This window comes from Streptomyces longispororuber (assembly GCF_014656095.1).
Taxonomy (GTDB): domain Bacteria; phylum Actinomycetota; class Actinomycetes; order Streptomycetales; family Streptomycetaceae; genus Streptomyces; species Streptomyces longispororuber.
The window spans coordinates 57,304-102,791 of the sequence record NZ_BNBT01000012.1 but is presented as its reverse complement, the minus strand read 5'-3'; the positions used below and the strand labels follow the sequence as shown (position 1 = coordinate 102,791).

The following is a 45,488-nucleotide window of genomic DNA, read 5'->3' as shown; positions in this document are numbered from 1 at the left end:
CCGCCCCCCCGCGCCGCCCCTCCCTCCCGGCCCCCTCCACGCATCCGTCGGTCCCGCCGCGGGCACCACCCGGCCGGGCCCGCACCCCCCCCGCCCGGCCACGGGCACCCCCTGCCCGCGCCCGGGTACAGCCCCTGTACAGCAGCTACGCGCGTAGATATGCTCCCCTCGTGACCATGCGGACGACTCCACCCACAGAGACAGACGAGGCCGCCGCGGCCCCGCCCCCCACCCCGGCCGGCCGGGCCGTGCCCGGCGCGTTCGCCGACGTCACCGCGTCGGCGTCCACGCTGCGCCGCTTCCTGCACGGGCTGCCGGGCGTGGACGCGGTGGGCCTGGAGGCGCGCGCGGCGGCGCTGGGGACGCGCTCGATCAAGGCCTCGGCCAAGGCGTACGCCATCGACCTGGCCATCTCCATGATCGACCTGACGACCCTGGAGGGCGCCGACACCGCGGGCAAGGTCCGCGCGCTCGGTGCTAAGGCCGTCCACCCGGACCCGACGGACCGCACCACCCCGCGCACCGCCGCCGTCTGCGTCTACCCGGACATGGTGGCCACCGCGAAGCAGGCCGTCGCCGGCACGGACGTGAAGGTCGCCTCCGTCGCCACCGCCTTCCCCGCGGGCCGCGCCCCGCTGGAGGTGAAGCTCGCGGACGTCCGCGAGGCCGTGGCCGCGGGCGCCGACGAGATCGACATGGTCATCGACCGCGGCGCGTTCCTCTCCGGCGACTACCTGAAGGTGTTCGAGGAGATCGTCGCCGTCAAGGAGGCCTGCCGCCGGGCCCGCCTGAAGGTCATCTTCGAGACCGGCGAGCTGTCGACGTACGACAACATCCGCCGCGCGAGCTGGCTCGGCATGATGGCGGGGGCCGACTTCATCAAGACGTCGACCGGCAAGGTCGGGGTCAACGCCACCCCGGCCAACACCCTGCTCATGCTGGAGGCCGTACGCGACTTCCGCGCGCAGACCGGGGTCCAGGTCGGCGTGAAGCCCGCCGGCGGCATCCGCACGTCGAAGGACGCCGTGAAGTTCCTGGTCCTGGTGAACGAGACCGCGGGCGCGGACTGGCTGGACAACCACTGGTTCCGCTTCGGCGCGTCCAGCCTCCTCAACGACCTGCTGATGCAGCGTCAGAAGCTGGCCACCGGACGCTACTCCGGTCCCGACTACGTGACGGTGGACTGATCACCATGGCATCCCTTTTCGAGTACGCGCCGGCTCCCGAGTCCCGCGCGGTCGTCGACATCGCGCCCTCCTACGGCCTGTTCATCGACGGCGAGTTCGCCGAGGCCGCGGACGGCAAGGTCTTCAAGTCCGTGTCCCCGTCGACCGAGGAGGTCCTCTCCGAGGTCGCCCGGGCGGGCGAGGCCGACGTCGAGCGCGCGGTGCGGGCCGCCCGCAAGGCGTTCGAGAAGTGGTCCGCGCTGCCCGGCGCGGAGCGCGCGAAGTACCTCTTCCGCATCGCCCGCATCATCCAGGAGCGCTCGCGCGAGCTCGCCGTCCTGGAGACGCTCGACAACGGCAAGCCGATCAAGGAGACCCGCGACGCGGACCTCCCGCTGGTCGCCGCGCACTTCTTCTACTACGCGGGCTGGGCCGACAAGCTCGACCACGCCGGGTTCGGCGCGAACCCCCGGCCGCTGGGCGTCGCGGGCCAGGTCATCCCCTGGAACTTCCCGCTGCTCATGCTGGCCTGGAAGATCGCCCCGGCCCTCGCGACCGGCAACACGGTGGTCCTCAAGCCCGCCGAGACGACCCCGCTCTCCGCGCTGTTCTTCGCGGACATCTGCCGCCAGGCGGGCCTGCCCAAGGGCGTCGTCAACATCCTCCCGGGGTACGGCGACGCGGGCGCGGCCCTGGTCGCGCACCCGGACGTGAACAAGGTCGCCTTCACCGGCTCCACGGCCGTCGGCAAGGAGATCGCGCGCACGGTCGCGGGCACGGACAAGAAGCTCACCCTCGAACTGGGCGGCAAGGGCGCGAACATCGTCTTCGACGACGCCCCGATCGACCAGGCCGTCGAGGGCATCGTCACGGGCATCTTCTTCAACCAGGGCCAGGTCTGCTGCGCCGGCTCGCGCCTGCTCGTGCAGGAGTCGATCCAGGAGGAGCTGCTCGACGCCCTCAAGCGCAGGCTCTCCACGCTGCGCCTGGGCGACCCGCTGGACAAGAACACCGACATCGGCGCGATCAACTCCGCCGAGCAGCTCGCCCGTATCACCGCCCTCGCCGACCAGGGCGAGGCGGAGGGCGCCGAGCGCTGGTCCCCGGCGTGCGAGCTGCCCGCCTCCGGCTACTGGTTCGCCCCGACGCTGTTCACCAACGTCACCCAGGCGCACACCATCGCCCGGGACGAGATCTTCGGCCCGGCCCTGTCGGTGCTGACCTTCCGCACCCCCGACGAGGCCGTCGCCAAGGCGAACAACACGCAGTACGGCCTGTCGGCGGGCATCTGGACGGAGAAGGGCTCGCGCATCCTCGCGGTCGCGAACAAGCTCCGCGCGGGCGTCGTCTGGGCCAACACGTTCAACAAGTTCGACCCGACCTCGCCCTTCGGCGGCTACAAGGAGTCGGGCTTCGGCCGCGAGGGCGGCCGCCACGGCCTGGAGGCGTACCTCGATGTCTGAGCGCTTGACTGTCTTCAAGACCTACAAGCTGTACGTGGGCGGTAAGTTCCCGCGTTCCGAGAGCGGCCGGGTGTACGAGGTGACCGACGCAAAGGGCAACTGGCTGGCCAACGCCCCGCAGTCGTCCCGCAAGGACGCGCGGGACGCGGTGGTGGCCGCGCGCAAGGCGTTCGGCGGCTGGTCGAACGCGACGGCGTACCTGCGCGGGCAGATCCTGTACCGCGTGGCGGAGATGCTGGAGGGCCGCCGCGAGCAGTTCACGCGCGAGGTCGCCGACGCCGAGGGCCTGTCGAAGTCCAAGGCGGCGGCGGTCGTCGACGCCGCGGTCGACCGCTGGGTCTGGTACGCGGGCTGGACCGACAAGATCGGCCAGGTCGTGGGCGGGGCGAACCCGGCCGCCGGGCCGTTCCTCAACCTCTCCACCCCCGAGCCGACGGGCGTCGTCGCGGTGCTCGCGCCCCAGGAGTCGTCGTTCCTGGGCCTGGTGTCCGTCATCGCCCCGGTGATCGCCACCGGCAGCACAGCGGTCGTCGTCGCCTCCGAGAAGGCCCCGCTCCCGGCCCTGTCCCTGGGCGAGGTCCTGGCCACGTCGGACGTGCCCGGCGGTGTCGTCAACATCCTCTCCGGCCGTACGGCGGAGCTCGCGGCCCCGCTGGCCGCGCACCAGGACGTGAACGCCATCGACCTCACGGGTGCCGACGCCGGCCTGGCGAAGGAGCTGGAGGTCGCGGCGGCGGACAACCTGAAGCGCGTGCTGCGTCCACAGGCTGTGGACGGGGACTTCACCGCGGCCCCCGGCACGGAGCGCCTCACCGCCTTCCTGGAGACCAAGACGGTCTGGCATCCCACGGGCTCGCTGGGCGCGTCGGGCTCCTCGTACTGAGCCTTCTCCCCTCTCCCCCGGACGCCGGGCGGGCCGCTCCCGGCCCGCCCGGCGTCCGCGCGTATCCGCCCGGCCGGATAATGGCGGCGTGATCGACAAGCGTCTGCGCGTGGTCCTGGCCGAGGACTCCGTCGTCCTGCGTGACGGCATGGTCGAGCTGCTCGGCGCCCGCGGGTGCGAGGTGGTGGCCGCCACGGGTACGGCGCCCGAGCTGCTCGCCGCGGTGGCCGCGCACCGGCCCGACGTGGCCGTGGTGGACATCCGGATGCCGCCCACGCACACCGACGAGGGCATCCGCGCCGCCGTCGACATCCGCGCGCGGACACCCGAGGTCGGCATCCTGGTCTTCTCCCAGCACGTGGAGACCGTCTGGGCCTCCCGGCTGCTCGCGGACGGCACGGCGGGCGTCGGGTACCTGCTGAAGGAGCGCGTCGCCCGTACCTCCGAGTTCGTGGACGCGCTGCGCCGGGTCGCCGACGGCGGTACGGCGCTCGATCCCGCGGTGGTCACCCAGCTCCTGCGCGGCGGACAGCGGCACAAGGTCGACGCCCTGACGCCGCGCGAGTACGAGGTCCTCGAACTGATGGCACAGGGCCACTCCAACCGCTCCATCGCGACGCTGTTCGCGGTGTCGGAGCGGGCGGTGGAGAAGCACGTGGCCGCCGTCTTCGCCAAGTTCGGCCTGCGGGCGACGGACACCGACAACCGGCGGGTGAAGGCCGTCCTCACGTACCTGGCGGAGAGCGGGAGCTGACGGCTCCGCGCGGCACCGCCCCGGGCGGGGGTGTCACAGGTGCGCGGGCAGTTCGGCGGTGATCACGGTGGGGCCGCCGGGCGGGCTGTCGACCCGCAGGACGCCGTCCACCGCCGCGAGCCGCCCGGCCAGGCCGGTCAGCCCGGTGCCGGTGCCGGGCGCGGCGCCGCCGCGGCCGTCGTCGCGCACGGTCAGGGTGACCCGGCCGGCGGCCGCGGTCGCGGCGAGCCCGGCCGCGCGGGCACCGCTGTGCCGGGCCACGTTGGTGAGCAGCTCGGCGGCGCAGTGGTAGACGGCGTGCTCGACCGCCGGATCCGGGCGTTCCCGCAGGTCCAGGTCGACGGTGACCGGCACCGGCACGGTGGCGGCAAGCCCCGGCAGCGCCTCGCCGAGCCCGCCGTCCAGCGCCACGGGGTGGATGCCCCGGGTGAGCAGCCGCAGCTCGGCGATGGTGGCGTCGGTCTGGCCCCGGGCGCGGGCCACCAGGCCGCGCAGCCGCCCGAGGTCCGGCCCGGCGGCGGAATCGAGCGCGTCGTCGGCCAGCGAGAGGGTGATGGCCACGGCGACCAGCCGGGCCTGGGTGCCGTCGTGCAGGTCGCGCTCCAGGCGGCGCAGCCGGTCGGTGTTCTCCGTGAGCAGGGCGGCGCGGGCGGCCTCCAGCTCCGTGACGCGCCGCTGGGCGCGGGCGGGGCCGAGCAGCAGCCGGGCGAGCCACCGGTTCGCCCGGCTCAGCGCCCGGACGGCACCGGGCACCGCGGCCAGGAGGACCAGGCCGAGCGGGACCGAGACGGCGACGGGCCAGAGGGCAGGACGCTGGTCCGGTTGCAGCAGGCGCTCCCAGAGCGGGAAGCCGAGCAGCCAGCCGCAGCCCAGCGGAACCGCGACGGCGGCGGCGAAGCCGAGCACGCCGAGCGGCAGCCGCAGCACCAGGTAGAGCAGGGCCCGCCAGGCGACCGGGTCGGTCAGCGCGACACGGCACCGGGCGATGGGGCCCTTCGCGCGGGGCGGCGCCGCCGGGGCCTCGACGCGCTCGCCGAGCAACCGCCCGACCAGCCGCCGGTGCAGCGCCCCGAGCCCCCGCGCGCCGGTCAGCGCCAGGGCCACGAACGGCAGGCCGAGCACGGTGAGCGAGAGCAGCGCCCCCGCGTAGAGGACGACGAGCGCGTAGCCGCCGCCGACCACGGCGAGCGGCAGTCCGACCAGGGCGAAGCCCCAGTCACCGCCCCGCACGCGCAGAGCACGCCGCATGCCCTTGACGCGCCTCGTGTTCCGTACGCCGCCACTGCCCCGGTCCCCCGGGACGCCGGGGCCCCGCCGCTCAGCCACGTACGGCTCCGGGCACCGCCGCGTACTCCCCCGGAACCGGCACCCTCACGCCGCACCCGCCGAGCGAGGCGCTCGACACCACCCGGGGCACGGAACACGGGGCGCCCGACCACCCGGTGCCCGGCCGCCCGGCCCCTCGCCCGAGGCGCACGGCACCCGGCCGCAACGCAACCCGCCACGAGGCACCCCTGCACGGACCCGGGCCGCAGGGCAAAACGCCCGACCGCCAGGACCCCCGCCGCAGGCGCAAGACCCCCGGCCGCAAGACATCCGACAGCAACGCAACCCACCGCGCAGCACCCCCGCGCGGGCCCCGCCCGTCCCGGTCACTCACGGCCGCCTCCCGCCGCCTCCACCGCCGCGCCGCGCGTCGCACGCGCGCCCGTGGCCAGGATGCCGGGGACGGTCAGCGCCGCCGCGCCCGCGACGGTCCAGGCGCAGGCGGCCGCCGGGACGGTCGGCAGCGGTGAGCCGGTCACCGCCGCGCTGAACGCCGCCGACGCGGCGCCCGCGACCGCCGCGCCGAGCAGGACGCCCACCGCCGTGGTCAGCACCGCCTCCACGGTCAGCACCCGCATGAGCTGGGCCCGGGTCGCGCCGACCAGCCGCAGCAGCGCGAACTCGCGGCGCCGCTCGGCGGTCACGGCGACCAGGGTGTTCACGGTGGAGACGGCGGCGAAGCAGACCAGCATCGCCAGTTCGACCTGGCGCAGCCAGACGTCGGTGTCGGAGGTGACGGCGGTCGCGGCCGCGCCCGAGGCGTCCTCGGCGGTACTCGTCATGATCATCATGGTGCCGGAGAGCCCGACGAGCAGCGCGACCGGCACCACGGCGGAGGCCAGCCGCCGCGCGTACCCGCGCAGGTTGGCGTCGGCCAGCCACCCCGCCCCGGGGGCCACCGCCCGCAGCGGAGCGCCCAGGACGGCGGCCAGGACGCGCGCCGCGAGCGGCCCGACCAGGGCGACGCCCGCGAGCAGCACCAGCGAGGCCAGCAGCGCCGCCTGCCCCGCGTCGTCCACCTCGCCCGCCGGACGGGTCGCGGCCAGGCGCAGCAGCAGGCCGCCGCCGACCAGCGCGGCGACACCGGCCAGCAGGCGGGGCACGCCCGTGCGCCCGTGCTCGGTCGAGCTCGCGGTGAGGGCGGCCGCGGGTGCGATGCGGGAGATCCGCCGGGCCGCGACGGCCGTGGCCACCAGGCCGACGGCGAGCGTGACGGCCAGCGCTATGAGCATGGGCAGCGGCGTCCCCGGCACCCGGACGTCCGGCGCCGCCAGCCCGCGCCGCTGCAACGCGGCGAGGAAGCGGCGGGCCGCCACCGCCCCGGCGGCCCACGCGGGCACGGCGACCAGCAGCGTGGTCACCACGACCTGGCCGCGCACCAGCCGCCGTGCCTGCCGGGGCGTGGCCGCGACGGTGCGCAGCAGGGCCAGTTCGCGGTGCTGCTGGCGCAGCGTGAAGCCGAGCGCGTTGACCACGACGAAGAACGCGACCAGGACGGCGATCTCGCCGAAGGCCCCGGCGATCAGCATCAGCCCGGGTCCCTCGACCGCGTCGCGGGCGGCGTCGGGCGCCGTGGCGTCGGCGGCCACCAGCGAGCCGAAGAGGGTCACGGTGGCGACGGCGAGGAAGAGTGATGCCGCCAGGCCGGCGAAGGCGGCCGGACGACGGCGCATCTGCCCGAGCCCGATGGGGGCCATCGCGCTCACCCGCCCAGCCGGCTCAGGCGGGCGCCGACCTCGGCCGCGGTGGGCCGGTCCAGCGCGTCCACCAGCAGGCCGTCGGCGAGCAGCAGCACCCGGTCCGCGTACCCGGCGGCGACCGGGTCGTGGGTCACCATCACGCAGGTCCGCCCCTCCTCGTCCACCCCGGCGCGCAGCAGGGCGAGGATCTCGTGGCCGGTGGCGCGGTCCAGCGCGCCCGTGGGCTCGTCGGCGAACAGCACCCGCGGGCGCGACACCAGCGCCCGGGCGATCGCCACCCGCTGCTGCTGCCCGCCGGACAACTGCCCGGGCCGGTGCCGCTCCCGCCCGGCGAGGCCCACCCGGGCGAGCGCCTCCAGGACCCGGCCCCGGTCGGGCCGCTCGCCCGCCAGCCGGCCGGGGAGCTCGACGTTCTGCGCGGCCGTCATCGCCGGCATCAGGTTGAACGCCTGGAAGACGAACCCGACCCGGCTGCGCCGCAGTTCCGCGAGGCGCCGCTCGGGCAGCCGGGACACCTCGGTGTCGCCCCACCAGACGGAGCCCCGGGTGGGCCGGTCCATCCCCGCGAGGCAGTGCAGCAGGGTGGTCTTGCCCGAGCCCGAGGGCCCCATCACCGCCGTGAACGTCCCCGGGGCGAGGCGCACGGACACCCCGCGCAGCGCCCGTACGGCGGCGGTCCCGCGCCCGTACTCCCGGTGCAGGTCCTCCGCCCGGGCGGCGTCCGCCGCCTCGTCCTCCGCCCCGCTCGTCGCTCTGTTCGTCGCCGTCTCAGCCATGCCTCCAGCCTCGGCGCCGCGGGCCCGGGAATCGATCATGCCCGCCCCCGGATCGGCGGTTCGGGAAACCGCACCCCCGCGGAGCGCACCCCTCCGGTACGCAGCCGTCGCCGCCTTCCCGGGCGGGCGCAGGGAGGCACCCGCCCCGCCCGGCGCTCCCCCGCCGCCGAGAGGGGATAATGCCTCGCGGACGTGCGCGACCCGCGGGGACGCGTCACGGCACACATGTCCGGCTGTCCGGCACCACCGCAGGTGAGAAGGTTCAGAGCTTTGGGTCCCCATCCTCCGACACCCACGCGCGTCGTCCTGCTCACCGGGCCCTCCGGCTCGGGCAAGTCGTCGTTCGCGGCCCGCAGCGGGCTGCCCGTCCTGTGTCTCGACGACTTCTACAAGGAGGGCACCGACCCGACGCTGCCGCTCGTCGAGGGCAGCACGGACATCGACTGGGACTCGCCGCTCTCCTGGGACGCGGACGTGGCCGTCGCCGCGATCAGCGAGCTGTGCCGCACGGGTCGTACGCGCGTACCGGTGTACGACATCGCCACGAGCGCGCGGGTCGGCGAGGAGACGCTCGACATCGAGCGCACGCCGCTGTTCATCGCCGAGGGCATCTTCGCGGCGGACATCGTGGAGCGCTGCCGGGACCTCGGCGTGCTCGCGGACGCGCTCTGCCTGCGCGGGCGCCCGTCCACCACGTTCCGCCGCCGGCTCCTTCGCGACCTGCGCGAGGGCCGCAAGTCCGTGCCGTTCCTGCTGCGCCGCGGCTGGCGCCTGATGCGCGCCGAACGCGCCATCGTGGCCCGCCAGACCGCCCTGGGCGCCCACCCGTGCGGCGCGGAGGAGGCGCTCGGCCGCCTCACCGACGCGGCGGCGGGCCGCCGCGCGCGGGCCCACGCGAGCGCCGCGTAGCACCGCCCGGCACGCGGTCACCGTACTGCCGCGCGGCACGGGCCCGTACGACAGCGCGGCAGTACGACAGCGCGGCGGCACGGCAGCACGAAGAGCGGGACCGGAAAGACCCCCCGGCCTTCCGGTCCCGCAGTGTTTCCCCCGTGGATCCCCCGTGATCCCCCCTCTTTCTTTCCTTTTCCTGCTTCCGCCGCTTCCCCCCTAGGAGCGGCGGCCCCCGTTTCCCCCTGTCCTCAGGCGACCAACTCGCCGAAGGACTCCTCCTGGTCACGGCCGAAGCTGAGGACCTCGTCCTCGCGCAGCCGGCGGAGGGACCGCCAGATGCTGGACTTCACCGTGCCGACGCTGATGTCGAGGATGTCCGCGATCTCCGGGTCCGTGCGGCCCTCGTAGTAGCGCAGGACCAGCATGGTGCGCTGGAGTTCGGGCAGCCGGGCGAGCGCCTGCCACAGGACGGCGCGCAGCTCGGTGCCGCGCATCGCGTCCGTGTCGCCGACGGTCTCCGGCAGTTCCTCGGTCGGGTACTCGTTGAGCTTGCGGCGGCGCCACGCGCTGATGTGCAGGTTCGTCATGGTGCGCCGCAGGTAGCCGCCGACGGCGGCCTTGTCGCTGATCCTGTCCCAGGCGCGGTACGTCGAGAACAAGGCGCTCTGCAGCAGGTCCTCGGCCTCGAAGCGGTCGCCGGTCAGGTGGTAGGCGGTGGCGTACAGGGAGGCGCGGCGCTCCTGGACGTAGGCGGTGAACGCCGCTTCGGCGTCCTCGGCCTGCGACCGGGAGGTCCGTTCCCCCGATTCCTCCCTGTACGCGGCGGCTCCCCCGTGAGCTGCCTTGTCACCGCCGCCCTTGAGCGCGTCAACCACCGTCATGTAACCGGTGTGCTGACGCCCGGTGCCGCGAGCGCACCCCCGCCCGCTCACGGCACCGGACTTCTCGTGCTTCTCAGAACTCCGGTGGATGTCGTGCAGACGCGTGACAACTGCGCTTGAGCTGGTGCTGTGCAGCGTGTTCATCTCGCGCCCCCCGTCGTGGAGTCTGGGATTTCCGTGTGACCAAAACTCTGCCGGAGCGACTTCATGGCGGTGTCCGCCGACTGTCACAGGCCTGTCACAGGGGTCGTGGCGCCACCGTCCAAGATCGACGACGCCGTTCGCTCGTGTGGGTGCCGTGTGAGACGCCGGCCAACAGTCGAACTGGGCCCGCGCCATGGGACAGAATGACGTTCGTGCCTTCCCTGTTGCTGATCGAGGACGACGACGCCATCCGGACGGCCCTGGAGCTCTCACTGACGCGCCAGGGTCACCGGGTGGCCACTGCTGCCACCGGCGAGGACGGCCTGAAGCTCCTGAGCGAGCAGCGGCCGGACCTGATCGTGCTGGATGTGATGCTGCCCGGCATCGACGGCTTCGAGGTGTGCCGCCGCATCCGGCGCACCGACCAGTTGCCGATCATCCTGCTGACCGCGCGCAGCGACGACATCGACGTGGTCGTGGGCCTCGAGTCGGGGGCCGACGACTACGTGGTCAAGCCGGTGCAGGGGCGTGTGCTCGACGCCCGGATCCGGGCGGTCCTGCGCCGCGGCGAGCGGGAGGCGAACGACGCGGCCACGTTCGGCTCGCTGGTGATCGACCGCGCGGCGATGACGGTGACGAAGAACGGCGAGGACCTGCAGCTCACGCCGACCGAGCTGCGGCTCCTGCTGGAGCTGAGCCGGCGGCCCGGCCAGGCCCTGTCGCGGCAGCAGCTCCTGCGCCTGGTGTGGGAGCACGACTACCTGGGCGACTCGCGGCTCGTGGACGCGTGCGTGCAGCGCCTGCGCGCCAAGGTCGAGGACGTGCCGTCCTCGCCGACGCTGATCCGTACCGTGCGCGGCGTGGGCTACCGGCTGGACGCGCCTCAGTGACAGATCCGCACGACCAGTCCCGCGGCCTGTCCGCGGTCCGCAAGGCACTCTGGTCCGGCCTGCGCTTCACGAGCCTGCGGCTGCGGCTCGTCGTCGTCTTCGCCCTGGTGGCGCTGACCGCGGCGGTGTCCGCGTCCGGCATCGCGTACTGGCTCAACCGCGAGGCCGTGCTGACGCGCGCGCAGGACGCCGCGCTGAAGGACTTCCGGCAGCAGATGCAGACCCGCGCGGGCGCGCTGCCGCCGAACCCCACGCAGGACGCGCTGCAGGCCGCCGCCGGCCAGATGGCCAAGAGCAGCCAGCGCTACAGCGTGCTCCTGGTCGGGGAGGACCCCGGCGGCCGGCGTATCCACGGCTACTCCGACCTGGACGGGTTCACCCTCGCCAAGGTGCCGAAGGCGCTGCGTGAGGCCGTGCGCAAGGAGCAGCCGCTCACCGACGGCAACAAGAGCCCGTACCACCTGTACTGGCAGCGGACCGTCGAGCACGGTACGCCCTACCTCGTCGGCGGCACGCGGATCGTCGGGGGCGGTCCGACGGGGTACATGCTGAAGTCCCTGGAGCCGGAGGCGAAGGACCTCAGCTCGCTGGGCTGGTCGCTCGCCATCGCCACGGCGCTCGCGCTGGTCGGCTCCGCGCTGCTCGCGCAGGCCGCCGCGACGACGGTCCTGAAGCCGGTGCACCGCCTGGGGGTGGCCGCGCGCCGTCTCGGCGAGGGCAAGCTGGACACCCGGCTGCGGGTGTCCGGGACCGACGAGCTGGCCGATCTGTCCCGTACGTTCAACCGCACGGCGGAGAACCTGGAGAAGAAGGTCGCGGACATGAGCGCCCGGGACGAGGCGAGCCGGCGCTTCGTGGCGGACATGTCGCACGAGCTGCGTACGCCGCTGACCGCGATCACGGCGGTGACGGAGGTCCTTGAGGAGGAGCTGGACGCCGAGACCGGCAGCGTCGACCCGATGATCGAGCCCGCGGTGCGGCTCGTGGTGAGCGAGACGCGGCGCCTGAACGACCTCGTGGAGAACCTGATGGAGGTCACCCGCTTCGACGCGGGCACCGCCAGGCTCGTCCTCGACGACGTCGACATCGCCGACCAGATCACCGCCTGCATCGACGCGCGCGCCTGGCTGGACGCCGTCGACCTGGACGCCGAGCGCGGCATCATGGCCCGGCTCGACCCGCGCCGCCTGGACGTGATCCTGGCCAACCTCATCGGCAACGCGCTCAAGCACGGCGGCTCCCCGGTGAAGGTGTCGGTGCGCCTGGACGGCGACAGCCTGGTGGTCTCCGTGAAGGACGGCGGCCCGGGCATCCCCGAGGACGTCCTGCCGCACGTCTTCGACCGCTTCTACAAGGCGAGCGCGTCCCGGCCGCGGTCGGAGGGCAGCGGGCTCGGCCTGTCCATCGCGCTGGAGAACGCGCACATCCACGGCGGCGAGATCACGGCGGCGAACGCGCCCGCGGGCGGCGCGGTGTTCACGCTGCGGCTGCCGCGCGACGCCTCGCCGCTGACGGCCGAGCCGGAGTCCGGCGCGGGCGCCGGCGGGGCGGCCGGGGCCGGCCGGGCCGGGGAACGTTCCGAGGAAGGCAAGGAAGAGACATGACCAGGCGAGGCCTGCGGGGCGTCCTTGCCGCCGCCGCGCTCACCACCGTGCTGGCCGGGTGCGGCATCCGCTCCACCGAGGTGCCCACCGACTTCGGCGCCGCGCCCTCGCGGGTGCCGTGCGGGGCGTCGGCGTCGGGCATCTCGGCGCGCGACCGGGCGACCGGCGTGCCCGTGCAGATCTTCCTGGTGTGCTCGGGCCGGCTCGTCCCGGTGGACCGGACCGTCCGCGTGCCCGGGCAAGCGGGCGGCACGGACCGGGTGCGGATCGCGCGGGCGCTCCTGACCGAGCTGTCCGCCGCGCCCGCGGCGGACGAGAAGCAGGCCGGGTACACCACGGAGGTGCGCCGGGGCCTCACCGTCACCGGCCCCCGGTCCGGCGACCCGGGCGAGGCGCTGCGGCTCAGCAGGCGCCCGCAGGAGCTGCCGACGGCCGCGCTCTCCCAGCTCGTGTGCACGTACGCGGAGAGCGCCGCGTCGGACGGCGGGGCGGTGCTGCTCGGCGGGCCGGCCGGGACGGACCCGCGCCGCTACGAGTGCACCCCGGAGGTCCGGGAACGGCCCGGCCGGGTGGCGCCGCCCTCCCGGCCCGTGGAGTCGTGAAGGGGCCGGGGCAGGGGCCGTTGTGACCCGCGCGGAACCGATCCCGCCGCCCGGCGCGTCTTGGGGGGCGTGCGTCAAGGCTCGGGCGGGCGCGGTGCCGCCATTCGCTTGCGCGCGGCGGGAGGGGTCCTCCTCGCCGCGCATCTCCTGGTCGTCGCGTGGATCACGCTGCGGCCGCTGGACGTGCCCTGGGTGAGCGCCGCGAATCTGGAGCCGCTGGCCGGCATCAAGGCCGACCTGGCGCGCGGGCCCGAGCAGGCGGCGCGGCAGATCGGCGGGGCGCTGCTGCTGCTCGCGCCGCTCGGGGCGCTGCTGCCGCTGGTGGGGGGCCGCATCGACGTGTCGCCGCTGGCCTCGCTGGCCCGTACGGTCGCGGCGGGCGCGCTGCTCTCGCTCGGCATCGAGCTGCTCCAGACCGGGGTGCCGGGGCAGGTCGTGGACATCGACTCGCTGTTCCTGAACACCGTGGGCGTGGCGCTCGTCCACGTCGCCGTGGTGCCCGCCGTGCGGGCCCGGCTGCGCCGCCGCCGCGGAGCGCGCCGCCGGGGTGTGCGCCCCCGGGCGCACCGCCCGCGGGAGGAGGTCACTCAGGGGTCGACCCCGACGATTCCCAGGGTCGGGATCGCCCCGTAGCCCGATGCCCGGTGGTGCCCGGGCTCCTACCGTGGAGTCATCGGGGTATACGGAAGCCGTTGCCTCTCGTACGCGATCCGACCTCGGCCCGTGAAGGAGTCACCATGTCCGCCCTTGTCCGCCCCACCGACGGCCGCATGATCGGCGGTGTGTGCGCCGCCCTCGCCCGCCGCTTCGGCATGTCGGCGAGGACCATGCGCGTCATCTTCGTCCTGTCGTGCCTGCTGCCCGGACCCCAGTTCCTGCTGTACGTCGCGCTGTGGATCCTGCTGCCGACCGAGGGCAAGGCCAAGCCCGCCTGGTGACCTCCCGGGCGCGGCTCGTGCCCACGCGCACGACGACGGGGCGCACCCCCAAGGGTGCGCCCCGTCAGTCGTGTGCGGCGCGGTGCGCGCCGGGTGGAGCGTGGGTCAGAGCGGCAGGCCGAGGCCCTGCGTCGGCAGGCCCTCGGCGGACAGGCCCTGCGTGGGCAGGCCGCCGAGGAGCTGGGTGACCGGGTCGGCCGCCCCCTGCGCGCCGGACTCCGGCCCGGCCGAGCGGGTCGCCTTCTCGCCGTCCTCGCCCTCGTCGTCGCCCGGCGCGGTGGCGGTCTTCGTGGCGCCCTCCACCGTGTCGGTCGGCAGCGACGGGACGAGGTGGTCGACGGCGGGGCCGGGCGCGGCCACCCCGCTCGTGAGGGCGTCCTGGCCCGCGGTGAGGGACTCGGGCGCCCCGGCCGGCAGGGTGCCCGCGGCCTGGTCCAGGGGCAGCGTCGTGGTGACGGTCTCCAGGGTGGTCGCGGGGTCCGCGACGGTGGCCGGGGCCGCGTGCGCGGCACCCGCGCCGAGGGCGGCGAAGGCGGCACCGAGCGCGGCGACACCGAGGGTCTTGGCGGCAGACTGCTTCATGGCAATGCGTCCTTGGTCCGGGGGCGTTGAGCGGTGCCCGACGTTAAACACCCCCCGGTGAGGCCCGCAAACAGCCGAAAGCGGCCGGGAGGTGGTAGTCCCGGCCGCTCCGTTGACGTACAAAATCCGTTTAGCTGTCGATGGAACCGCTGGTGGAGGCGGTCTGGCGGAACAGCCATTCGGACTTGAGTTCGGCGTATCCGGGCTTGATGACGTCATTGATCATCGCGAGGCGTTCGTCGAAAGGAATGAACGCCGACTTCATGGCATTGACGGTGAACCACTGCATGTCGTCGAGCGTGTAGCCGAAGGTCTCCACGAGGTGCTCGAACTCGCGGCTCATGCTGGTGCCGGACATCAGGCGGTTGTCCGTGTTCACGGTGGCCCGGAAGTGCAGTCGCCGGAGCAGCCCGATCGGGTGCTCGGCGTACGACGTCGCGGCGCCGGTCTGGAGGTTGGAGCTCGGGCACAGCTCCAGCGGGATGCGCTTGTCGCGGACGTAGGAGGCGAGGCGGCCGAGCTGCACCGTGCCGTCCTCGGCGACCTTGATGTCGTCGATGATGCGCACGCCGTGGCCGAGGCGGTCGGCGCCGCACCACTGGAGGGCCTGCCAGATGGAGGGCAGGCCGAAGGCCTCGCCGGCGTGGATGGTGAAGTGGTTGTTCTCGCGCTTGAGGTACTCGAAGGCGTCGAGGTGGCGGGTGGGAGGGAAGCCCGCCTCGGCGCCCGCGATGTCGAACCCGGCGACGCCCGAGTCGCGGTAGCGGTTGGCGAGTTCGGCGATCTCCAGGGCGCGGGCCGCGTGCCGCATGGCGGTGAGCAGGGCGCCGACGCGGATGCGGTGGCCGTTGGCCCGGGCGCGCCGCTCGCCCTCGCGGAAGCCCTCGTTGACGGCCTCGACGACCTCTTCGAGGGTCAGGCCGGCCTCCAGGTGCTGCTCGGGGGCGTAGCGCACCTCGGCGTAGACGACGCCGTCCTCGGCGAGGTCCTCGGCGCACTCGGCGGCGACGCGCCTGAGGGCGTCCTTGGTCTGCATGACGGCGCAGGTGTGCGCGAACGTCTCCAGGTACCGCTCCAGCGAGCCGGAGTCCGCGGCCTCGCGGAACCAGACGCCGAGCTTGTCGGGGTCGGTCTCGGGCAGGCCCGCGTACCCGCAGTCGCGGGCCAGGTCGACGACGGTCCCGGGGCGCAGGCCGCCGTCGAGGTGGTCGTGGAGCAGGACCTTCGGGGCGCGGCGGATCTGCTCGGAGTCCGGGGTGCCCGGGGCGGTGCCACGGCCCGTGTGACCGCTTCCTTCAGTGATCTTGTTGATCTGGCTCGTCATTTTCGCACTCTAACGCCTACGCGCGTAGAACTCACTGGTCGATACGGAACGGTGACCAGGCGGACGGGTGGCATACGGCGTGTCTTCTGCCACTGTTCTGCCATGGCTCAGCAAGCGACCTCCCGTCCGGCGCGCACGGCCGCGCTCGGCCGGTCGATCGGCACGCGCCCCGCGACGGTGAGCGCGGTGGTGCTGCTCCTGCCGGGCGGCCACGCCACCTCGACCCGCAAGCCGTCCTTCCTCGCCGCGGCGGCGGTGCGCTCCCTGGGGCGGCGGCTCGCCCGCGCCGGGCGCCCGGACGGCCTCGTGGCGCACGTGGTGCGCTACCGGGTGAGCGGCTGGAACGGCACGGAGGCCGAGCTGGCGCGGGACGCGGAGTGGGCGGCCGACGAGGTGGTGCGCCGCTACGGCGACGTGCCGGTGTGCCTGGCCGGGGTCGACATGGGCGGCCGGGCGGCGCTGCGCGCGGCCGGGCACTGTGCCGTCCAGTCCGTGCTCGCGCTCGCCCCGTGGCTGCCCGAGGAGGACGTGGCGGCGCCGCCCGAGCCGGTGAAGCAGCTCGCCGGGCGGCAGGTGCTCATCGTGCACGGCACGAACGACGAGCGGACCGACCCCGAGCTGTCGTTCCGCCTGGCGGAGCGGGCGAAGAAGGCGAACCGGGACGTGTGCCGGTTCGAGGTCCACTCCGACGGCCACCGGCTGAGCCAGCACCACGACGAGGTGCTGGCGCTGGCCGCGGACTTCGTGCGGGGGTCGTTGTACGGGTACCCGTACGCCCGGCCCCTGGAGGACGCGCTGGCGGCTCCGCCGCCCATCGGTTTACGGATGCCTCTTGCTTCCGGTTTCGGGAGGGCTCTGCGGGGCTGATCGCTCGCTGCTGACCGCGGGTGCGTTGTGGCTTGTCGCGCAGTTCCCCGCGCCCCTTCGGGCGCTTGTGTGCGGGGCGCTCACCTGCGGGGCGCGGGGAACTGCGGCGCACCGCTTACGGCAGGCGGACCGACTGGGCGTGGCGGAAGACGTTCTTCGGGTCCCAGGTCGCCTTGGCCTTCTGCAGGCGGGCGTAGTTGTCCTTGTAGTAGAGGCTGTTCCACGCCGTCGACGAGGTGTTCCAGGCGGCGTCGCCGAGGTCCTTGTCGGGGTAGTTGACGTAGCAGCCGTCGTTGATCTCGTTCGGCACCGGGACGCCGCCGGTCTCCGCGTACACCTCCTGGTAGAACTCGCGGATCCAGGCGAGGTGCTTGGCCTCGTCGGCCGGGTTGGTCCAGTAGGTCTGGTACTGGAGCTTGAGCACCGAGTCGCGCTGCGGCACGGCGGTGTCGCCGGGCTTGACGCTGTTGATGCGGCAGCCGTACGAGTCGACCTGGAGCAGGGCGTCGCCGTTGCTGTAGTCGGTGCGCGTCAGGTGCTTGTACATCGCCTTGATCTGGTGGGCGGAGAAGCCCTTGCGCGCGTACGCCGACTTGTACTTGCCGTACAGCGTGGGGTTGCCGCCGCTGAGGTAGTCGGTGGCGATGTACCAGGGCAGCGTGCGCGGCTTGGCGAACTGCGGCATGGCCGCGTGCTCGCCCGCCCGCTGGGTCATCGCCCGGCGGGTGACGCCCACGCCCGCCGAGACGGCGGCCAGGTAGTCGTCGAGGAGCGCCTGGGCGTTGGGGACCGTGGCGTCCATCTGCGTGAGCAGCACGATCTCCGAGTTGGCACTGGCCTTCTGGTTCAGCTTCAGCAGGCCGAACAGCGAGTTGTACTTGGAGTCCGGCGCGCTGTTCTGCTCGTGCCAGGTGCCCCAGTTCTGCAGCAGCCGGGTGAAGGACGCCTCGGTCATGTCCTTCCAGGGGAAGGCCGTGGCGTGCACGAAGACCTCGGACGGGGGCTTCGGAAGGAGCTTGGAGGGGTCGGTGCCGGTGGCGCCGGGCGAGCGCAGCCAGTACCGGGTGATCAGGCCGAAGTTGCCGCCGCCACCGCCGGTGTGGGCCCACCACAGGTCCCTGAGGCGCTCGTCGCCGGAGTCGCGGGTGGCGACGACCGCCCTGGCGGTGCCGTTCCGGTCCACCGTGACGACCTCGACGCCGTAGAGGTGGTCGACGGTCAGGCCGTGCAGCCGGGAGAGCAGACCGTAGCCGCCGCCGGATATGTGGCCGCCGGCGCCGACGGAGGCACAGGAGCCCGCCGGGAGCGTGACGCCGTACAGCTTGTAGAGCGTCTCGTAGATCTGCAGGTTGGAGGCGCCGCCCTCGACGGCGAAGGCGTTGCGGCCCTCGTCGTAGTAGACCCGCGTCATGCCGGACATGTCGATGACGACCTGGACGTCCTTGTTGAAGACGAAGTCCTCGTAGCAGTGGCCGCCGCTGCGCACCGTGAGCCGCTTGCCCGCGGCGACCGCGTCCTGCACGGCCCGCACCGCCTGGCCGGTGGTGGTGACCAGGCGCACGTAGTCGGGGTCGGCGACCCAGCGCTGGTTGATGCCGCGGACCAGGTCGGGGAAGCGGGGGTCGCCGGGCTGGACGGTGATGTAGTCCGGCGTCGTGGCGGTGTCGACCGCCGTCGCGGCCGCCATGGCGGCGGCCGACCGGGGCGCGGCCTGGGCGCTCGCGGGCAGGGCGGTGCTGACGGCCGCGCCACCGGCGACGGCGGCGGCGCCGGAGAGGAGGGATCTGCGGCCCAGAGGTCTGTCCTGCTTTGCCATGTGTGCCTCACTTGTCTCGCGCATGACGATGTCGGCCCAACGGGCATGACGCCAAGGGAAGTTGAAGACGCATCGAACGATGATCGATCAAGAGACTAGACCAGTGGGACGGGCGTGGCGCAACACCTTGACCGTTAAAAGTGTCCGAACTGCCAGCCCGGACCCGTTTGGTTGCAGCATGTGCAACTCGTCCTACTGACCGGTCCTGCCCATACCCCTATGGATGGGGCATTTTGACGTTCCGTCAGGTACGGGTCGCAGGTCGCGGGCTGCGGGTCGCGGGCCACGGGCCGCGGGTCGCGGGCCACGGGCCGCGGGACGCCCTCACCGCGGCAGCAACTGGCCCCGCCTGCCCAGCAGGAACCGCTTGAAGGCCGCCACCGGGGCCGTGTCCGGGTGGCCGTCCAGCCAGGCCACCCCGATCTCGCGGACCGCCCGCTGCCCGGTGACCGTCAGCTCGACGACGCCCGGCCGGGCCACGGCGGGCGGCGGCAGCAGGGCCACACCGAGGCCCGCGGCCACCAGGCCCCGCAAGGTCTCCGCCTCCTCCCCCTCGAAGGCGACCCGCGGCTTGAACCCGGCCTCGGCGCAGAGCGCGTCCGTGATCCGGCGCAGCCCGTACCCCGGCTCCAGGGTCACGAAGGCCTCGTCGGCGGCCTCCGCCAGGCGCACCCGCTTGCGCCCGGCGAGCCGGTGGTCGTCCGGCACGACGAGCCTGAGGCGCTGCTCGTCCAGGCGGCGGGCGACCAGGTCGGGCGCGTCCGGCACCGGCGAGGTCAGGCACAGGTCGAGCTCGCCCGCGCGCAGCCCCTCCAGCATGGCCTCGCCGTAGTTCTGCACCAGGCTGAAGCGCACCCGCGGGTGGTCGGCGCGGAAGGCGCGGATCAGGCCGGGCACGGTCTCGGAGCCCATGGTGTGCAGGAACCCGAACGCCACCTTGCCCGAGGCGGGGTCGGCGTCGGCGCGGACGGACTCCGCGGCCCTGCCGACCTCCGCGAGCGCGCGCTCGACAGAGGCGAGGAAGGTGCGGCCCGCCGGGGTGAGCGACACCGTGCGGCCGTGCCGCGCGAAGAGGTCGACGCCCAGGTCCCTCTCCAGGCGTACGAGCGCCCGGGACAGCGTGGACTGCGGCACCTGGAGCTCCTGGGCGGCGCGCGTGACGTGCTCGGTGCGGGCGACCCCGGCGAAGTACGCGAGCCGCGGGGCGAGCAGGCGCACGATGTGATCTGTGTCCTCTGTGTCACTGTTCTGCGACAGCCGCGCCGCTGACCTCCGCTGATGCTCCATGGGATGGATTATGGCCGTTCCATGCATTGGACGCATGAGGCGGGGCGGTCCTACGTTCGGGACATGCCTCCTGCCAGTAGCGGGGCGACCGCCACCCACGCGGCCGCCCTTCCCCCAGCGTCCCCCGCACCCGCCGCACCCCGTACGACCGACGACAGCCGCATGGCACCCGGAGGCCCCGGCTACCGCCGCATGAGCTTCGCGCTCTTCCTCGCGGGCGTCGCCACCTTCGCCCTGCTGTACTCCACGCAGGCCCTGCTCCCCCTGATCTCCGCCGACCTGGGCGCGAGCGCGTCCACGGCGAGCTGGACCGTGTCGGCCGCGACCGGCGCCCTCGCGCTGTGCGTGCTGCCGCTGAGCGCCCTGTCGGAGCGGTACGGCCGCCGGACCCTGATGACCGCCTCGCTGGCCGTCGCCGTCGTGGTCGGCCTGCTGGTGCCCCTCGCCCCCTCCGTGGGCGCGCTGATCGCGCTGCGCGCCGTGCAGGGCGCCGCGCTCGCCGGGCTGCCCGCCTCCGCCATGGCGTACCTCGCCGAGGAGGTGCGGCCCAAGGCGCTGGTCGCCGCGATCGGCATGTTCGTGGCGGGCAACTCCATCGGCGGCATGAGCGGCCGCATCGTCACCGGCTGGGTGGCGCAGGCCTGGGGCTGGCGCTGGGCGCTCGCCGTGGTCGGTGCCGTCGCGGTGCTGTGCGCGCTGGCCTTCCGCGCGCTGCTGCCCGCGCCGCGCCACTTCACGCCGGGCACGCTCAGCCCGCGGTCGCTGGGCCGCACGGTGCGCACCCACCTGGCGAACCCGCTGCTGTGCCGCCTGTACGCGATCGGCGCGCTGTTCATGACGGTGTTCGGCGCGGTGTACACGGTGATCGGCTACCGCCTCACCGAGGCGCCGTTCTCGCTGCCGCAGGGCGTCATCGGCTCGATCTTCCTCGTCTACCTGGTCGGTACGGCCTCCTCGGCGGCGGCCGGGAAGCTGGTGGGCCGCCTCGGCCGCCGCGGCGCCCTCTACCTGGGCGCGGGCACGACGGCCGCCGGTCTGCTGCTGTCCCTGTCGTCCGCGCTGCTCCTGGTCCTGCTCGGCCTCGTGCTGATCACCGCGGGCTTCTTCGCGGGCCACGCGGTGGCGTCCTCGTCGGTGAGCCGCACGGCCACGACGGGCCGCGCGCAGGCCTCCGCGCTCTACCAGTCCGCGTACTACGTCGGCAGCAGCGCGGGCGGCACGCTCGGCGCGGTCGCCTTCCACTCCGGCGGCTGGGGCGGCACGGTCGCGCTCGGCGTGCTCGCGGTGACCGGCGTCGTCGGCATCACCCTGTACGGGACGCGGGTGGCGCGCGGCCTGACGGCCGCGGGCGCCCACCACTGAGGGCCCGGCGCCCGGGCGGGGGGCGCGACCACCCCGTGACCTGCTGATTTCCCCGCTCCGGGGGCCGTTGTCAGTGGGCTGCGGTAGCTTCCGGAGTACGGACACTTCCGCACCCCGCGGACACGGGTCCGCGGGGAGCCGGCGCCGGCCGGCACGGGCACTGGGGTGGGTTGGGATGAGCAAGGTTGTCGGGGCGACCACGGAGCTGGACGCCAGTCTCGAGAAGTACCGCGTCGAGCTCACGGGGTACTGCTACCGCATGCTGGGCTCGGCCTTCGAGGCCGAGGACGCCGTGCAGGACACGATGGTCCGCGCCTGGCGGAGCTACGAGAAGTTCGAGGGCCGCTCCAGCCTCCGCTCCTGGCTGTACCGCATCGCGACCAACGTCTGCCTGGACATGCTGAACGCGGGCAACCGCCGCGCCCGCCCCATGGACCTGACCGCGTCCACGCCGCTGGCGCAGGCGGCCCTCACCCCCCGCGCGGACAACGTCTGGCTGGAGCCGATACCGGACGCCCGCGTGCTGCCCGCCGCCTCCGGCCCCGAGGAGGCGGCCGTCGCCAAGGAGTCGGTGCGGCTCGCCTTCGTCGCCGCGCTCCAGCAACTGCCCGCCAAGCAGCGGGCGGTGCTGATCCTGCGCGAGGTGCTCGCGTGGAAGGCGAGCGAGGTCGCCGAGCTCCTCGGCACCACGGTCGCCTCCGTGAACAGCGCCCTCCAGCGGGCCCGCGCGACCCTCGCCGAGCGCCCCGCGGACGACCCCGCCACGTCCGACCCGCTGGACGAGGACCAGCGCAAGCTCCTCGACCGCTACGTGAAGGCCTTCGAGGGGTACGACATGGCGGCCCTGACGGCCCTGCTCCACGAGGACGCCGTCATGACGATGCCCCCGTTCGACCTGTGGCTGCGCGGGCCGCGGGACATCACCGGCTTCATGTCGACGATGGGCGCGCCGTGCGCGGGCTCCCGGCTCCTGCCGGTCGCGGTCAACGGCACACCCGGCTTCGCGCAGTACAAGCCCGACCCGGACAACGGCGGCTACATGCCCTGGGCGATCCAGGTCATCGAGATCTCAGAGGGCCGCGTCGCCGGATTCCACTGCTTCCTCGACACCCAGCGGTGGTTCCCGCTCTTCGGGGTGCCGCTCCACCTCGACGCATAGCTCCGCGAGGCCGACCAGGCCGAGCAGGGCCCACAGGGCCGGGGTGGGGCCGCGCAGCCGCAGCCCCACCCCCGCCCTGCGCGCGGCCAGCCGCAGCCGGGCCACGGCGTCGACCGTGGCCAGGTCGGCCGTGGTGACGCCGCGCAGGTCGCACACGACGGGGCCCTGGCCGGGCCGGGCCACCCGGTCCAGCTCGGCGCAGAGCGCCGGAATGTCCTCCTGGCGGACGGGCCCGGTGAGGACCATGAGGTTCGCGGGGTTCTCATCGGAAGCTGCCACGCACAAAGGACCGCCCCACTCCCCCGAACTCATCGGTGAACCCGCGCCCTCCCCTGCCGCCGCCCTGTCTGGGGCTGCGCCCCTCGCCCCCCTCATCGGCGCTCCGCGCCTCGTCCTCAAACGCCGGACGGGCTGAAATCTCCCGCCCGCTCGGTACTGTGCCAGTCGCCCTTCCTTACCCAGGCACCGCAGGAACCGATCCAGCCGTGGCTCGGCGCGGTTCCCAGCCCGTCCGGCGTTTGAGGACGAGGCGCGGAGCGCCGTGGAGGGGGAAAGGGGCGGAGCCCCAGACGGAGGGGCGGGAGCTGGGGGGGCGTTGCTCCCAGGTCCGGTGAGGGGCGTTGCTTCCCGGGCCCGGGCCAGGGGTGTTGCTTCCCGGGCCCGGGTTCGGAGGATCAGCCCACGCGGTCCAGGATGATCGGGGCGGCCGAGAAGGCCGTGCCCGCGGGGGCGATGTCGTAGGCGTGCTCCAGGGACTCCAGGGCGTACGCGAAGCGCTCCGGGGTGTCCGTGTGGAGGGTGAGGAGCGGCTGCCCGGCGGTCACGGTCTCGCCCGGCTTCGCGTGCAGTTCGACGCCCGCCCCGGCCTGCACCGGGTCCTCCTTGCGGGCCCGGCCCGCGCCGAGGCGCCAGGCCGCGACGCCGACGTCGTACGCGTCGAGGCGGGTGAGGACGCCGGAGGCCGGGGCCGTGACGACGTGGGTCTCGCGGGCCACGGGCAGGGCCGCGTCCGGGTCGCCGCCCTGCGCGGTGATCATGCGGCGCCAGACGTCCATCGCGGAGCCGTCCGCCAGCGCCTTCGCCGGGTCCGCGTCCGGCAGGCCCGCCGCGTCGAGCATCTCGCGGGCCAGGGCGAGGGTCAGCTCGACCACGTCGGCCGGGCCGCCGCCCGCCAGGACCTCGACGGACTCGCGGACCTCCAGCGCGTTGCCCGCGGTCAGGCCGAGCGGCGTGGACATGTCGGTGAGCAGGGCGACCGTGCGCACGCCGTGGTCGGTGCCGAGGCCGACCATCGTGGAGGCCAGCTCCCGCGCGTCCTCGATCGTCTTCATGAACGCGCCGCTGCCGACCTTCACGTCCAGGACGAGCGAGCCCGTCCCCTCCGCGATCTTCTTCGACATGATGGAGGAGGCGATCAGCGGGATCGCCTCCACCGTGCCGGTCACGTCGCGCAGCGCGTACAGCTTCTTGTCGGCGGGGGCCAGGCCGTCGCCCGCCGCGCAGATGACCGAGCCGACGCCGTCCAGGACGTTCAGCATCTCCTCGTTGGAGAGCAGGGCGCGCCAGCCGGGGATCGCCTCCAGCTTGTCCAGGGTGCCGCCGGTGTGGCCGAGGCCGCGCCCGGAGAGCTGCGGCACGGCCGCGCCGCAGGCGGCGACCAGCGGGGCGAGCGGCAGCGTGATCTTGTCGCCGACGCCGCCGGTGGAGTGCTTGTCGGCGGTGGGGCGGGTCAGGGACGAGAAGTCCATGCGCTCGCCGGAGGCGATCATCGCCGCCGTCCAGCGGGCGATCTCCCGGCGGTTCATGCCGTTGAGCAGGATGGCCATCGCGAGGGCCGACATCTGCTCGTCGGCGACGGCGCCGCGCGTGTACGCGTCGATGACCCAGTCGATCTGCTCGTCGCTCAGCTCGCCGCGGTCCCGCTTGGTGCGGATGACGGAGATGACGTCCATGACAACAAGTCCTTCCGGCTGTGGCAGTGGTGCGCAGAGGGCGACTCTACGCGCATAGAGAAGGGGAGTTGACGAAGGCCCACGCCGACGGCGGGGGCCTTCTCCGGAGCCGGGCGCCCGGGGCGCGGGTTCAGCTCAGGTGCTCGGGGCCGAACGCGTCCGGGAGGAGTTCGCCGAGCGTGCGGACGCCCGACGCCGTCTCCAGGAGCAGCCCCGGGCCGCCGAACTCGTACAGGAGCTGGCGGCAGCGGCCGCACGGCATGAGGACGTCGCCCTTGCCGTCCACGCAGGTGAAGTGCGTGAGCCGGCCGCCGCCGGTGAGCTGGAGCTGCGAGATCAGACCGCACTCGGCGCACAGGCCGAGGCCGTACGAGGCGTTCTCGACGTTGCAGCCGGTGACCGTGCGGCCGTCGTCGGCGAGGGCCGCCGCGCCGACCGGGAAGCCCGAGTAGGGCGCGTACGCACGGGACATGGCCGCGCGCGCGGCGTCCCGCAGGGCCTCCCAGTCGACAGCGGTGGTCACTTGCCTTGCCCCTTCCGGTACGGCATGCCGTCCGCCTTCGGCATCCGCAGGCGTTGGGCGGAGAGCGACAGGACGAGCAGCGTCACCACGTACGGCGTCGCCGTCACGACCTGGTTGGGCACCTCGTCGGTGAGGCCGTACCAGGCGAACATCAGCGCCGAGACCGCCGCGGTGACCGCCGCGGGGACGTAGCGCTTGCGCCACACCAGGTAGACCGCCCCGATGAGGAGAAGGATGGCGAGCAGGAGCAGCAGGGCGTGGACGTTGGTGCCGCCGCCCCGCAGCTTCAGGCTGTCGGTGTAACCGAACAGGCCCGCGCCGAGCGCGAGTCCGCCCGGCATCCAGTTACCGAAGATCATCGCGGCGAGGCCGATGTAGCCGCGGCCGCCGGTCTGGCCCTCCAGGTAGATGTTGGAGGCCACCAGGGAGAGGAAGGCGCCGCCGAGGCCGGCGAGGCCGCCGGAGATCACGACCGCCAGGTACTTGTACTTGTAGACGTTGACGCCGAGGGACTCCGCCGCGACCGGGTTCTCGCCGCAGGAGCGCAGCCGCAGGCCGAAGGCGGTGCGCCACAGGACGAACCAGCTCAGCGGCACCATGGCGACCGCGATCAGGGTCAGCGGCGACACGTCGGTGAGCAGCCCGCTGAGCAGGCCCGCGAGGTCGGAGACCAGGAACCAGTGCTTCTGGTTGAGGTCCACGAGCCAGTCGGACAGGCCCGGCACGGAGAACTTGCCGAGCGATTCGACGGGCGGGGACTGCTTGGACGTACCGCCGTCGGTGCCCTCGAAGGCGAAGGTCGACAGGTAGCGGGTGGTGCCGAGGGCGAGGATGTTCAGGGCCACGCCGGAGACGATGTGGTTGACGTTGAACGTGACCGTGACGATCGCGTGCAGCAGGCCGCCGATGGCGCCGCCGAGGACGCCGAAGACGATGCCGACCCACGGGCCCCACTGGTAGCCCGCCCAGGCGCCGAACCAGGTGCCGAGGATGAGCATGCCCTCCAGGCCGATGTTGACCACGCCGGCACGCTCGGCCCACAGGCCGCCGAGGCCCGCGAGTCCGATGGGCACGGCCAGGCGCAGGGCGCCGGACATCTGCCCGGTGGAGGTGATGCCGTGGGCGTCCGTGACCATGCGGACGACGGACGTCAGGACGAGGACGCCCGCGACGATCAGGAGCAGGACGGGGAGCGAGATGCGGCGGCGGCCCGGCGCGGCGGGCGCGGGCGCGGCCTTGGTGACGGTTGCCGTGCTCATCGCGCAGCCACCTCCTTCACGGTGTCGTTGGTGCCGCCGGTGCCCGCGCGGCGGGCGGCCGCGGCGAGTTCCTCACCGACCCGCTGCTGCTGGCGCTTGAGGCCCCAGCGGCGCACGGCCTCGTACGAGACCACGACGGCGATCACGATCAGGCCCTGCATGATGACCGCGATCTCCTTGTCGTAGCCCTTGTAGTCGAGGGCCTGGGAGGCCTTGACCAGGAAGGCCCAGAGCAGGGAGGCGAGGGCGATGCCGACCGGGCTGTTGCGGCCGAGCAGGGCGATGCCGATGCCGGTGAAGCCGAGGCCGGTGGGGAAGCTCAGGCTGTAGGTGTGCACGTCGCCGAGGAGGATGGGCAGGCCCGCGAGGCCCGCGACCGCGCCGGAGATCAGCATGGCGGTGAGGACCATCCGCTTGGCGTTGACGCCGGAGGCCGCGGCGGCGGACTCCGAGGCGCCGGTGGCGCGCAGGTCGAAGCCGAACCGGGTGCGGTTGAGGACCAGCCAGTACAGGACGCCGGCGAGGGCGGCGACGATCACGAAGCCGTAGATCTCGCCGGAGGCGCCCATGTCGATGCCGGGGAACCAGCCGGAGGAGTGCATGACGCCGGTGGTGTTGTTGTTGCCGACCGGGACGCCGAAGTTCTCGTCAAGGGTGAGGTAGGCGATGACGCTCGTCGCGATGGCGTTGAGCATGATCGTCGCGACCACCTCGCTGACGCCGCGGGTGGTCTTGAGGATGCCCGCGATGCCCGCCCAGAAGGCGCCGGTGAGCATCGCCACGGCGATCAGCAGCGGGATCTGCAGGGCGGACGGCAGCGACACGTGCGCGCCGACGACCGCGGTGACCATCGCGGCGAGGCGGTACTGGCCGTCCACGCCGATGTTGAACAGGTTCATGCGGAAGCCGACGGCCACCGCGAGGGCGGCCAGGTAGTACATCCCGGCCTCGTTGATGATCAGTACCTGGACGTCGGAGTAGGTGGCCTGCTCGAACATCAGGGTGTACGGCTCGACCGGGTTCTTGCCCGAGGCGACCAGGACGACCGAGGTCAGCACCATGGCCGCGACGAGCGCGATGACCGGTCCGGCCAGCGCGAGGAGCAGGCGCTCCTTGTCGAACTTCTTCATCGGGCCTCGTCCTCCGGACCGGCTGCTTCTTGTACGTTCTCCGCGGCGCGGGCGCCCTCGGGGGCCGGGGTGGTGTCCGCCGGGGCCGGGGCCTGCGCGGCCGCCGTGTCCTCGGGGTCCGCAGGGCCCTTGGGGCCCTTGGGGTCCTCGGGCTCCTCCACGTGCTCCAGGTGGCCGCTGGCCGCGCCCGTCATGGCCGAGCCCAGCTCCTCCGGCGTGACCGTGGCCGGGTCGGCGTCCGCGACGAGCCGCCCGCGGTAGATGACGCGCAGCGTGTCGGAGAGGCCGATCAGCTCGTCCAGGTCGGCGGAGATCAGCAGGACGGCCAGGCCCTCGCGGCGGGCCTCGCGGATCTGGTCCCAGATCTGCGCCTGCGCGCCGACGTCGACGCCCCGGGTGGGGTGCGCGGCGATGAGGAAGCGCGGCTTGTGGCTCATCTCGCGGCCGACGATCAGCTTCTGCTGGTTGCCGCCGGACAGCGAGGCCGCGGTCACGTCGATGCCCGGGGTGCGGACGTCGTACTCCTCGACGATGCGCCGGGTGTCGGCCTGGGCGCCCTTGGGGTCGAGCCAGAAGCCGCCGGGGCCGCGCGAGTTGGGCTTCTCGGTGACGTGGCCGAGGATGCGGTTCTCCCACAGCGGGGACTCCAGGAGGAGCCCGTGGCGGTGGCGGTCCTCGGGGATGTACCCGACGCCCCGCTCGCGGCGCCTGCGCGTCGCCCAGGCGGTGATGTCCTCGCCGGCCAGCCGGATGGAGCCGGAGTCGGCGTGCTTGAGGCCGATGAGGGCGTCGATCAGCTCGGTCTGGCCGTTGCCCTCGACGCCGGCGAGGCCGAGCACCTCGCCCTCGTGGATGGTGAAGGAGATGTCGTCGAGGAGCGCGCGGGCCGATCCCTCGGCGAGCAGCCGCAGCTCCTCGACCTCGATCATCGGCCGGTCGGTGACCGTCGACTCGGCGGTCTCCGGGGTCGGCAGCTCGCTGCCGACCATCAGCTCGGCGAGCTGGCGCGGGGTGGTCTCGGCGGGGACGGCCGTGCCCACCGTGGTGCCGCGCCGGATGACGGTGATGTCGTCCGCCACCGAGAGCACCTCGCCGAGCTTGTGCGAGATGAAGATGACGGACAGGCCCTCGGCCTTGAGCTCGCGCAGGTTGTCGAAGAGCGCGTCGACCTCCTGCGGCACGAGCACGGCCGTCGGCTCGTCGAGGATCAGCGTGGTGGCGCCCCGGTAGAGGACCTTGAGGATCTCCACGCGCTGCCGGTCGGCGACGCCGAGGTCCTCGACGTACACGTCGGGGCGCACCCCGAGGCCGTACCGCTCGGAGAGCTCCAGCACCTTGCGGCGGGCCCCGGCGCCGATGCCGTACAGCTTCTCGCTGCCGAGGACGATGTTCTCCAGGACGGTGAGCTGGTCGGCGAGCATGAAGTGCTGGTGCACCATGCCGATGCCGCGCGCGATGGCGTCGGCGGGGCTGTGGAAGGCGACCTGCTCGCCGTCGACCGCGATGGTGCCCTCGTCCGGCTTCTGCATGCCGTAGAGGATCTTCATCAGCGTCGACTTGCCGGCGCCGTTCTCGCCGACGAGGGCGTGGACGGTGCCCTTGCGGACGCTCAGGTGGATGTCGTGGTTGGCCACGACGCCCGGGAACCGCTTGGTGATCCCGGTGAGTTCCACCGCGCACGCGGTGGTGGCGGTGGGCGGAGGGGTGGTGGACGCGTCGATGGCGCACTCTCCTCGGGGACTCAAAGGAAAGGGGCCTGCGCCGCGCACGCGGTGTGCCCCTGCTTCACGCCTCAAGCGCCGCCGCGGGCGCCGACTGCGGCGCCGCGCACGGGGGTTGAGGCCCTGACCGTGGGAACGGGGCGGGTGCCCGGGGGCCTGCCCAGGGGGTCCCCGCCCCGTTCCGCGGCCGTGACGCCGCGATCTACAGCTTCGTCTTGACCTTGATCTTGCCGCCGATGATGCCCTGCTCGGCCTTCTTCAGCTCGGCCTGCAGGTCCTTCATCTTCGTGAACTCCGGGTTGGAGTCGGCCAGGCCGACGCCGCCGGACTTGAGGTCGGCGCGCACGACGCCGCCCTCGGCCTTGTCATCCTGAACCGACTTCACCAGGTTGTACACCGCGCCGGCGACGTCCTTGGTGGCCGAGGTGAGGATGTACTTCTTGTACTTGTCGAGCGCCTTCTGCTTGTACTGGTCGGAGTCGACGCCGATCGCCCAGACCTTCTTGGCGGCGGCGGCCTCGATGACGCCCTGACCGGACAGGCCGGCCGCGTGGTAGACCACGTCGGCGCCGCCCTCGATCTGGCCGCTGGCGGCCTCCTTGCCCTTGTCGGGGCTGGAGAAGCCGCCGTCCTCGGCCTTCTCGGTGAGGAACTGGCGCTTGATCTTGACCGACTTGTCGGTGGCCTGGACGCCCTGGACGAAGCCGGCCTCGAACTTGCGGATCAGCGGGTTGTCGACGCCGCCGACGAAGCCGACGGTCTTGGACTTGGTGGCCTTGGCGGCGGCGACGCCCGCCAGGTACGAGGACTGCTCCTCGTTGAAGACCAGGTCGGCGACGTTCTTCGCCTCGATGGTGGCGTCGTCGACGATGCCGAAGGTGACGTCCGGGTTCTTGGCCGCGACCTCCTTGATGGCGGGCGCGTAGGCGTAGCCGACGCCGATGACGGGGTTGTAGCCCTGCTTCGCCAGCTCGGTGAGGCGCTGGATCTTGTCGGCGTCGGACTCGCCGTCGGTGGGCTCGACGGCCTTCTTGCCGACGCCGAAGTCCTTGGCGGCCTTGTCCATGCCGGCCGTGGCGGCGTCGTTGAAGGACTGGTCGCCCGCGCCGCCGACGTCGTACGCGATCGCGACACCCTTGCTCTTGCCGCCGTCCTCGCTCTTGGCGGCGTCGCTTGAGGTGCCGCCACAGGCGGAGACGGTGACGGCGAGGGCGGCGGTCGCGGCGGACGCGAGCGCGAATCGGGACACCCGGCGCATGGACGAACTCCTTAGACAAGTCCTTGGACGAGGACGGGGGTGCGTACGTGCGTACGGCCGCGCCGCCTGCCCCGGGCCCGGGCGCGCCTGCGGCGTGCTCTTGCCTGGGAGTACGGACGTGCGGTGCGTACGGGACGACGTACGGGAACGCGCCTCACCGGCGCGATTTCGCCGCAGCGTAACGCGCGTAGACCTGACATAAGAACCCTTCTGTCCGCTCCGTTATCGACCTGTGGCCCCCGGGCGACGGCGAGATGACGCGCAGGTGATCACCCCCGCACCGACCCCACCCGGGGCCGACCCGCCGGGGCGCAACGGGTTATACGTACGACGAACACCCGGGCACGGCCGGGGCGGGCCCCCGCGTTATACGTACGACGTGAACCTGCCCACGGCGGGGCGGTTTTGGGGCGGGGCGGGGCTCGCGGGGCTCGCGGCCGGCAGGGGAAGGGCTCGCCCGGGCGGGGCGGGGCGGGTGCGTGTGGGCGGTGCGGTTTGCCCGTGCCGGGCGGTGCCGTTCGGCCGTGCCGGGCGGGGGTGGGTGCGTGTGGGCGGTGCCGTTCGCCCGTGCCGGGCGGGGGCGGGCGCCCGCGGACGGCACCATTTGCCCCTACGGGCGGATGCGGCCACGCACGGGTGGTGCCGATCGCCCTTTCCCGACGGTGCGGGCGCCCGTGGACGGGCCCGTTCGATCCCTCCGGGCGGGTGCGGACGGCGCCTGCAGGCGGGCCGTTCGCCCCTACGGGCGGATGCGAGCGCCCGCGGGCGGTCCCGATCACCCCGCCCCTGCTCGGCGGGGGCGGCCACCCGCGGGCGGTGCCGATCGCCCCTTCCGGGCGGGGGCGGGCGCCTGCGGGCGGGCCGTTCGCTCCTTCCGGGCGGATGCGGCCACCCGCGGGTGGTGCCGATCGCCTCTCCCCGACGGGTGCGGGCGCCCGTGACAGGCCCGTTCGCTCCTTCCGGGCGAGTGCGGGCGGCGCCTGCAGGCGGGGGCAGGCGGCGCCTGCGGGCGGGGTTCGCCCCTTCCCGGCGGTGCGGGCGCCTGCAGACGGCGCCATTCGCCCCTACCGGCGGAGGCGGCCACGCGCGGGGGGGGGCCGACCGCCCCTCCCCGACGGGTGCGGGCGCCCGCGGACAGGCCCGTTCGCTCCTGCCGAGCGGGGGCGGGCGGCGCCTGCGGGCAGGCCGTTCGCCCCTTCCGGGTGGGTGCGGCGCCTGCGGACGGCGCCATCCGCCCCTACGGGCGGATTGCGGGCACCCGCGGACGGGCCCGATCGCCCCTTCCCGGCGGAGGCGGCCACGCGCGGGTGGTGCCGATCACCCCTCCCCGGCGGGTGCGGGCGCCCGCGGACGGGCCCGTTCGCCCCTTCCCGGCGGTGCGGCCCACCGCGGACAGTGTCGTTCGCCCCTACGGGCGGGCGTCGGGCGCCTGCGGGCGGTCCCGTTCGCCCCGCTACGGACGGGTGCGGCCAACCGCGGACAGGCCCGTTCGCCCCTACGGGCGGGTGCGGACCTGCACGCGGCCGTTGATGATGTCCTTCTCCGCCTTCTCCACGGCGGCCACGATGTCCTTGCGCGCGCGGTAGGCGGGGTTGGAGTCCGCGAACCCCACCCGCCCCGACCGGAGGTCGTACCGCTGGGTCCCGGTCATCGGCTTGCCGCGGACGACCGACTTCGTCAGGTCGTACACCGCCCCGCCCACGTCCTTGAAGGCCGAGCCCAGGATGTACCTCTTGTACTTCGCCAGGGCTTTCTGCCGGTATTGGTCGGAGTCCACACCGATGGCCCACTTCTTCTGCGCCCCGGCCTCCTGGATCACGCCCTGGCCGGAGAGCCCGGCGGCGTGGTACACCACGTCCGCCCCCGCTTCGAGCTGGCCGCTCGCGGCGTCCTGGCCCTTGTCGGGGCTGGAGAAGCCGCCCTCCTCGGGCTTCTCGGTCAGGTACCGCCGCTCGATCCTGATCTTCGGGTCGACCGACTTCACGCCCTGGACGAACCCGGCCTCGAACTTGTGGATGATCGGTATGTCGACGCCGCCGATGAAGCCGACGTGCCGCGCCCTGGACGCCTTCGCGGCGGCGACCCCGGCGAGGTACGACCCCTGCTCCTCGTGGAAGACCAGGTCGGCGACGTTCGCGGCCTGGACGGTGTTGTCGTCGACGATCCCGAACGTGGTCTTCGGGTACTTCTTCGCCACCTCCTGGATGGCGGGCGCGTAGACGAAGCCGACGCCGATCACCGGGTCGTACCCCTGCCGCGCGAGCTGCTCGATGCGCTGGGTCTTGTCGGCGGCGGACTCGCCGTCGCCGGGCTCCATGTCGACGCCGCCGATCCCGAAGTCCTCGCGGGCCCGCTCGTAGCCGGAGAAGGCCGCGTCGTTGAAGGACTGGTCGCCCTGGCCGCCGATGTCGTACGCGAGGCCAATGCCCTTGCCCTGGTAGGCACCGCTCTTCTTGCCGCCGTCGTCGTCCTTGGCGGCGTCGCTGCTGGTCTCGCCGCAGGCGGTGGCCAGGAGCGCGAACGCGGTGACGGCCAGGGCGAGTTGGGACCACCGCGCGCTTCGTGTACGCGTATGCGCGTGTGCATGTGCAGGCGTATGCGCGTGTGTACGTGTCCGTGTACGTGCCGGTGCTGTCCGTGCACGGGTACGGGTACGGGTGGTGCGGAGCTGACGACGCCGACGCATAGGACGTACCCCTCACGTTCCGATCGTTCCCCGGCGCACCTGGAACGGCGCGGATGTCGGCGCACATTAATGCGCGCGGAAAGGGGGCGACACGGGTCCGGCGGCCGCCGTTACCGATTCGTGGCGGGTGTCGTCGACACCGTGTGACGGGTGGGACGCGGGGCGTCTCGTGGTGCGGGGCGCCTCCCGCCGGTGCGGGATGCCTGCCGGTCCGCGGCGCCTCCCGGTGCGGGGCGCCTCCCGCCGGTGCGGGGCGCCTCCCGGTGCGGGCCGTCGCGCCGTGGGCGCCTTGTGGGTGCCGACGGCGGCGCGCGCGGGGGTCCCGGCCGGGAGCTTCTGGCGTGGCGGCCGTGGTGCTGTCTGCGGGACGCCCGGGGGCCCGGTGTGCGGGTGTGCGGTCCCTGGAGTGGGGCTGGGCCCTCAGGAGGGGCGGTTGGCCGCGTCCACGAGCGCCGCCGCGGTGAACAGCTCGACACCCACGGTGATCGCGTACTCGTCGGCGTCGAAGTCGCCCTGGTGCAGGTCGCGCACGCCGCGCTCGCCGGGCGTACGGACGCCGAGCCGCGCCATGGCCCCGGGCACGTGCTCCAGGTACCAGGAGAAGTCCTCGCCGCCGAGGCTCTGCGCGGTGTCCTCCACGGCGTCGGCGCCGCGCCGGGCCGTCATGGCGTCGCGCAGCAGGTCGGTGACGGCCGCGTCGTTGACGACGGGCGGCACGCCGCGGACGTAGTTGATCGCGGACTTGGCGCGGTGCAGGTCGGCGACCTCCTGCACGGCGGCGTGGATGATGTCGGGCGCCTGCCGCCAGGTGTCCAGGTCGAGGCAGCGGATGGTGCCGGACAGCTCGGCGTGCTGCGGGATGACGTTGCACGCGTGGCCGGCCTCGATGCGCCCCCAGGTGACGGAGAGGCCCGAGCGGGCGTCGACGCGCCGGGCGATGAGGGCCGGGACCTCGGAGACGACCTTGGCGGCGGCGGTGACGAGGTCCGTCGTCAGGTGCGGTCGCGCGGTGTGGCCGCCGGGCCCGTCCAGGGCGACCTCCAGGCGGTCGCAGGCGGAGGTGATCGGCCCGTGGCGCAGGCCGATGCGGCCCGCGTCGACGCGGGGGTCGCAGTGCACGGCGATGATGCGGCCGACGCCGTCGAGGGCGCCGCACTCCAGGGCCTCCGTCGCACCGCCCGGCAGCACCTCCTCGGCGGGCTGGAAGATCAGCCGCACCGGCTGCGGCAGCCGGTCCTGGCGCGCCAGCTCGGCCAGGACCAGGCCCGCACCGAGGACGACGGTCGTGTGCACGTCATGGCCGCAGGCGTGGGCGCGGTCCGGCACGGTCGACCGGTACGGGACGCCGGCCTTGGTGTCCGGGATCGGCAGCGCGTCGATGTCGGCGCGCAGGGCGAGGACGGGGCGCCCGGCGGCGTCCGGGTCGCCCCCGACGTCACAGATGAGCCCGGTGCCGCCCGGCAGGACGCGCGGGGCGAGCCCGGCCTTCTCCAGGCGGGCCTTGAGCGCCGCGGTGGTGCGGAACTCCTGGTGGCCGAGCTCGGGGTGCATGTGCAAGTCGCGACGGAACGCGACGAGTTCGGCGCGCAGCGCTTCTGGCAGCGCGCCGGGCAGGTTTCCGGGCGGCGCGGAATCGGCTTCTTCGGACGCGTCGGACGCGTCTGACGCGTCTGCGGACGCGAGGGACATCAATTGGTTCACCCTGTGAAGGGTAAGCCGACGGGGCCGTCAACTAAGGCGCGATCAACAAAACTTCAGCCAGATTGAGGTAAGAATCAGGGCACCCTTGCGCATGCGCGCTTGGCGCAGCGGGTATGTAGCAGTGTTGCCGTTCGCACGCGCAGAGCGATCGCCGCAGGTCATGTGGCACGGGTCGGCCGTGGGGGAGATCACCTGCGAGGCGGCGGGGGCCGCCGGGGACGGTCGGCCGGAGTCGAGCGGCGTCCAACTGAAACTCGGCCGAGGGCGCCGGCGGCACCGTCCCCGCCCCGCCCCCACCCCCGCCGTACGCGCGCCCGCACCCGCCCCCACCGGCGCCCGCGCCCCGCGCTTGTCCTGTGCCGGGACAGGCCGCGACGGAGCACTCCCGCCCGCGATGTGCGAAATATCACTCAGCGCGGCAAATCCCCCGCTCCGCCCCCCTTTGTACCTCACATTGACTTTCACACACGCACTGTGAATTCATCACCCAGCCTTCACGAGATCACATCTCCTTCACGCACCCCTGCCCGCCCGCGGGCGTGCGTGCGCCCTCGCGCGTCCGCGGGCGGGCGGAGGCTGACCGGAGGACCCTGGGTGAAGATCGAGTTCCTGATCCACAACGCGTACGGCATCGGCGGCACCATCCGCTCCACCGCCAACCTCTCGGCTGCGCTCGCGGCCGCGCACCACGACGTGGAGGTCGTGAGCGTGCACCGGGTGGCCGAGAGCCCGGAGCTGCCGTTCGACCCGCGGGTCCGGCTGCGCTCCTTGATCGACATGCGCCCGGACAGCCCGTCGTACGAGGGTGAGCACGAGCTCAACAGCGGTCCGAACAGCATGTTCCCGGAGAAGGGCGTGGACTTCGGCCGGATGCGCTACACCAGGCTGCACGACCAGCGCCTGGCCGCGTACCTGGAGGGGACCGAGGCGGACGCGGTGATAGCGACCCGCCCCATCCTCAACGGCTACCTGGCGCGGTACGCGCGCACGAGGCGGGGCCGCCCGGCCTACCTCCGCATCGGCCAGGAGCACCTCTCCCTGGACGCGCACAGCGACCAGCTCCGCGGCGACCAGAACGCCGCGATAGCCGAGGGCCTGGACGCCTTCGTCACGGTCTCGGAGGCGGACGCCCAGCTCTACCGCGCGGCGCTCCCGACCGTACGGGCGAAGATCCTCTGCATACCGAACGGCGTCACGCCGCCCTCCGTCACCCCGTCCGCCCTCGACTCCCGCACCGTCGTCGCGGCGGGCCGCCTGGTGGCCGTGAAACGCTACGACCGCCTGATCAACGCCTTCGCGAAGGTCGCCGCCGAACACCCCGACTGGACGCTGCGCATCTACGGCCGCGGCCCCGACCAGGCCCGCCTGCGCGGCCTCGTCGACGAACTCGGCCTCTACAACCGGGTGTTCCTCATGGGCCCCGCCTCCCCCATCGAGACGGAGTGGGCGAAGGGGGCGATCGCGGCGGTCTCCTCCGACATGGAGTCGTTCGGCATGACGATCGTCGAGGCCATGCACTGCGGTGTCCCCGTGGTGGCGACGGACTGCCCGCACGGCCCGGCGGAGATCATCACGCACGGCGCGGACGGCCTCCTGGTCCCGCTGGCGGGTGGGGTGGACGCGTACGCGGACGCGCTGAAGTCCCTGATCAAGGACCAGGAGCTACGCGCGCGCATGGGTGTGGCGGCCCGCGCGAAGGCCGCGACGTACGCCCCGTCGGTGATCGCGCGCCGCTACGAGGACCTGATGGAATCCCTGCGGCCGGGTGTCACCTCCCCGCGCCGGAGCCTCACCACGCGCCTCCGCGCGGCCTTCGCGTCCCCGCGCGAGGCGGCCGCTCCGGCACCGGACCCCGCCGAGCAGGAGGCCGTCGTGCCCGCCGCTTCGGCCCGGATGACGCCCGACGGCAGCCTGGCGGTCGCCCCCGCCCCCGACACCCTGCCGGACGGCCCCCTCGACCTGGTCCTGCGCAAGCGCAAGGACCCGCAGCGCCGCGAGGTCCGCGTCCCGGTCGGGTCCCCGGTCGCCGCGGCGGGTCCGGTCGCCACGGTGCCCCGCGCCGCCCACGTCCTCGCCGAGGGCCGCTGGGACTGCTACGTGGCACCGCGCGAGGCCCCGGCGGACCGCCGGCGCCTGCGGGCCCGCCTGGTGGAGACGGCGGCCCTCCTGACGCTTCCGCCGGTCGTCACGGCCGAGGGCCTAAGCTCCTGGATCCCGTACACCACGGCCGACGGCTACCTGGCGGTCCGCACGTGGCTGCGCCCGGCCCACGCCGAGGTGAACCACGTCCTGGTCAGCGAGGAGGGCGCGACGGTGACGGCGAAGCTCCTGGGCGACGCCGAGCTCCGCAGGACGGGCGACGCCTCCCCGCCCCCCGGCGCGGAGCCCGACACGGTCACCCTCACCCCCCGCGCCGACCCGGCCGCCGAAGGCACCCCGGGCCCGCGGACCGCCGCCCTCACGGTGCCCGTACGCGCCCTGTCCCCGGCCCACTTCCAGTTCACGCTCCCCTACGCCGAGGCACAGGCGCACCACGGCACGGCCGACCACACGATCTGGGACCTCCACCTGCACACGGCCGGGCGGACCATCCCCATCGGCCGCATCACGGGCGACACGGTCGAACGCAAGAAGCCGAACCCCTACCCCGCGGTCGAACTCCCCCACCCCACCGACACCACCACCCGCCTCAGGCCCTACTACACGGCAACCAACGCCTTGGCCCTGAGCGCCCGCTCCATCGCCGCGAAGGCCGACGACCCCGGCGCCTGACAAGCGATCGCCAGGCAGCCAGCAGGCTTTGAAGCCCTGCCGAGCGTTCTCGGCAGGGCTTCAGGCTTTCCTCGAACGAGTGTCCTAGAGGCGCAGCTCCGACCCCCTCGGAGCACTCTGGTTTCACGCGCTCCGGGCGCTATTCGTAACTCACGGCTGCCCGAAAGATCGCCGCGACCATGGACCAACTCGGCGACTCGGGAACCGGCCCGCCCATGACGTTCTCGAAGAATCCATCCATCGCCTTGGCCCAGCGGGCAGATGCGTCGACGAAATCCGCAGTAGCGGGATTCTCCAACGGGACCTGCCCCTCACTGAGGGCCTTGGCCAGCTCTTGCAAGTACACCGCAAAGTCTTCCCGCGACTCAATCTCGTTCAGCCGAGCGTCAGGCCAGTTCACGGCGCCCACTCCACCGGGTCGTAATGATTGATCACAATCGACCTCCCCTCGTTCTTCGTTGTGAATTTCCATGCTTCACCTGCGGCTTCTTCAGGAGTTGCCATCCTGAACGGCATCGGGATTCCAGCTTTCTGGAAGGCGACCAACCGCCGGTTGTCAAGCGTGTAGAGATTCCCGTTCTTGTAGTGCAGCCGCATGGTGGGCAAAGTTTCGGGGTTCACGTATCCCGAACGCAGGCCGGCCGCAGTTTGCTCGATCGTCTCACCACTGCTGAACCGCGGACTAACCGTATCTTGCGAGAACCTAACCAGTTTCGGGTCGATCGTTCCTTTACAGTTGTGAACCAGAACAGGTGTGGCACCCGCCGCCACATAGTACGTATGCAGATCCGCAACCGTCAGGTTGTGGACGGCCGCCTGCTGCGTCCAGCGGGCGACCGCTGTGATCTGGACGTGCGTCCCTGCGCTGGTCCGCAGCCACTGGCCCGGACGCAGGTCCGTCGCGTCGAGCCACTTGCCCAACTCCGGGACCCAGAACGGATGGCCGTCGGTCGCCGTGACGGACGCCGTCTTCGCGCCCTTCTTGCCGTCCGTGTCGATCGTGACCTTGACCAGGTGCTTGGCACCCTTGCCCTTGATCTCCGCCGTGACGGTACGGACCTTCGTCCTGCCGGTCCGCGGGTCGGTGGCGAGGACCTTGTCACCTATGTCGACGTCCCTGATGGACTTGGTACTGCCGTCCGCCATCAGGACTCTGGTGCCTGGCGTGAAGCTGTTGCTGAGGCACTCCTTCGCGGCCGCGTCCTCCAGTTTGTCGGCCTTTTTGTCGAGGCTTCGCCACTTGCCGTAGCTGCTCTTCAATTTGCCGAGCAGGCCCCAGATCCGCTTGGCAAGGGCTACGCCCTTCTTCCAGTTCCACAAGTACTTCTTGGCCAACTGGCCGATCTTGGCCCCGATCGCACTCGCGACCACATTGAGGATGGTCGCCCCGCAGGAGCCGAGGCTTCCTGTCGTGAAGCAGTCCAGCGCGTCGGTGATGCCCAGCTCGTCCGAGACGATCTTGCCGAGTTCCTTGGCGGCCATGACCGCGCGACTCTGCTCGGCGTTGGCACGGGAGCGGACGACGACGGCTTTCCGCTGTGCCGGCGTCTTGTCGAGCATGTAGTACGTCCGGTACACCGGCGTGGGCTTGGACGCCCAGCCCCCGTTGTTCTTCTTCCAGCACTGGACGCCCATCAGCTTGCACTCGTCGGGCATCTCCCCCGTCGGGTCCGACATCGTCACCGGACTGTTGTTGGCGTACGCGTACCCGTTGATCTGCTGCGGATCCATGAAGTCGATCAGAGGGTCGGCCGAGATGAAGCGGCCGTTCTCCGGTTCGTACTCCCGGGCCCCGACGTGTGTCAGGCCGGTGGAGGCGTCGACCGGTTTGCCGAGGAAGCCCTTGTCGTCCACCCAGGGCTCACCCGCGCCCGAGCCGCGGGCGTTGCCGAACGGGTCCATGCGGCGCCTGGTGGTCTCGCCCGACTGCGCGTCCACCGCCGCGAGCGACGTCCCATGGTGGTCGCCCGCCAGGAACTGCACGCCCTTCGACGTGCGCATGGCCACCGTCTGACCGGCGAAACCGTAGTAGCGGGTCGCCTGCACCGCGCGCGTCTCGGTGTCGAGGGTGAGTTCCATACCGGGCAGGTACAGCGTCTGCTTGCCGGGCTCCTTGCGCAGCAGGCGGCCACCCGAGGCGTCGTACAGGAAGGACGTCGCCTCCGTGTCCGGCTTCTTCACCGTGGCCAGCTTGCCCTCGGCGTCCCAGGCCAGATCCTGCGTCGTGCCGTTCAGAACCCGCTGGCGGGTCTGGCCCGCCTTGTCGTAGGCGAAGGTGTCCTGCGACCTCACGGCGGGCCCGCCGGCGCCGGCGGGCGTGTCCGTCACCACCTTGGTGAGGGTGTGCGGACCGCCGTTGCCGTCCGCGTCCTTGCCGTACGTGTACGTCCGCGTCACGTCCGGCTTGCCGCCCACGCCGTGCAGGACCTGCTTGCTGCGGTTTCCCGACGCGTCGTAGTCGAAGTCCTGCCAGTAGGCTCCTGGACCGCCGAGTGTCGGAGCGCTCGCGTCGTTCGCACACGCCTTGTTCTGCTTACCGGTGCCCGCGGCGCCGTCGGCGGCGTTCGCTGTCGCCCAGGCCGACTTCAGCCGCCGCTGCCAGTCGTAGCGGAAGCACTGGACGTCGGACTGGCCCCCTGTCGGGGTGTCGGCGATGGAGGTGACGTTTCCGGCGGCGTCGTAGGTGTAGTCGGCGTCGTACGTCACGGCGTCGACGCCCGAGACGTCCACCCTGGAGTTCGTGAGCCGGTCGGTGCCGCGCTCGCGCTCGTAGGTGAGCCAGGTCTTCTTGCCGTCCGTACCGCCGATCGTGCCGAGTTGCAACTGCTGGAGCTGTGAGGTCGGGGCGTAGGACGCCTGCCCGACGTACGCCCCCTGTTGCCGGCCGTCGAGGTTGGACAGGAGCTGGACGGGACGCTGCAGGTCGTCGTAGGTGTAGGTGAGGGTCTCCGCGCCGAGGCCACCCGCCGCGGGCAGGGCCTGGGACTGAACCGTGCCGTCCGCGTTGTACTCGGTACTGAACTCGTAGGTGCCCTTGAGCTCCTCGGCCACGTCCCCGCCGAGCGCCACTTTGGTCAGCTCCGGCTGGTAGAACTCGTCGAGCTGGACGTTGAGCGTCGAGGCCTGCACCTTGCCGTTCTCGTACCGGTACGTGCCGTACGGCTGGCCCTTGGCGACGTGGTCGTAGGTCGTGGCCGTGAGCTGCGTACCCTTGTCCGGTTCGCCCTCCCACGTGGAGACCGGGCGCCCCAGCACGTCGTACTTCGTGGACGTCGTCCTGCCGCGCATGTCGGTCGACGAGACAAGGCGGTCCAGAGTGTCGTACGTGTACGTCGACCTGCCCGTGTCCGGGTCGACGGCCGTGGTCTTGCGGCCGCGCTGGTCGTAGTCGTACGACCACGTGTTGCCCGCGGAGTCCTCGACGGCCTTGAGCTGTCCTGTGGGCGTGTACCTGTACGACGTGCTCTCGTAGTCCGACGAGGTGCCGTTCGGCAGGGGCTTGTCCCCCTTGTACCGGCGGATCTCGGTCGGTCGGTCCCGACCGTCGGTGATCGTCGTGGTGGGTGCCGTACCCGCCGGGGGATCGACGTGGACGCGGTCACCGCCGTAGGTGTAGGTGGTGCGCCACTTCTCCTCGTCGGCCACCTGGAAGATCTCGGCCGTCTTACGGCCCGCGCCGTCGTACCGCGTGACGGTCTGGCCGTCCACTTCCCCGCCGGGCTTGAAGACGGCGTCGGTGGGCGCGCCCTTGGTGTAGTAGTCCGAGGCCGTCTCCACGACGTTCCCGAGGCCGTCGTAGTGCGTGTCGGCGATCACGCGACCGCCGTCCGGCCCCTCGGACTGCTGCTGGCGGGGCCGCAGCAGTCCGTCGTAGAGCGTGTACTCGACACCGTAGGAGTCGCGCCTTTCGCGCTTCTCCGTCTTGACAGCGGTGGGCGCGCTCTTCCGGACGAGGTAGCTGTACTTGATCGACGGGGGTTCGTTCTTCGACCGGTCGGCCAGCCAGACCTCGGTGACACGGCCGAGCGCGTCGTGCTCCATCTGGCTGCGCTTGCCGTTCATGTCCACCTGCGCGGACGGGCTGCCCCAGGAGCGGACGTACTCCGTGGAAACCTCCCAGCCCAGGGGGTTGGTCTCGGTCTGCTTGGTGGTCAGTCCGTCGGTCTCGGTGTAGGCGAACTTCGTCTCGGTGCCCTTGGCGTCCTTGACCTTCAGCGGCCGCCCGAAGGGGTCGAAGTCCGCCGGCGCGGACTCCGTCACCGTTTGGTAGGTGGCCTTCGTGCCATCGTGCTTCGACAGCCGCTGCACCTTGGTCACGTCACCCTTGACGGGCGCCTCACCCAGGGCCTTCCCGTCGTAGAACGTCAGGTCGTCCGAGATCACCTGAGTCTTGCGGTCCGGCTTCGTCTCACAGGTGACAGCGACCTTCTCGACGCGGGAGACGAGCTCGTAGATGTGCTTGGCCTTGCTGTCCGCGAATTCGGTGCGCGCACACTGGTTGTCGGAGCCGTCCCCGACCTCGCCGTAGTCGTCGGTCTCGACCGGGCGGCCCGTCGCGGAGTCGTAGCGGGTGGTGGCCGCCACCTCCCGCCACTTGCCGCCGTCCAGCGCCGTGTACGTCCTCGTGGTCTGCGGGCGCACGTAGTAGGCCTTGCGCGTGCCCCAGTTCATCGCCCGGGTCGCCGTGGCCCGGGACCAGGACGTGCTGACACTCTTCGACACGACCTTGTCGGCGGCGTAGCCGCCGTCATAGGTGATCGTCTCCACTTCCTGACCGGACAGCTCGTCGCTGTCGGCGTGCTTCTTGCCGGTCGAGTCCTCCACCTCGCCGCCGAGGCCGCGCAGGAAGACGTGTTCCGAGCGCAGGTCGGCCGCGCCCACCGTGCCGTCCGACTTGGTCACGCGGACGCGGCCGTAGCCGCGCCAGTCGCTGTGCGTGCGGTACTCGTCCTTGGTGATGCCGTCGGGTCTGGCCTTCTTCCAGCCCGCGTCGCCCAGGTAGTCGTAGTCGCTGACGCTGTTGGGCGCGTCACCGGTCACGTCGTCCTCGACCACGCGGTCGACCACGTACTTGTGGAACCAGTCGGTGATCGGGTCCTCGGCGCCCGGCGGGTTCCACTTCACGGGGTAGCAGGACTTCTTGGGCGAGTCCGCCGAGGGCAGGTCGCCCGCCTTGCATTCGGCGTCGCGGTAGAGGACGTCGAGTCGGCCGCCCGTGCCGTTGTCCACCCCGGCGAGGCGGAAGCGGTTCATCGCCTGGATGTGGTCGCCGGGTTTGTCCACCCGGTTGGGCAACTGCTGGCCGAGGAGCTCCACTGCGGGAGTGCTCGCCGTGCCGGAGCCCGCGTGACCCGTCTGCTTGATCGTGTTGAGCCAGAGCGACTTGGAGCTGTCGCCGTTGTCCGTGAAGACGTGGCCGAGCGACCAGGAGTCCACGTCCGCATAGCCGTCGCCGTAGCGGATCTGAGTCGTGATCTTGCCGAGCTTCTTGCGGGTCCAGAACGTGGGGCTGTTCTGCCCCTTGCACTTGGTGTCGGCCTTGCAGTTGAGGTCCCAGGGCACGTCGGGCCAGCGGCCCGCCGTCGCGTCCGTGAGATCTCCCGGCCGGCAGTCGGCCGCGGCGGCGAGGCAGCGTTCGTCGGTGTCGAACACCATGCGGGCGGCCGCCGGCGTGCTGTACGCCTTGCCGTCGCGCTGGCCGTAGTCGATCCGCTTGAGGTAGCCGCCGCGTGTGTACGGCTTGCCGTTCTCGCCGGTCTTCAGGCCCTGGGTGTAGTAGTTGGTCTCCTTGCCGTAGAAGTACGACATGGCGTTGTCGTGCGGGTCCACGACGTAGTCGAGGTTCCACCGCCAGGCCTGCTTGCAATGGGCGTCGGCGAACGTGGCGTCGTAGCAGGGCTCGCCGGAGTCGTCGCCGTACACCGGGACGGTCCAGGCGGAGCCGGTCTGCTCCTTCCCCGTGGTGTATCCCGGCAGGTTGTCGAGACCGAAGTAGTACTGGGTGCCGTCGGTCGTCGTGACCCGCCAGTGCTCACCGTTGTCGTCACCGTTACTGGCCCCGGTCAGCTTCTCGACCTTGCTGTTGTCGTCACCGCTGATCCGCCACTCACCCGTGTCGTCGTCCTTGACGAGCTCACCGGAACTGCCACCGGCGAGTTGGATGGTGGCGTTGTCGTAGGCCCAGCACTGGTCGCCGTTGGTCTTGGCGTGCCCGTCGTCGGCGCACGGCTTGTAGCGACGCTCGATGAATCCGGGTTCGTAGCCGAAGCCCTGCCCGATCCAGGAGCCCTGGTTGTTGGTGGCGGCCGTCTGGCCGTCCACGGACTGCGAGCTGTAGGCGAGGGAGACCGCCGGTACGAGGCCGCCGGGGGCGGGGGGCGTCCGCAACGGGTACGTCCAGTTGAACGCGCCGGAGGAGTTGGAGACGCTCCACTCGGCGGACGGTGCGAGCGGTGTGGCTCCGAAGCTGCCCTGGTCCCCGGAGGCGCCGGCGGTCGCGGCGAGCACCGTGGCAGGGCCCGGACGCCGGGCACCACGGGCCATCACCGGGACGTCGGCGCTCAGCGTGCCGGAGGTGGCGTCGTTCGTGGCGGGTAGTTCACGTTGCCGGGTACAGCCCTTCCTCTCCGGGGTGCTGAGGGCGCACTCCGGCATCTGTACGAGACGCAGGCGGGAGCCGTAGCCGGCGCCGTACGCGTCGGCGAACCCGGAGTAGTCGAGGGTGACGCGTGCGGTGGTGGCCCCGGCAGTGGTCCTGCCGGTGTCGGCGATCGTGAGCAGAACGCCGTCGACGCCCGCCGCTCCCGCCTGCTCCCGCCCGGCGAGACGGATCCGCACCGCCTCGGGCGGTGTCGCTCTCTGTTTCCTCGTCCACTTCTCCGCCGGGCCCACCTCGACCGGCAGGCCCGGTGCTTCCACGGGGTGCGTCGCCTTGGTGCCGAGGGACACGGTCGCCACGGCCGCCTTCGGCCAGGAGACGTCGGGAGCCTTCCTCACCCGCGCCTTTTCCGCCGGGTTGGTCCGGTGTCTGCCGGGCTGCAGGTCGGCTCCGGGCACGGGTGCACCGAGGTCCTGCTGGACGCCTGGTCGTGTACGCCCCTTGTCCTCGGCCGCGGCCTGCGGAACGTACTGCGGCAGGAGCCCCACGGCGAGCGACAGGCCCAGGGCGACCACGACCTGACGCCGCAGCCGTTGATGGGTGGACCAGGAGGGCAGGCGGAACCACTGGGACGTAGACACGTGTTGTCTCCGGGAGGGTTCGGAAGGGGCAGACGGAGAGGGAGGAGGAGTGCGGGCCAGCCGGTGCGGAGCCGCCCGCCCCCTCCCGGTGTCTAGGTCACGGTGCCGTCCAGGTTCACACCGGACTTCAGATGCGCCACGGTGGCCACGAGCGGCTCGTCGAGCGCACCGTCGAACACGCGCACCTCGTCCACCGCGCCGGAGAAGTACTGCGAGCCAGAGGTCAGGCCCGCGCGTCCCACTTGGAAGCCGGCCGTGGAGAAGTCCCAGTCGTTGGACCACCGGACGACCTGGCCCGTCCACTCACCGTTGACATAGAGCCGTACCTCCTCGAACAGCGCGTCGTAGGAGAGTGCGAGGTGATCACCTCTGCCCTCGCTGCTCGGCTGGACGTCACGCGCTTCCGCCTCCGTCACGGACGCGTCCGACGCGTCCTTCTCGGTCAGCCGGAGCTTCCAGTGCTTGCTGTCCTTGTCGAAGCGGACACCGGCCACCGATCCGTCCTTGCCGGGCAACGAGAAGACGGTCTGTGTGGCTGTCGCGTCGGGCGAGCTGAGCCTGGCCCGCGCGGTGATGGTGAAGCTGGCTTTGGATTTCAGCAGTCCCGCGGTTCGGCTCGCATAGCCGTCCTTGCCGTTGAGGGCGAGGTGTCCGTCACCCCACACGGGCGGCTCGGCCGGCTTGCAGTTCGGGTCGAGGACGTCACACGAGTCGTCCGCCTGATGGACAGCCGCCCCGCCGTGCGCCGTCAGGCCCTTGCCGCCGGACCGGTTCGGGAGCACGTCGCCGTCCGACTCGTCCATGTCCCAGTACGCTCGCTGCAAGGGCG

34 protein-coding genes (1 of these 34 running past the window's edge) are annotated in these 45,488 nt (G+C 72.6%); 14 read left to right on the top strand and 20 right to left on the bottom strand.

Translation table 11 applies throughout. The features are described from left to right. Positions 1-176: 176 nt before the first annotated feature. The 4 genes from deoC to IE330_RS06795 all read left to right on the top strand — a co-directional run bounded on the left by deoC (position 177) and on the right by IE330_RS06795 (position 4,266). A complete protein-coding gene (gene deoC / locus IE330_RS06810; protein WP_373314583.1) occupies positions 177-1,187 on the top strand; it encodes a deoxyribose-phosphate aldolase in 1,011 nt (336 codons plus the stop codon). A 5-nt stretch (positions 1,188-1,192) separates the two neighbouring features. Beyond that, positions 1,193-2,629, top strand: a complete 1,437-nt coding sequence (locus IE330_RS06805; protein ID WP_190134935.1) for an aldehyde dehydrogenase family protein — start codon at positions 1,193-1,195, stop codon at positions 2,627-2,629. Further along, positions 2,622-3,512: an aldehyde dehydrogenase family protein gene (locus IE330_RS06800; protein WP_190134934.1), complete on the top strand. Its 891-nt coding sequence runs from the start codon at positions 2,622-2,624 to the stop codon at positions 3,510-3,512. Before IE330_RS06805 ends, IE330_RS06800 begins: the two co-directional genes overlap by 8 nt. A gap of 88 nt (positions 3,513-3,600) precedes the next feature. Then, on the top strand, positions 3,601-4,266 hold the full coding sequence (locus IE330_RS06795) for a response regulator transcription factor (RefSeq protein ID WP_190134933.1): 666 nt from the start codon (positions 3,601-3,603) through the stop codon (positions 4,264-4,266). 33 nt (positions 4,267-4,299) lie between these two features. Here the strand turns inward: IE330_RS06795 and IE330_RS06790 are convergent, their stop codons facing one another. From IE330_RS06790 to IE330_RS06780, 3 genes are all read right to left on the bottom strand, one after another. Next, positions 4,300-5,514 carry a sensor histidine kinase gene (locus IE330_RS06790; RefSeq protein ID WP_190134932.1) on the bottom strand — a complete coding sequence of 405 codons (1,215 nt, stop codon included), beginning with the start codon at positions 5,512-5,514 and terminating at the stop codon, positions 4,300-4,302. Between the two features lie 404 nt (positions 5,515-5,918). After that, positions 5,919-7,289 carry an FtsX-like permease family protein gene (locus IE330_RS06785; protein ID WP_190134931.1) on the bottom strand — a complete coding sequence of 457 codons (1,371 nt, stop codon included), beginning with the start codon at positions 7,287-7,289 and terminating at the stop codon, positions 5,919-5,921. Positions 7,290-7,294: 5 nt separating this feature from the next. Continuing rightward, positions 7,295-8,068: an ABC transporter ATP-binding protein gene (locus IE330_RS06780; RefSeq protein ID WP_229925440.1), complete on the bottom strand. Its 774-nt coding sequence runs from the start codon at positions 8,066-8,068 to the stop codon at positions 7,295-7,297. Between the two features lie 225 nt (positions 8,069-8,293). Here IE330_RS06780 and IE330_RS06775 point away from each other — a divergent pair, with 225 nt between their 5' ends. Further along, positions 8,294-8,977 (top strand): uridine kinase family protein, encoded by a 684-nt coding sequence (locus IE330_RS06775; RefSeq protein ID WP_373314581.1) that lies wholly within the window; start codon positions 8,294-8,296, stop codon positions 8,975-8,977. A 233-nt stretch (positions 8,978-9,210) separates the two neighbouring features. On the opposite strand, the gene IE330_RS06770 is transcribed toward IE330_RS06775, so the two are convergent. Next, positions 9,211-9,987, bottom strand: a complete 777-nt coding sequence (locus IE330_RS06770; protein ID WP_190134929.1) for a SigE family RNA polymerase sigma factor — start codon at positions 9,985-9,987, stop codon at positions 9,211-9,213. Between the two features lie 212 nt (positions 9,988-10,199). Here IE330_RS06770 and afsQ1 point away from each other — a divergent pair, with 212 nt between their 5' ends. The 5 genes from afsQ1 to IE330_RS06745 all read left to right on the top strand — a co-directional run bounded on the left by afsQ1 (position 10,200) and on the right by IE330_RS06745 (position 14,021). Next, positions 10,200-10,877, top strand: a complete 678-nt coding sequence (afsQ1, locus tag IE330_RS06765) for a two-component system response regulator AfsQ1 (RefSeq protein ID WP_190134928.1) — start codon at positions 10,200-10,202, stop codon at positions 10,875-10,877. Continuing rightward, the gene (locus IE330_RS06760; protein ID WP_229925439.1) at positions 10,874-12,481 is read left to right on the top strand and encodes an ATP-binding protein; all 1,608 of its coding nucleotides are present in this window, start codon (positions 10,874-10,876) and stop codon (positions 12,479-12,481) included. The genes afsQ1 and IE330_RS06760 overlap by 4 nt, the downstream gene beginning before the upstream one ends. Beyond that, positions 12,478-13,083: a hypothetical protein gene (locus IE330_RS06755; protein ID WP_190134927.1), complete on the top strand. Its 606-nt coding sequence runs from the start codon at positions 12,478-12,480 to the stop codon at positions 13,081-13,083. The genes IE330_RS06760 and IE330_RS06755 overlap by 4 nt, the downstream gene beginning before the upstream one ends. Positions 13,084-13,191: 108 nt before the next feature. Further along, positions 13,192-13,716: a VanZ family protein gene (locus tag IE330_RS06750; protein WP_229925438.1), complete on the top strand. Its 525-nt coding sequence runs from the start codon at positions 13,192-13,194 to the stop codon at positions 13,714-13,716. A 104-nt stretch (positions 13,717-13,820) separates the two neighbouring features. After that, entirely contained in the window at positions 13,821-14,021 is a 201-nt protein-coding gene (locus tag IE330_RS06745) for a PspC domain-containing protein (RefSeq protein ID WP_190134925.1), read from the top strand. A 105-nt stretch (positions 14,022-14,126) separates the two neighbouring features. Here IE330_RS06745 and IE330_RS06740 read toward each other — a convergent pair whose 3' ends face one another. Further along, a complete protein-coding gene (locus tag IE330_RS06740; protein ID WP_190134924.1) occupies positions 14,127-14,603 on the bottom strand; it encodes an ATP-binding protein in 477 nt (158 codons plus the stop codon). A gap of 130 nt (positions 14,604-14,733) precedes the next feature. Next, on the bottom strand, positions 14,734-15,927 hold the full coding sequence (locus IE330_RS06735; protein ID WP_229925437.1) for an adenosine deaminase: 1,194 nt from the start codon (positions 15,925-15,927) through the stop codon (positions 14,734-14,736). A 102-nt stretch (positions 15,928-16,029) separates the two neighbouring features. On the opposite strand from IE330_RS06735, the gene IE330_RS06730 reads away from it, so the two are divergent. Further along, complete coding sequence (locus IE330_RS06730; RefSeq protein WP_190134923.1) at positions 16,030-16,794, top strand: alpha/beta hydrolase; 765 nt, start codon at positions 16,030-16,032, stop codon at positions 16,792-16,794. A 115-nt stretch (positions 16,795-16,909) separates the two neighbouring features. Here IE330_RS06730 and IE330_RS06725 read toward each other — a convergent pair whose 3' ends face one another. After that, complete coding sequence (locus tag IE330_RS06725) at positions 16,910-18,610, bottom strand: FAD-binding oxidoreductase (protein ID WP_190134922.1); 1,701 nt, start codon at positions 18,608-18,610, stop codon at positions 16,910-16,912. A gap of 324 nt (positions 18,611-18,934) precedes the next feature. After that, positions 18,935-19,897: a LysR family transcriptional regulator gene (locus IE330_RS06720; RefSeq protein WP_190134921.1), complete on the bottom strand. Its 963-nt coding sequence runs from the start codon at positions 19,895-19,897 to the stop codon at positions 18,935-18,937. Between the two features lie 63 nt (positions 19,898-19,960). On the opposite strand from IE330_RS06720, the gene IE330_RS06715 reads away from it, so the two are divergent. Together IE330_RS06715 and IE330_RS06710 are read left to right on the top strand one after the other, a co-directional pair. Continuing rightward, complete coding sequence (locus tag IE330_RS06715; protein WP_190134920.1) at positions 19,961-21,259, top strand: MFS transporter; 1,299 nt, start codon at positions 19,961-19,963, stop codon at positions 21,257-21,259. 175 nt (positions 21,260-21,434) lie between these two features. Then, positions 21,435-22,418: a sigma-70 family RNA polymerase sigma factor gene (locus IE330_RS06710; RefSeq protein WP_190134919.1), complete on the top strand. Its 984-nt coding sequence runs from the start codon at positions 21,435-21,437 to the stop codon at positions 22,416-22,418. Here the strand turns inward: IE330_RS06710 and IE330_RS06705 are convergent. From IE330_RS06705 to IE330_RS06665, 9 genes are all read right to left on the bottom strand, one after another. Continuing rightward, entirely contained in the window at positions 22,329-22,697 is a 369-nt protein-coding gene (locus tag IE330_RS06705) for an STAS domain-containing protein (protein WP_229925436.1), read from the bottom strand. The genes IE330_RS06710 and IE330_RS06705 overlap by 90 nt on opposite strands. A gap of 395 nt (positions 22,698-23,092) precedes the next feature. Further along, positions 23,093-24,370, bottom strand: a complete 1,278-nt coding sequence (locus IE330_RS06700) for a thymidine phosphorylase (RefSeq protein WP_190134917.1) — start codon at positions 24,368-24,370, stop codon at positions 23,093-23,095. Positions 24,371-24,500: 130 nt separating this feature from the next. Next, positions 24,501-24,893, bottom strand: coding sequence for a cytidine deaminase (locus IE330_RS06695; protein WP_190134916.1), 393 nt, complete (start codon positions 24,891-24,893; stop codon positions 24,501-24,503). Further along, positions 24,890-26,152: an ABC transporter permease gene (locus IE330_RS06690; RefSeq protein ID WP_190134915.1), complete on the bottom strand. Its 1,263-nt coding sequence runs from the start codon at positions 26,150-26,152 to the stop codon at positions 24,890-24,892. Before IE330_RS06690 ends, IE330_RS06695 begins: the two co-directional genes overlap by 4 nt. After that, complete coding sequence (locus IE330_RS06685; RefSeq protein ID WP_190134914.1) at positions 26,149-27,282, bottom strand: ABC transporter permease; 1,134 nt, start codon at positions 27,280-27,282, stop codon at positions 26,149-26,151. The genes IE330_RS06690 and IE330_RS06685 overlap by 4 nt, the downstream gene beginning before the upstream one ends. Then, on the bottom strand, positions 27,279-29,003 hold the full coding sequence (locus IE330_RS06680; RefSeq protein WP_373314582.1) for an ABC transporter ATP-binding protein: 1,725 nt from the start codon (positions 29,001-29,003) through the stop codon (positions 27,279-27,281). The genes IE330_RS06685 and IE330_RS06680 overlap by 4 nt, the downstream gene beginning before the upstream one ends. Before the next feature lie 202 nt (positions 29,004-29,205). Next, complete coding sequence (locus tag IE330_RS06675) at positions 29,206-30,261, bottom strand: BMP family lipoprotein (RefSeq protein WP_190134913.1); 1,056 nt, start codon at positions 30,259-30,261, stop codon at positions 29,206-29,208. 1,495 nt (positions 30,262-31,756) lie between these two features. Further along, positions 31,757-32,797, bottom strand: coding sequence for a BMP family lipoprotein (locus IE330_RS06670; protein WP_229925443.1), 1,041 nt, complete (start codon positions 32,795-32,797; stop codon positions 31,757-31,759). 570 nt (positions 32,798-33,367) lie between these two features. Continuing rightward, positions 33,368-34,648 carry an amidohydrolase gene (locus IE330_RS06665; RefSeq protein ID WP_373314580.1) on the bottom strand — a complete coding sequence of 427 codons (1,281 nt, stop codon included), beginning with the start codon at positions 34,646-34,648 and terminating at the stop codon, positions 33,368-33,370. Between the two features lie 594 nt (positions 34,649-35,242). Here IE330_RS06665 and IE330_RS06660 point away from each other — a divergent pair. After that, entirely contained in the window at positions 35,243-37,420 is a 2,178-nt protein-coding gene (locus tag IE330_RS06660) for a glycosyltransferase (protein WP_190134911.1), read from the top strand. A gap of 139 nt (positions 37,421-37,559) precedes the next feature. On the opposite strand, the gene IE330_RS06655 is transcribed toward IE330_RS06660, so the two are convergent. From IE330_RS06655 to IE330_RS06645, 3 genes are all read right to left on the bottom strand, one after another. Beyond that, entirely contained in the window at positions 37,560-37,820 is a 261-nt protein-coding gene (locus IE330_RS06655) for a DUF7660 family protein (RefSeq protein WP_190134910.1), read from the bottom strand. Continuing rightward, on the bottom strand, positions 37,817-44,659 hold the full coding sequence (locus tag IE330_RS06650; RefSeq protein WP_229925435.1) for a polymorphic toxin-type HINT domain-containing protein: 6,843 nt from the start codon (positions 44,657-44,659) through the stop codon (positions 37,817-37,819). Before IE330_RS06650 ends, IE330_RS06655 begins: the two co-directional genes overlap by 4 nt. Positions 44,660-44,751: 92 nt before the next feature. After that, a protein-coding gene (locus IE330_RS06645; protein ID WP_229925434.1) for a LamG-like jellyroll fold domain-containing protein crosses the window boundary here: on the bottom strand, positions 44,752-45,488 show its end. It continues 2,932 nt past the right edge of the window; only the last 737 of its 3,669 coding nucleotides appear in the window; its start codon lies off the right edge, out of view; its stop codon occupies positions 44,752-44,754.

What these genes read in the sequence shown, in the direction of transcription:
- IE330_RS06755 (WP_190134927.1), top strand. Translation starts at nt 12,478, where the DNA reads ATGACCAGGCGAGGCCTGCGGGGCGTCCTTGCCGCCGCCGCGCTCACC.
- IE330_RS06770 (WP_190134929.1), bottom strand. Translation starts at nt 9,987, where the DNA reads ATGAACACGCTGCACAGCACCAGCTCAAGCGCAGTTGTCACGCGTCTG.
- IE330_RS06700 (WP_190134917.1), bottom strand. Translation starts at nt 24,370, where the DNA reads ATGGACGTCATCTCCGTCATCCGCACCAAGCGGGACCGCGGCGAGCTG.
- IE330_RS06780 (WP_229925440.1), bottom strand. Translation starts at nt 8,068, where the DNA reads ATGGCTGAGACGGCGACGAACAGAGCGACGAGCGGGGCGGAGGACGAG.
- IE330_RS06735 (WP_229925437.1), bottom strand. Translation starts at nt 15,927, where the DNA reads ATGACGAGCCAGATCAACAAGATCACTGAAGGAAGCGGTCACACGGGC.
- IE330_RS06675 (WP_190134913.1), bottom strand. Translation starts at nt 30,261, where the DNA reads ATGCGCCGGGTGTCCCGATTCGCGCTCGCGTCCGCCGCGACCGCCGCC.
- IE330_RS06805 (WP_190134935.1), top strand. Translation starts at nt 1,193, where the DNA reads ATGGCATCCCTTTTCGAGTACGCGCCGGCTCCCGAGTCCCGCGCGGTC.
- IE330_RS06710 (WP_190134919.1), top strand. Translation starts at nt 21,435, where the DNA reads ATGAGCAAGGTTGTCGGGGCGACCACGGAGCTGGACGCCAGTCTCGAG.
- IE330_RS06775 (WP_373314581.1), top strand. Translation starts at nt 8,294, where the DNA reads ATGTCCGGCTGTCCGGCACCACCGCAGGTGAGAAGGTTCAGAGCTTTG.
- IE330_RS06685 (WP_190134914.1), bottom strand. Translation starts at nt 27,282, where the DNA reads ATGAAGAAGTTCGACAAGGAGCGCCTGCTCCTCGCGCTGGCCGGACCG.
- IE330_RS06720 (WP_190134921.1), bottom strand. Translation starts at nt 19,897, where the DNA reads ATGGAGCATCAGCGGAGGTCAGCGGCGCGGCTGTCGCAGAACAGTGAC.
- deoC (WP_373314583.1), top strand. Translation starts at nt 177, where the DNA reads ATGCGGACGACTCCACCCACAGAGACAGACGAGGCCGCCGCGGCCCCG.
- IE330_RS06730 (WP_190134923.1), top strand. Translation starts at nt 16,030, where the DNA reads ATGGCTCAGCAAGCGACCTCCCGTCCGGCGCGCACGGCCGCGCTCGGC.
- IE330_RS06740 (WP_190134924.1), bottom strand. Translation starts at nt 14,603, where the DNA reads ATGAAGCAGTCTGCCGCCAAGACCCTCGGTGTCGCCGCGCTCGGTGCC.
- IE330_RS06745 (WP_190134925.1), top strand. Translation starts at nt 13,821, where the DNA reads ATGTCCGCCCTTGTCCGCCCCACCGACGGCCGCATGATCGGCGGTGTG.
- IE330_RS06715 (WP_190134920.1), top strand. Translation starts at nt 19,961, where the DNA reads ATGCCTCCTGCCAGTAGCGGGGCGACCGCCACCCACGCGGCCGCCCTT.
- IE330_RS06800 (WP_190134934.1), top strand. Translation starts at nt 2,622, where the DNA reads ATGTCTGAGCGCTTGACTGTCTTCAAGACCTACAAGCTGTACGTGGGC.
- IE330_RS06790 (WP_190134932.1), bottom strand. Translation starts at nt 5,514, where the DNA reads ATGCGGCGTGCTCTGCGCGTGCGGGGCGGTGACTGGGGCTTCGCCCTG.
- IE330_RS06785 (WP_190134931.1), bottom strand. Translation starts at nt 7,289, where the DNA reads ATGGCCCCCATCGGGCTCGGGCAGATGCGCCGTCGTCCGGCCGCCTTC.
- IE330_RS06725 (WP_190134922.1), bottom strand. Translation starts at nt 18,610, where the DNA reads ATGGCAAAGCAGGACAGACCTCTGGGCCGCAGATCCCTCCTCTCCGGC.
- IE330_RS06690 (WP_190134915.1), bottom strand. Translation starts at nt 26,152, where the DNA reads ATGAGCACGGCAACCGTCACCAAGGCCGCGCCCGCGCCCGCCGCGCCG.